Raw genomic sequence first — 55,416 nt, 5'->3', positions numbered from 1 at the left:
GGCAGGAGGCCCACGCCACCTGGCAGGCCGAGATCGAGACGGCCCGGCGCAACGCGGCCCGCTTCGCCCTGGACGACATCACCGAGGGCAAGCACCGGCGCACCGGCGAGCGGTTCAACCTGCGGTGGCTCTACACCCACATGATCGAGGAGTACGCGCGGCACAACGGCCACGCCGACCTGATCCGCGAGCGCATCGACGGCACGACCGGCGATTGACGCACCGCCGTCACACACTGCCCGGGACGACAGCTGATCCACCATCGTGTTCAGGGTCCACCGTCACACACTTCACCGGCGTCACGGCATCACTGCACGTCACCCCCGTCACACGAGACCCCTCCGAACGGGGCGCGAGATCACCCGTGCGGGGCAACCTCCGCCTGTCCGTCGCCCCAACGTGGGCCGGACGCACCAGAGTTGCGCGGGTGCATCGAACGACGACCACAGCGACGCTCCTGGTGACCGTGGCGGTCTCGGCCCTCTCCGGCTGTACGACGGTTCCGCATCCCGCCACGCCGGGGCCCACGGTGGCACCGTCCCGGCCGTCGGCGCCGGAGCCGGAGGGGGCGGCCGAGACCCCGATCGTGCAGGCACCGGCCCGCGAGGCCCTGCTGCTCATCGACGAGGCGTCCCGCCGCCCCGAGCCGGCCGTGCCGGCGACCCGCCCGCCCGCTGACCAGGCTTCGTCGCGGCAACCCGGGGCGCCGCAGCCCGGGCACCGCGACGTCCGTCCGCGCCCCGCCCGTCCGGAACGCCCCGAGCCCGCACCCCGGCGCCCCCAGCGGTCGCACACCGACCTCCGCGACGTGCCGGAGTCGGTGCGCCGGGACGTCGAGAAGAGCGTCCCGAGCAACAACGCGGACGTGTGCGCGCTGGGCAGACGCTACGGCGGATGGCGGGCGGACAGCCCGGAGGCGACGATCTGCCGCGACACCTACGGGCGTTGACTGCCGCGTCAGGGCCGCTGACGAGGCGGCGTCCACGTCCCCGGGCCGCCGCCCTCTCCCAACCGGGACTCCAGCCGTCCGATGGCCGCCCACACGCCCTCGGCGTAGCCGTCGTCGGTGAGGGCGGTGGCGGCTTCCCGGGCCCACCGCAGATGTGTGCGGGCGGCGTCGCCGCGCCCCAGTCTGACGTAGTCGTCGGCCAGGTTCAGGTGCAGGGAGGGGGAGAGCGCGGCTACCGCCGTCGCCGCGAGGGCCTCGCCCCTGGCCTCCTCGGCGGCCGTCAACGCCCGTAGGTCCCAGGCCAGTTCGTCCGCCGGGTCGTCCTGGGTGTCGGCCAGGTAGTGGGCGAGAGTGCAGCGGTGCAGTGGGTCGCCGTGCTCACCGATCTCCGCCCACAGGCCGAGGAACCGGTGCCGCGCCTCCTCCCGGTCCCCCGCGTGGTGCAGCATGACCACCTGCCCGATCCGCGTCAGCACGGCATCCGGCACCGTCTGTTCTTGTCGCTCCGCCACGACGCCCTCCGCGCACTCGCCGGCTGTTCCCGCCGACGCTAACCGCAGGCGGGGGCGATCCGGCTCAGGCGGCTCCGGACACCCCCGGGCCCGTCACGGCACGGCCCCTGACTCCGGACACCCCCGGGCCCGTCACGGCACGGCCCCTGACTCCGGACACCCCCGGGCCCGTCACGGCACGGTCCGCGACCGGTGGGACTCAGCCCAGGTTCGGGATCGTCCAGTCGATCGGCGTGTGTCCCTGCGCCGCCACCGCCTCGTTGATCTGCGTGAAGGGTCGCGAGCCGAAGAACTTCTTCGCCGACAGGGGCGAGGGATGCGCGCCCTTGACCACGATGTGCCGGGACTCGTCGATCAGCGGGAGCTTCTTCTGCGCGTAGTTACCCCACAGCACGAAGACCGCCGGGTCGGGGCGCTCGGCCACGGCCCGGATCACGGCGTCGGTGAACTTCTCCCAGCCCCTGCCCTTGTGCGAGTTGGCCTCGCCGCCGCGGACCGTGAGGACCGCGTTGAGCAGCAGCACGCCCTGCTCGGCCCACGGCATCAGATAGCCGTTGTCCGGGATCGGCGTGCCCAGCTCCTGGTGCATCTCCTTGTAGATGTTGCGCAGGGACGGCGGGATCCGCACGCCCGGCCGGACCGAGAAGCACAGCCCGTGCCCCTGTCCCTCGCCGTGGTAGGGGTCCTGACCGAGGATCAGGACCTTGACCCGCTCGTACGGCGTGGCGTCCAGCGCCGCGAAGACCTCCTCGCGCGGCGGGTAGACGGGACCCTTCGCCCGCTCCTCCTCGACGAACTCCGTCAGCTCCTTGAACCAGGGCTGCTGCAGCTCGTCGCCCAGAACCCCGCGCCAGGACTCGGGCAGCATGGCGGTGTCGGTCACGTCAACGTCCTCACGATGTGCGGTCACTTCCAGGCCTCAGAACCTACCGGCGACCACTGACAACGCGCCCGGGAAGCCGGGTGCCGGACCGCTTACCAGGCGGTCTTGCGGTGCAGCTCCCACATCATCATGATCGTCGACGGGTCGAGGGCCCGCTCCGCGCCCGAGACGTCCCGGCTGGCGGCCACGTACTGCCGGCCCTGCCACAGCGGCAGCAGCCGCGCGTCGTCCACGAGGATCCGCTGGGCCTCCTCGAACTCCTTCTCCACGTTCGCGCGGTCGCTCTCGCGGCGCGAGCGGGGCAGCAGGTCGCCGGTGATCTCGGGCGCCGGGTACGGCGTGCCGAGGGCGTTCTGGTCGCCGACGAACGGCGCGATGAAGTTCTCGGCGTCCGGGAAGTCGGGGAACCAGCCGCGCCCGAACACCGGGTACTCACCCTTCTGGTAGCCCTCGACGTAGGTTTTCCAGGGGCGGCTCTTCAGGCTGATCGTGAACAGGCCCGAGGCCTCGAGCTGGCGCTCCAGCTCCTTGAACTCCCCGGCGGTCTCGGAGCCGTAGCGGTCGCTGGTGTACCAGAAGGTGAGCGGGACGCGCTGGTTGATGCCCGCCTTGGTGAGGATCTTGCGGGCCTTGGCGACGTCGGGGTCGCCGTAGTCGTCGAAGAAGCCCGTGGTGTGGCCCGTGAGGCCCTTGGGGACCATGGAGTACAGCGGGTCGACGGTGTCCTTGTAGACCTTGTGGGCGATCGCCGCCCGGTCGACGACCTGCGCGACCGCCTGGCGCACGGCCTTCTTGTCCGCCCAGGCGTCCTTCGGGTTGAACACCAGGTAGTTGATGTCGGTGCCGGTGCCCTCGACGAGCTGGATCTCCTCGTCCTTGGAGGACTTGCTCTGGAGCTCGACCACGTCACCGGCCGCAAGGCCGCGGTAGGTCACGTCGATCTTCTTGTCCCGCAGCGCCGTCACCATGGCGTCGGAGTCCTGGAAGTAGCGGACGGTCACCGCGTCGTTCCGGCGCTCCGCGTAGCCCTTGTAGGAGTCGTTGCGGACGAGGACGGCCTCTTTGCCGTCGGAGTACGAGTCGAGGGTGTACGGCCCCGACCCGACCACGTCGTCGCCCTTGCGCAGGCTGTCGTCCGGGTAGGCGTCCGGGGACACGATCGACATGGCGGGGGTGGCGAGCACGAACGGGAAGGTCGCGTCGGGCTTGTTGAGGTGGAAGATCACCTCACGCTCGTTCGGCGCCTGGACCCGCTCGAGACTGCCCAGGAGACCGGCGGGGCCGCCGTTGACGTTGATCTTGCGGATCCGGTCGAACGAGTACTTCACCGCCTGGGCGTCGAGCGCGTCGCCGTTGGAGAAATTCAGGCCCTCACGCAGCTCACAGCGGTAGACCTGGTTCGAGGAGTCGCTGAAGCCGCAGCTCTCGGCGGCGTCCGGCTGTGGCGTGCTCGCGCCCGTCGGATAGCTCAGGAGCGTCTGGTAGATGTTGCGGAACAGCTCCCAGGAGCTGTCCCACGACGCGGCAGGGTCGAGCGTGCTGGGCGCACTGGTGGTGCCCACGACGATCGGTCCTTCGTCCTCCGGGGTGTCGGACGACAGCACGCCACACCCGGCGAGCAGGGCCGATATGGACGCGATGGCCGCCACCCGCCGCAGGCATCGGTTCCGCTTGAACACGCGCACGCTCCTCGATCTGCCATACCAAGGGTCGGCAGACCATACCGCAGTGCCGCGCCCCCTGACCCTCCCCGTCCATGACCTCTTGATCGATAAACCTTTGACGACGTTGTCATCGCACTTTGCGGTTTCTTTACGCCGGCACGGGCGCCGTCCGAGTGGACGGGCGCCCGTGCCGAGCCGCGTGCGCGGTCCCCGTCAGCCGGTCCCGGCGTTGAGGAAGATGCCGCCGTCGACGACGAGCGTCTGGCCGGTGACCCAGTCGGACTGCCCGGAGGTGAGGAACGCGGCCGCGCCCCCGATGTCGGAGGGCACTCCGAGCCGGCCGAGCGGGTAGGCCGCCGCGGCCTCCTCCTCCCGGCCCTCGTACAGGGCCTGGGCGAACTTGGTCTTCACGACGGCCGGGGCGATCGCGTTGACCCGCACCTTGGGCGCGAACTCGTGCGCGAGCTGCACGGTCAGGTTGATCATGGCGGCCTTGCTGACCCCGTAGGCGCCGATGAACGGCGAGGGCGAGAGGCCCGCGACGGAGGCGATGTTGACGATCGCGCCGCCGTTGTCCTTCTGCCAGGCGTGCCAGGTCCGCTGGGCGAAGCCGAGCGCCGAGACGACGTTGGTCTCGAACACCTTGCGGGCGACGTTCAGGTCCAGGTCGGCGATCGGCCCGAACACCGGGTTGGTGCCGGCGTTGTTGACCAGGTAGTCGACGCGGCCGAAGGCCTCCATCGTGCGCTCGACGGCGACGGCCTGGTGGGCCTCGTCGTGCGCCTTGCCCGCCACGTAGACGGCGCGGTCGGCGCCGAGCTGCTCGACGGCCTCCTTGAGGGCGTCCTCGTTGCGGCCGGTGATGCACACGCGGTCGCCGCGCGCGACGAGGGCCTCGGCCACGCCGTAGCCGATGCCGCGGCTGGCGCCCGTGACGAGGGCGACCTTGCCGGAGAGTTCCACGGAAGTCATGTTCTTCGTCCTCTAGTCGAGCGGTCCGCCGGCCACGTACAGCACCTGGCCGGACACGAATCCGGCCGCCTCGCCGGTGAAGAAGGCGATGGCGTTGGCGATGTCCTCCGGCTCACCGACCCGGGCCACCGGGATCTGGGTGGCGGCGGCGGCCTTGAAGTCCTCGAAGCCCATGCCGACGCGGTCGGCGGTGGCCTTGGTCATCTCGGTGGCGATGAAGCCGGGGGCGACGGAGTTGGCGGTGACGCCGAACTTGCCGAGCTCCTTGGCGAGGGTCTTGGTGAAGCCCTGCAAACCCGCCTTCGCGGCCGAGTAGTTCACCTGGCCGCGGTTGCCGAGCGCGGACGACGACGACAGGTTGACGATCCGGCCGAAGCCCGCGTCCACCATGTGCTTCTGACAGGCCTTGGACATCAGGAAGGCGCCGCGCAGGTGCACGTTCATGACGGTGTCCCAGTCGGAGACGCTCATCTTGAACAGCAGGTTGTCGCGCAGCACGCCCGCGTTGTTGACCAGGATCGTCGGGGCGCCGAGCTCCTCGGCGATCCGGGCGACGGCGGCCTCGACCTGCGCCTCGTCGGAGACGTCGCAGCCGACGGCGATGGCCTTGCCACCGGCGGCGGTGATCTTCTCGACGGTGTCCTTGCAGGCCGCCTCGTCGAGGTCGAGCACGGCGACCGCGCGGCCCTCGGCGGCCAGTCGTACGGCGGTGGCGGCACCGATGCCGCGCGCGGCACCGGTGACGACGGCAACCCGCTGCTCAGTGGTGGACATGACTGCTACTCCTCAGGTGAGCGACCGCTTAGTACCTTCAGTGGGTGTGACGCTAGAAGCCCTGGCACGCGGTGTCAACGGCCGGGGTCGGCATGTGATCCATCACCCGGCGTCCGCCCGGCCCGGAGACGTCCCCGAGGACACCCGATCGGCCCATGGCGGCGCGCCGCCGCACCCCTCGGCGCCTAGCGTCGGAGCGCGAGCCACCCATGACCGGAAGGGAGGCGCTCCATGCGCCGTCGCACCGGTGTCATGGGCGCGCTGTTCGCGATCGTCGCGATCGTGCCCATGGCCGACCCCGCTCACGCCCGGCAGGACCTGGACTGCCGCGACTTCGCCTTCCAGGAGGACGCGCAGGCCGTCTTCGACGCGGACCCGAGCGATCCCAACAGGCTGGACGAGGACCAGGGCCCCGACGACGGCGTCGCGTGCGAGGCGCTGGCCCGCCGAGGGATCATCGACCCCACGACGTCGCCCACTTCGCCCAGCCCCTCCGCCAGTCCGTCCATGAGTCCCTCGATCAGACCCTCCGCTCCCGTCACCACCACTCCCACCAGCGCTCCGAGCCAGGGGGTGCGAGGCGGGCTCGGGGGTGCGGCGGCCTCGGGGCCGAGCGACTGGGACATCGCGATCGGACTGACCTTCGCTGTGGGTGCCGCTCTCGCCGCCGGTTACGTGGTGAGGCGCCGCCGGCGCTGACGGAGGGGTCTCCATCACCTCACCAGCAGGTCCAGCAACCGCTCGGTCTCCGCCGCCGGGTCGGTGGTCAGGCCGGTGTGCACCGGGCCGGGCTGGACGATCGTGGAGCGGGGCGCGACCAGCCAGCGGAAGCGGCGGCCCGGATCGTCGGAGGCCGCCTGCCCGGCCGCGCTCCCACCCGCGCACAGGTCCTCCACGGCCCCCAGGGCGGCTCGGACCCCCTCCACGTCGGCCAGGGGGTCGAGCGCCAGCAGGCGGTTCTCGTCGAGGTGGGTGCGGACACCGACGTAGGACTCGGCGCGGCAGTAGACCAGGACCCCGGCGTTGACGCATTCGCCGCGTTCCACGCGCGGGACGACGCGCAGGACGGCGTACTCGTAGACGTGGCGGTCCCGTGGCCCGCCCTTGATGATGTGCCGGTCGTTCACTTCAGCCCCTGGATGCGGTCGTGGATGACGGCGGCCCGTGCCAGCAGCGGGCGCGCGTAGGCATGCCTCAGATCGTCCGGCGCGGCGAAGCCCGGTTCGTCCGTGAGCCAGGTGTCCGGGATCTGAGCGGTGACGTCGGCGAGCAGTTCCTCGGTGACCAGGGGCGCCAACTCGGCGGCGGCGGAGGCGACATCGGGCGCGAAGGACGCCAGCGCGTGGTCGGAGGCGTCGTACGGGCGGGCGGCGGAGGCCTCCACGCCGGGCCAGTTGTGGTGCCAGATCATCGTCGCGCCGTGGTCGACGAGCCACAGCTCGCCGCGCCACCTCAGCAGGTTGGGGTTGCGCCAGGACCGGTCGACGTTGTTGATCAGCGCGTCGAACCAGACCACGCGGCCGGCCTCCTCGGGGCTCACCGGGAACGCGAGCGGATCGAAGCCGAGCGCGCCGGAGAGGAAGTCCATGCCGAGGTTGGTGCCGCCGCTGGACCGGAGCAGGCTCTGCACCTGCTCCTCCGGTTCGCCCAGCCCCAGCTCGGGGTCGAGCTCGACGGTGACGAGGCGCGGCATCCGCAGCCCCAGCCGCCGGGCGAGTTCCCCGCAGACCACTTCGGCGACGAGTGTCTTGCGGCCCTGCCCCGCGCCGGTGAACTTCAGGACGTAGGTGCCGAAGTCGTCCGCCTCGACCAGACCCGGCAGCGAACCGCCCTCACGCAGGGGCGCGATGAAACGGGTCGCGATCACTTCCTTGAGCATCGCCCCAGGTTACTGACGTACCCGGCGACCGTGGTGACGGCCTCGCGGGGGCGGCCCGGAACCCGACAGCAAGCCGACAGCTCCGCTTTACCCGTGTCCTTCCCCGAACGGGTCAGGATTTCGGCAGGGTCTGAACAGCCGGTCCCCAGGGGCCGTACCTCTCGGCAGATCACGAATTCCCCCGGAAGGAACGTCAGCATGACCAGCGAATCAGTTCAGCCGATGTCAGGACCGAGCCGCCGCACCGTCGTGGCGGCGGTCGGCGCGGCGGGGCTCACCGTGGCGCTGACGGCGTGCGGTTCGGAGGACAAGGCGTCCGACCCCTCCACCGAACAGGGTGCCGCCGGTGGCGGCGGGACGAACGAGGGGGGCGGCTCGTCCGCCGGAGCGGGAGCCGGTGGTGCGGCGCTCGCGAAGACCGCCGACATCCCCGAGGGCAGCGGCAAGATCTTCAAGGACGAAAAGGTCGTGGTCTCGCAACCGGCCGCGGGCGACTACAAGGCCTTCTCGACGCTCTGCACCCACCGGGACTGCCCGATGGTGGACCTCAAGGACGACATCATCTCCTGCACCTGCCACGGCAGTCAGTTCTCCGTCCTCGACGGCAGCGTGAAGAAGGGGCCGGCGGTCGAACCGCTGGAGGCGAAGCAGATCAGCGTGAAAGGTGACTCCATCACGCTCGCCTGACGCCACGCGCACGCTCCAGGCACGCCAGCACCTCGTCCGTGGTCGTCACCGTGGCGACCAACGCGAGGGTGTGGCGGATCATCGCGGGAGTGTAGTCGGCGGGCACTCCCGCGATGGCGTCCGCCGGGACGACGACGGTGTAGCCGCGGTTCACGGCGTCGAACACGGCGTTGGGCACGGCTACGTTGGCCGAGACGCCGGTGACGATCAGGGTGCGGCAGCCGAGGTTGCGCAGCAGTGGATCGACGTCGGTGCCCTGCAGGGGGGGACAGCCCGTGCAGACGCCGTACGACGAGATCCTCCTCGGCGACCTCGATCGGAGCGGCCACCCGCACCGCCGGCGTGCCGGTCAGCTGCTGGACGGGCAGCCGTGCGGCGGCACGGAAGAGCCGGGCGTTGCGGCTGGCGCCGCGGCCGTCGGGGCGGCGCTCGGCGATGGCGTGGACGACCTGGACCCCTCCGTGGTGGGCGGCCGCCACCAGACGGGCGACGTTGGCGAGGGCGCCGCCGACGCGTGCCTGTTCGGCGAGTTCGGGCAGCGCGCTGTCCGCCCCGACGACGCCTTCCTGGCACTCGACGGTGAGCAGCACGGTGGTGAGCGGTTCGAGGAGTTCGCTGAGCGCTGTGCACGAGGGCACGATTTTCCCCCTGTCACCAGCGGCCGGGCGGGCGAGCGTAGCGACCATTGCGCACGGACGGAAGAGCACTCATCCTTTTCTGACGTGATGTCAGAGGATCTCCTCTGGCACGACGTGGGAGAAAGAGGGGGAGCATGACCGTCACGCAGCAGCGCAGGGGCCGGAAGATCATGATGACGCCGGGCGAGCTGGACGAGTTCCTGACCACCCAGCGCACCTGCCGGGTCGCCACGGTGTCGGCCGGCGGGGCGCCGCACGTGAGCACGCTGTGGTTCGCCTGGGACGGCACCTCGATGTGGCTGTACTCGGTCGTACGCAGCAAGCGGTGGACCGACCTGCGGCGCGATCCGCGGGTGGCGATCGTGGTCGACACCGGCGAGGAGTACGACGAGCTGCGCGGCGCCGAGCTGTCGGGCACCGTCGAGTTCGTGGGCGAGATACCTCGCACGGGCGAGCTGCGCGCCGAACTCGACGTCCCCGAGGTGCTGTTCGCGCGGAAGAACTTCGGCCTGGAGGAGATGCCGCACGACGGCCGGCACGCCTGGATCCGACTGAGGCCCGAGAAGATCGTCTCCTGGGACTTCCGCAAACTGTCCGGGCAGTAGCCTCCGCCCGGAACGTCAGCCGACCCTCTCCCCCGCCGCCCGCAGGGCCTTCACCGCCGCACGGATCGACGGACGGCGGTCCGCGTCCGCGCGCCAGACGACGTACACGTGCCGTCGGACCCGCTGACGGAGGGGGACGGTCACGACACCGGCGGGCACCGGGTGGCGGCCGAGCAGCGGGGCGATGCACACCCCGAGGCCGGCGGCGACCAGGGCGAGCTGCGTGTGTGTCTCGGCGGCGCGATGGCCGACGATCGGCTCGACGCCCTTGGAGCGGAGCGTGAACATGAGCCACTCGTGGCAGAACTCGCCGTCGCCCCAGGTGATCCACTCGTCGTCGGCGAACTCACCGAGGTCGACCTCCTCGCGCTCCGCGAGCCGGTGGTCCACCCGCAGGGCGACCTCGGCCGGGTCGTCCAGGATCGACGCCTTGACCAGGCCCTCGGGCAGCGCCATCGGCTTGTTGTACCAGTCGAGCACGACGGCGAGGTCGAGGTCGCCGCGCACGACTCCGGCGATGCCGTGCTCCGGCTCCAGCTCGCAGGAGCGCAGCCGGAGCGCGGGGTGCTGCTCGCGCAGTGCGGCCAGCGCGTGCGGGAACAGCCCCCGCGCGGCCGTCGGGAACGCCGACAGCCGGAGCTCGCCGACGACCTGCCCGCGCTGCGCCTCCAGATCGGACTGGGCGAGTTCCACCTGGGACAGGATGCGCGCGGCGTGCTCGGCGAGCAGCCGGCCCGCGTCGGTGAGCCGCACGCCTCGGCCGTTCTTGGCGAGGAGCTGCTGACCGACCTCCCGCTCCAGCTTCGACAGCTGCTGGGAGACGGCGGACGTCGTGATGTGCAGGCCCTCGGCCGCGCCGCTCACCGAGCCGTGCCGGGCGAGGGCGTCGAGGGTGCGCAGGCGCTCCAGGTTCAACATGTAAGCAATGCTACGCAATACCGGGTGCGAAATCTCGATTGTGCTACGAGGTTCCGTTGGCGCATCGTGGCTGCCATGAGCACCGTGACCACGCCGGCCGACCGGGCCGCCACCGCCCCGCCCGCCCCGCCCCGCCGTCTCCTCGACTGGCGCCTGAGGTTCGCCGCCCTCTCTCTGATCTGGGGCTTCAGCTTCCTCCTCATCAAGGTGGGCACCGAGACCTACGCGCCGTTCCAGGTGACGCTCGGCCGGCTGGCGTTCGGCACCGCGGTGCTGGCCGCCGCGATGGCGGTACGACGCGAGCGGCTGCCGCGCGGGGCGCGAGTCTGGGGGCATCTGACGGTCGCCGCGTTCCTGCTGAACGCCCTGCCGTTCTCGCTCTTCGCGTACGCCGAGCTGACCATCCCGTCCGCCCTCGCGGGCATCTGCAACGCGACCTCGCCGCTGTGGGGCATGGCGCTGTCGCTGGTCGCCCTGTCGGAGGACCGCCCGACCCGGGTGCGGGTGGCGGGGCTCGGGCTGGGGTTCCTCGGGGTGCTCACGGTGCTGGGGGTCTGGCAGGGCTTCCACGGGCTGGACGCCACCGGCACGGCACTGGCCCTGCTGGGCTCCCTCAGCTACCCGATCGGCTGGATCTACGTGCGCCGCACCCTCGCCGGCACCGGCCACTCGCACCTGTCGATGACCGGTGCGCAACTGCTGCTGGCGACGGTGCAGCTGGCCGTCGTCACCCCGCTGTTCACGACCCTGCCGACCCGCGTGTCCGTCGTGCCGCTGCTGGCGATCGCCGCCCTGGGCGCGCTGGGCACGGGCCTCGCGGTGCTCCTCCAGTACGGCTTGGTCGCCGAGGTCGGTCCGACGACCGCCCAGATGGTCACGTACTTCATCCCGGTCATCGCCACGGCCGCGGGCGTCGCCCTTCTCGGCGAGGGGCTCACCTGGTCGACGCCGGTCGGGGCGGTGATCGTGCTGACGGGAGCGGCACTCACCCAAGTCAGGCCGAAGCCCCGATTGGCGTCTCGCCTCTAGGTGATCGATCCCAAGGGGTCACCGATCGTAGGCGGCCAGTGAGCGTAGGAGGGCTGTCCGGTGTGGTCGTCGTGCCAGATGGCGGCGGTCAGGGCGAGGATCCGCTGCAGGACGTGGGCGACGACGCCGCCGGGCGTGTGCTCAGTCACCTGAAGAAGCGGCTGTGGCTGGCGATCGAGCGGACATTGGTGGAAGGGCTCACGCGGGCTTTCGCCCTTGCTGACCTCCGCCCGGATCTGATGCGTTGCGATCCGCACGCACAGGAGCCCAGTGGCATCAAGGACCCAACCGGGTCCGGCTACGTTGCTGGTCCCGCCGGTTGGCGGGCAACGCCGGCACCGCGCCGCTGCAACCGCCTCTGGAGCCGCTCAAAAGCCAGGTGTCTGCCGTCTTTCGACCCAGTTCTCCGTCGAGGGCGGTCGCGTCCGGCAGCTGCGCGATGCCGGACCGCACCTCGGGAAACAAGGGCGCCCGGGCTGTGCCCTGGCGCGCACGCAGCTCCAGGCGCCCCTCATCCAGGCAGAGCAGCGCCCTCCAGCCATCCCCATTCCCCTCGACGGCCCGCCCCGAATGAGGTCGGGATCGGCAAGGGGGGCGAGCATCGGGCTCGAGTAGCGTCCGCATGCGACATGCCCTGACTCCGGTCCGTTCTTCCCCGGACCCCATCGGCCTTCGGCGAACCGCTCCGCACTCACCGGCGAATGCCTCGCGGGGTACGGGCGGCCGCCGGTACCCCGCGGCGGTTCGTCCGAGGCCGTGTCGAGGACTCAGGGCATCATCTCGTACGCCCCCGACAGCGCCTCGACGCGCTGCCAGACGCGCTCTGAACGCGCCTCGTCCACCGCCGGGCGCCGGACGGCGCCGAGTGCCCAGAGCTGCTGCTCCTCGGTTGCGGAGTCCTTGCCGTGCAGCTCGACGGCGTGCGCGGAGAAGTCACGCACGAGGACGGCGAACAGTTCGTCGAGGACGTCCTCCTCCACGCGGGCCAGGGCCGCCTGCTCCAGGACCAGCTGCCCGTGGACGACGAGCGCGAAGAGCTGCCCGACGGCGAGGAGGAGGTCGAGGTCCCTGCTCTGCTCCTCGTCGGGAGCGGCCGTGCGTACGAACTCGCACAGCGCGTCGGCCTGTTCACGGAACCGGACGACGTTGGGCAGGTGGGCGTAGGTGTCGAAGGCCGGCCGCCAGTCGTGGAATCGCACCGAGCCGAGGCCGCGGGCCGGGCCCTGGCGGAAGAGGAAGTCGTCGTCGGCCGCGTCGAGGCGGGTCGGGACGGGCTCGTAGGCGACCGGGTCGAGGAGGTGGTTCCGCATGAACTTGAGGATCAGCGCCAGGTTGACGTGGACGGTGCCCTCGAGCTTCGGCAGGCCGCGGATCTCGACGGCGGCCTGGGCGAAGTAGTTGTCCTTCTCGAAGCCCTTGGCGGCGATGACGTCCCACATCAGGTCGATGACCTTCTCGCCCTCGGTGGTCACCTTCATCTTCGTCATCGGGTTGAAGAGGAGGTAGCGGCGGTCGTCGGGGCCCGCGGTGCGGAAGTAGTCGACGGCGCGGTCGCTGAACAGCTTCATGCCGACGAGCCGGACGTACGCGTCGGCCAGCTCGCGCCGCACGTGCGGGAAGGCGGTGACGGGGCGGCCGTAGAGGATGCGGTTCTGCGCGTGGGTGACGGCCTCGTACATCGCGTGCTCGCAGATGCCGATCGAGGCGGTGCACAGGTTGAACTTGCCCACATTGACGGTGTTCAGGGCGGCGTCGAAGGCTGCTCGGCCGGTGTGCAGGATGTCTTCCGGAGCTACGGGGTAGTCCTCAAGGTGGAACTCGCTGACGTACTTCGAGGAATCGACGACGTTCTTGACCAGGTGGTATGCCGGGTGGCGGCTGTCGGCGGCGAAGAAGACGTAGCCGTTGGGGCCCTCGACGTCGGTGCGGCGGCCGAAGACGGACACGAGCCCGGCGGCGTTGCCGTTGCCGATGTAGTACTTGGAGCCGGTCGCCCGGAAGCCGCCCGTTCCGTCGGGCTCCAGGAGCATGTCGGTGGAGTAGATGTCGGCGCCGTGGGCCTTCTCGGACAGGCCGAAGGCGAACACCTCGCCCTGGGAGAGCAGTTCGGCGGCGCGGGCACGGGCGGCGGGGTTGTCGCTCTGCCAGACCGGGCCGAGTCCGAGGATGGTGACCTGCCAGGCGTACCAGTAGTCGAGGCCGTAGAAGCCGAGTATCTCGTTGAGGGCGGCAATGCGGGCGGTGTCCCAGCGCTTGTCGCCCTCGCCCTCTGCGGAGGCGGAGGCGGGGGTGAGGAAGGTCGCGAAGAGCCCTTCCTTGGCGGCGAAGGCGAGGAAGTCGCCGAGCCAGGCGCGGGTCCGGTAGTCCTCGATCAGCCGGCGCTTGCCGCGCTCTTCGAACCAGTCGACGGTGGCGCGCAGCAGCCTGCGGGTCTCCGGGTCGAAGTGCGCGGGGTCGTATGTGCGCGGGTTGAAGAGCAGCGCGTCGGTCACGGGTGCCGCCTTTCGGCTGGGATGGATGAGGGTGGGTCCGGGCACGGTCCCGGTGAGGGCCCGCTCGGCAGGTCAGTGTTCGGCGTCGAAGCGGGCGAGTGTGGCGAGGACGTCGTCGAGCCAGGCGATCATCATGCGTTCGTACGCGATGCCGCCGCGCAGCACGACGTGCTGGAGTTCCTGTTCGGCGTCGAGCGGACCGTCCGCCGGTGGCTCCCCGAAGTCACGGGCCTCGCCCGCGAGGTAGTGAGCGAGACGGCTGGTGTGGGCCTGCCGGTGCCGCTCGACCTCACTGATCAGAGCTGCCGGATCGTCGAAGGCGGCACCCCGGATCTTGACTGCCAGGTCGTGCCGTACGCTCTCCGGCTCGGTCGGTTCGCTCAACCATGCGGAAAGCGCTTCCCGTCCAGGCTGGGCGACGGAGTACTCCTTCTTGTCCGGACGCCCGTACTGCGGGACGTCCCGGGCGTCGACCCAGCCGTCGCTCTCCATCCGCTTGAGCACGCGGTAGATCTGCTGGTGGGTGGCGGTCCAGAAGTATCCGATGGATCGCTCGAACCGCCGGGCCAGCTCGTAGCCGGAGCCCGGCTTTTCGAGCAGGGAAACGAGGATCGCGTGCTCGAGCGCCATGGAGCGATCCTCCTATGCACCTCGTTGCATAGCAAGCTTCCGTCGTGAGACACGGCTCACCCGGGGCAGGTCGCGCAGATCATTGCCGACGGCAGCGTGCCCGGGGCGGGGAAGCCGGGCGGGGCGTGCTGGGCGGCACTCAAGCCGGCCGAACTCGCCGCACAGCGGCTGACCTTCGACCAGGCCGTGGACGAGGCCGCGCTGATCGAAGCCGTCGCCGATCGCGCGCCACGGCCGCCCCGTGGCCCGGGACACGGCCACCTCGCAAGCGACCGAGGTGCCCGTTCCCGCAGGGAGTTGCGGCCTCGCTCTCAGCGGCGACGGCCGGACCGCCGCCGTGAGCACGAAGGACGGCGGCGTGCAGGTGTGGCGCGGCACGGCCCACTGCACACGTTTCCGCCCGGGCGTGTACGGCTCCGGGTCTGCGCCCTCAACCTCGGCGCGGCCGGGACATCGCTCGCCCCGACGCTGACGACGGCCGGCTCCGCGTCGCGCGGATCTCGCAGCACCCGACGGGCCGTTCCCCGATCCGGCCGTGCTGGGGACCCGCACCCACGAGGGTCGCGCCATCACCCTGTCGCCCGAGGCGCGACTCTCGCGAGCGGGGCAACAACCAACGGGGGCGGTTGTGGGACCTGCGGCCCGACCGGACACCGCACCGCGCGTGCCGCGCGGTCACCAGGCGGCCGTCGGCACGGTCGCCTTCTCCCCTCGGGCCCGGGGCTCCTCCACCACGTCAACCCGCGGATCGAAAGAACGCGTCAGCTGACCCGAAGGCCGACCGCCAGCGTCAGTTCGAGGACTCGGTGCGGCGATGCGAGATCCGGAAAAAGCTCCCGCAGTTGGGACATCCGGTACCGGACGGTCTGGGGGTGGATGAACAACGCCGCCGCCACCTCTTCCCGCCTGCCCTGGTGCAGCAGCCAGGCCCGCAACGTCTCCTCCAGCCGCCGGGCCGTTGCGACAGGCAAGGTCCGCAACGGTGTGAGGGCTCGGGCACGCAGGTCTGCGAACGCGTCCGCGTCGGCGCTCAGCACCAGCTCGGGCAGGTGGTCCTCGGTGTCGCGAATATCAGAGGAGAGGGAGCGCGCGCGTACGGCTCGGGCGTATGACGTGGACGCACGAGTCCATGGCCGGGCCGGGCCGACCACGGCGGTGCGGTCGGTCAGCTGCCGCAAGAGATGTGATCGGTCCGCATCGGGAACGAGCAGCACACCGGTGGCGTCCGGCAGATCGTCGAGGACGAGGGTGCTCGGGTCGAGCGCGCGGTAGACAGGTCGGGCCTGGGCGGCGGGCAGCAGGACCACGGTCAACGAAACCGGAGGCTGCCATCCGGCCCGTTGAGCAGAGGCCAGCAGCACGTCCGGGCTCGCGCCGGCGAGGAGGTCGCGGGCCAGGTGTTCCAGGTGGCGCTCCTGGGCCCGGCCCTGGGCGGCCAGTTCGTCGGCGTGACCCGCGGCGCTCGCGGCGGAGAGCTCGTCGATGTAGGCGAAGGTAAGTTCGGCGAACTTGGCGACCTCTGCGGCGGGCAGACCTGCGGGCACGGCACCCGCTGCCAGGCATCGCCAGGCCACGCGGGCGCCGACGCGGTAGGCGCTGAGGAGGGCATCCATCGAACGGCCGTCCCGGACCTCGCCGCGGCCCAGCTCGTAGGCGGCGTCACCGGCGTCACCGCCTGTGGCGTTCCCGCTCGCGAGGTCCAGGTAGTGCCCCAGGGCGGTGCGGACGGCTCGGCGGATGGTGGCGCCCATGTGGCCCGACAGGGCGTTGGCGTAGGGAGGGACCTCGTCGATGATCGCCTGGACGACCTCGTCGGCGGTGGTCTTCAGCGTGGCCCGAAGTGCGGTGACCGTCGTCTCATCCAGGGTCAGTTCGCTGGCCCTCCGGATTGCATGGTTCACGTTTCTATTCCCTGCGAACAAGTCAGTCGACCAGATTCACGTCCTGCGGTCAGGACTTTACGCCCTGAGGCGCAGCAAGCTGGAGTCATGATGAGTACAGCCCTCCGCAGCAGGGCGTGGAAACTGCTGGAGATGGTCACGACGCCGCTGCTGCCGTCGGACTACCTCGACCTGGTCAGCCCGCTGCGCGCGGGCGCTGACCTGCGTGGGCGCATCGAGGCGGTGCACCCCGAGACGGGTGACGCCGCGACCCTTGTGATCAGGCCGGGACGGGGCTGGCGGGGCCACACGGCCGGTCAGTACGTGCGGATCGGTGTCGACGTCGACGGGGTGCGCCTGTGGCGCGCTTACTCGGTCACCTCACCGGCAAACCGCCGGGACGGCCGCGTCACGATCACCGTGAAGGCGATCCCGGACGGCAAGGTCAGCAACCACCTGGTCCGCCGGGCGAAACCGGGCACGCTGATCCAGCTCGATCAGGCGACCGGTGACTTCGTGCTGCCGCAGGCCGAGCCCGCCAAGGTGCTCTACCTGACGGCCGGCAGCGGCATCACGCCGGTGATGGGCATGCTGCGCGACACCGAGCTCAACGACGTCGTCATGGTCCACTGCGCGCCACAGCCGCAAGACGTGATCTTCCGCAGCGAACTGCACGACTTGGTTGCGGACAAGAAGCTGCAGCTCACCGAGGTGCACACCGACATAGACGGCATGCTCGACATCGCCCGTCTCGACGAACTCGTGCCCGACTGGGCCGAGCGCGAGACCTGGGCTTGCGGGCCCGCGGGCCTGCTCGACGCCGCCGAAGAGCACTGGAGCGAGCACGGCGTCCCGGAGCGCCTGCACACCGAACGCTTCCGCCCCAGCGTCGTCGTCGCCGGTGACGGCGGCGAGGTCACTTTCAGCGCTGCCGGCAAGACCGTCAACGCGGACGGCGCCACGCCGTTGCTGGACGTCGGCGAGGAGGCCGGCGTGCTCATGCCCTCCGGGTGCCGCATGGGCATCTGCTTCGGCTGCGTCACGCCGCTCAAGGCGGGCGCCGTCCGCGACCTGCGTTCCGGCGAGATCACCGAGGCCGAGCCGGGCGTCCTCATCCAGACCTGTGTGTCCGCCGCGGCGGGCCCTTGCAGCATCGAACGGTAGGAGCACCTTGACCGCCATCGACCCCACCGCACACCTGACCGCGGAGCAGATCGAGGAGCTCGGCCGCGAGCTGGACGCGATCCGCGACGAGGTGATCGCCGGCCGCGGCGAGAAGGACGCCGCCTACATCCGCAAGGTCATCTCGGCGCAGCGCACGCTCGAGCTGGTCAGCAGGGGCGTGCTGCTGTTCTCGATCTTCCCGCCCGCGTGGCTGATCGGCACCGCCGGTCTGTCCGTGGCGAAGATCATGGACAACATGGAGATCGGCCACAACATCCTGCACGGCCAGTGGGACTGGATGCGGGACCCGAAGATCCACTCCACCACCTGGGAGTGGGATCACGTCTCGCCGGCCGATCAGTGGAAGCACTCGCACAACGAGCTGCACCACACGTACACCAACGTGATCGGCAAGGACAACGACCTCGGCTACGGCATCATGCGCGTCGACGAGGACCAGAAGTGGCACCCGTTCCACCTCGGCCAGCCGCTGTGGAACTTCATCAACGCCTGCTTCTTCGAGTACGGCATCGCAGCGTACGACCTGGAGCTCGGCAAGAACCTGCACAAGCGCCGCCGCAAGAACCCGGAGTTCCGCGCGCGGGCCAAGGCCGTGGGGCGCAAGATCCGCAAGCAGGTGCTCAAGGACTACGTGATCCACCCGCTGCTGTCGGGCCCGTCGTTCCTCCCGACGCTCGCCGCCACGTTCACCGCGAACCTGGTCCGCAACATCTGGTCCCACTCGGTGATCATGTGCGGGCACTTCCCCGAGGGCGTGCAGGTTTTTGAGCGCCGGTCGATCAAGGGGGAGACGCGCGGCCAGTGGTACCTGCGTCAGATGATGGGCTCGGCGAACATCAGCGGCAGCAAGGCCATGCACTTCATGACCGGCAACCTGTCGCATCAGATCGAGCATCACCTGTTCCCTGACCTGCCGAGCAACCGGTACGCCGAGGTCGCGGTGAAGGTGCGCGCCTTGTTCGAAAAGTACGAGCTGGAGTACGTCACCGGGCCGCTGCCCAAGCAGGTGTTCTCCGCATGGCGCAAGGTCTTCCGGCTCTCGCTGCCGAACAAGAAGCCCAAGATCAAAACGCCGGCCCGCGAGCAGGAGCTCGTCTCGGCCTGATTCCCGGTATCGGTTCAGATCCTTCGGCCGCACCAGCCCTAGGGCGGTATCCGAACGGGAATCAGCGGGGTAGACGCTGGCCACCGAGGGGTCCTGCCCCTTGCGCTTGCCCGGTGTCCAGCGTCTCCTCGGTGATGACCGGCGGGCGGCCGCCGTGCTTGCCCTTGCGGGATGCCATGTCGAGCCAGTGCTGCGGCGCCGTGCGAACGGCGAGCCAGCCGGAGTGGGCACGTGCTCTCCCCACCATCGAGCGAGCAGGACCCGTCAGGCTGGCCCCGGCTAGAACTCAAAAGCCCCGTGCCTTCATTCATGCGCGTAGCGCTGGAAGGTGCCCGCCCAACCGATACCGGACCTGCGCAGGATTTCGGAGACGCCTAATCACTGCCGCGGTCGTGAGGCTCAGGCACAGCAAGGTGAGGGCCGCTGTTCCGTACGCCGGCAGATTCGCCGGCGGGTCCTCCACCCAACCGCGGGAGAGGACCCGCGAAGGCTGTTGAGGGTCGTACGTGACGAGCATGGCCTCATCACGGTGGACGTCGGGATACATCCCGGCGTAGTCCGAGATCTTGACCTCGTCTCCAGCCAGAGGACCGCTTGCGAGGCGCACCTTGACGTACTGGGGCTTGGAGTCGACACCGACGACGGTGGCAGCGGAAGTGACACCCCTGGAGCGCAGGTCCTCTGCCAAGGAGTGTGACGGGAACCAGAAGAGGGCGGTCATCCCGAGGCACAGGAGAGACATGCCGAACATAGTCAGGATCACGCGGCGTTGTGGGGGCTTCGGATCTGGCTTCCACCCCGCTGCCCTGCCGGCCGCCTGGCGTGCCGTTTTCACGTGCGGTGGAAGCTGATGCTCATTGGCCGGACGCCTGTTCTTCTTCTCAGCCACAGCTGGATACCTCGTCTAGTCGCGCGGGGCCCGCGGCCCGGTCGTTGTCACGCGCGGGTTCGGTCGCACAGGCCCCGCGGCTCAGTCGTAGCTGCGCGCCGGGGCCGGGCCGAGGGCCGAGGCGATCGCGTCGGCCAGCCTCTCGATCTCGCCGTCGACGAGCGTCGAGACGGTGACCCGGACTCCGGGCGGCGCGCTCAGCCGGAAGCGGGCACCGGGGGCCACGGCCCATCCGGCGTGCAGCAGCCGGGCGACGGCGCCGGTCTCGTCCGGCACCGGCACCCAGACGTTCATGCCGCTGTGCCCGCAGGCCGCGACACCGCGCCGTTCGAGTGCCTTGATCAACGCGCCCCGTCGCCGCCCGTACGACGCCGCCACTGCGGCGGTGTCCACCGCCCCGTCGGTCCACAGCCTGACCAGGGCCCGCTGCATCAGCCGGCTCACCCAGCCCGGACCGAGACGGTGCCGCCCGCGGACCCGGTCGACGGTGACGGTGTCCCCGGTGAGCAGGGCGAGACGCAGGTCCGGGCCGTACGCCTTGGCGGCCGAGCGCACGAACGCCCAGTGCCGGGTGACTCCGGCCAGGGGATGGAGGGGCACGTCGACGATGCCGTGGCCGTGGTCGTCCTCGATCAGCAGGGTCTCCGGATACTCCCGGAGCACGCCCCGCAGCGCACGCGCGCGTGCGCTGCTCACCGCCGCGCCGGTCGGGTTCTGCGCCCGGTCCGTGACGATCAGGGCCCGCGCCCCGGCCTCCAGCGCCCGGCGCACGTCCTGGGTGCACGGCCCCTCGTCGTCGACGCCGACGGGGACGGTCCGCAGCCCGAGCGCGGGCACCAGGTCGAGGGTGCGACCCCAGCCCGGGTCCTCGACGGCGACGGTGTCACCGGGCTTGAGGTGGGCCGCCAGCACCCGTTCGACGCCGTCCAGGGCCCCTGAGACCACGGCGAGCGGCCCGTCCGGCACCCCGTCGGCGTCGAGTCCGGCACGTGCGATCCGGGCCAGCTCCGGTTCGACGGGGGTGTCGCCGTAGAGGACGGGCGCCCGGTCGCCCTCGGCGGCGGCCGCCGCGAACGCGCCCGCGAGCGTCGGCAGCAGCGCGGGGTCGGGATTGCCCTGCGCGAGGTCCCGCACCCCCTCGGGGACGTCCACCCGGAAGTGCTCCCGCCCGGTCGTCGCCGGTGCGGGCCGCACCCGGCTGCCGCGCCGCCCCGCCGTCTCGATGACCCCACGCTCACGCAGGGTCCGGTACGCGGCCGCGACCGTGTTGGGATTCACCCCCAACCGCTCCGCCAACTCCCGCATGGGAGGGAGCATTTGGCCCGGCTGCAGCTCACCGGCTCCCACCGCGCGCTCGATGCTCGCGGAAATGTCCGCTGCGCGACGCCCACTGATCCGATACTCTCCTAGCACAAAGCCAATTATGCACTAGTGCAATGGAGAGCGCCATGCAGGGGACCGCGCAGACGCCGTCGCAGCCCGACACCGCCTACACGCCGACCGACCGCACCGTCCCCACCCGCTCCCCGGACCGGGCCGCGTACGACAAGGACCTGGTGCACTCGATACTCGACGAGGCCTACGTCTGCCACCTCGGGTTCGTCCGCGACGGGGCGCCCGTCGTGCTGCCCACGCTCTACGCCCGGGTCGGAGAGCGGCTGTACGTGCACGGCTCGACGGGCTCGCGTCCGCTGCGGGCGGCCGGTCAGGCCGATCCCGGCCTGCCGGTCTGCCTGACGGTCACCCACGTCGACGGTCTGGTCCTGGCCCGCTCGGCTTTCCACCACTCGATCAACTACCGCTCCGTGGTGGTGCACGGCGTCGCCCACGACGTGACGGACCCCGAGGAGAAGCGGCAGGCCCTGGACGCGCTGGTCGACCACGTCGTGCCCGGCCGCTCCGCGGACTCGCGCCCCGCCAACAAGAAGGAGCTGGCCGCCACGGCCGTCATCCGCCTGGATCTGGACGAGGTCTCCGCGAAGCTGCGCACCGGCGGCGTGAACGACGAACCGGAGGACCTCGCCCTCCCCCACTGGGCCGGCGTCGTCCCGGTGCGGCGCACCTACGGCACCCCGCTCTCCGACTCCGCCCTGGCCCCCGGCACCGAGCTGCCCGACTACCTCCTGCGCAGACAGGAGGCGTAGGCCGCGGTTCCCCGCCTCACATGGCCATCACCGGCTCCTCCCTCTTCCGCGCGCCCCAGGCCTCCCCCACCGCCAGGCCCGCCACCGAGCCCAGCATCAGCAGGGTCCCGGCCAGCGTCGCCGCCGTGAGGTGCTCGCCGAGCAGGACGACGGCGAGCCCCGCCGCGCTCACCGGTTCGAGCAGCATGATCACGGAGACGGTGGCGGACCGGACGACGGCCGCGCCCGCGAAGTAGAGGCCGTAGGCGAGCGCCGTGGGGACGGCGGCGACGTAGAGCAGCAGGAGCACGAGCCGGCCGGGCTCCTCGGTGTGCGGCAGCAGTCCCTCCGCCAGGGCGAACGGCAGCAGGCACAGGCTCGTGACGGCGAAGGCCCCGGTTGTCGTCCGGGTGGCGTCACCTTCGCCGTCGCGCCCCCATCGGCGGGTGAGCAGCGTCATCGCGCAGTATCCGGCGGCGGACAGCAACGCGAGCAGCACACCCACCGGGCGAACGGTCGTGCCGCCGCCTCCGAGGACGAGGACCGTGAGCCCGGTGAGGGCGCCCAGGACGGCTACGGCGCCGCCCCGGCCCAGTCGCTCGGCCAGGGTCAGCCGGGCGCCGAGCGCGATGAGGACGGGCCCCGCGCCCAGCGTGACGACGGTGGCCACGGCCAGGCCGGTGGCGGAGACGGCCGCGAAGTACGCCGTCTGGAAGACGGCCAGCCCGAGCCCGGTGACCCCGGCCCGCAACGCCCGGACGCCGAGCGGCTGTTGGACGGGGCCCTGGGCGCTCGGGCGCAGCAGCCGCACGGCGAGCAGCAGCACGAGGCCGGCGGCGCAGCGCCAGAAGGAGAGGGTGACGGGCCCCATGTCGCTGGCCCGGTAGACCAGGGAGGCGGCGGCGCCCGCGGTGCCCCAGGCGACACCGGCGACGATCAGATAGAGGAGGCCTCGCCCGATGGGCAGGCCGGAGACAGTGTTCGACACGTGTTCTCTCCGCAGACGCGCACGGCATACCGCGCCCGCGTCGGGCGGCGGCAGGGTGCGCGGAAGTTCGGGAAGGGCCCCGGATCAGCCGGGATCAGGGGTCCACGGACTTCGTCTGCGGGCAGCACCGTTCCGCGCGTCGGCGCATCGCCGGGCGCGGTTTCCGGAGGGCCCGCCTCAGGCGGCCGGAGGCGGAAGAACGCGTGCGGAAGGCATGATCGGCACCTTAGGCGCTGGTCCCGCGCCGGGACAATTCCCTTTCCGGGCCGCCGCTCGCCACCGGCTGCCCGGACCCCTTCGAGGGCGTCGAGGACTGCGCGATGAACGCGCCCACCAGCACGATCGCGCCGCCGGCGATCTGTGGCGCCGAGAGGTGCTCGCCGAGCAGGACCCAGGCCAGGACGGTGGCGATGACCGCTTCGAGACAGGCCACGACCCCGGCGACCTGCGGAGAGAGCCGGCGCACGGAGACCACACCGGTGACGTAGGCGACCACCGTGGCGACCAGGACGATCCACGCCAGCAGCACGACGGCGGCGACAGGCCTGCCGTCCATGCTGGCGGTGCCCCCGAGCACCGACCAGTTCATGGTCCAGGGCCGGGCGACGACGGTCAGCACGGCCGCGCCGACCAGCAGCCCGTAGGCGATGACGCCGAGCGGGTCGGGTGCCTCGTCCCCGGCGTCGCTGCCCTGGTCGGACAGGACGAAGTAGCCGACCTGGCAGCAGGCCGCGCCGAGCGCGAGCAGCAGCCCCAGGGCGTCGAACCCGAGGCCGGACCACACCTCCACGACACAGGCGAGTCCGCCGACGGCGAGCACGACCCCGACGGCCGCGGCGCGCGTGACGGGCCGCTTCTGCACGAACCGCACCCACCCCAGCACCAGCGCGGGCGCCAGGTACTCGATGAGCAGCGCCACCCCGACGGGGATCCGGGAGAGCGCCGCGAAGTAGCAGGCCTGGACACCGGCGACGGCCAGCAGCCCGAACCCGGCGAGCAGTCCGGGGCGCCTGCGCACCAGCGCGCGGTGACGCACGGCCAGCGGCAGCATGACCAGGGCCGCCCCGGCCACCCGCAGCCACACCACGTGCAACGGGTCCAGACCCGCCTCGATCAGCGGCTTCGCCGCGACACCGGATCCGCCGAAGGCCACAGCGGACAGGAGGGCGAGTCCGAGCCCCACGCCCCTGCCGCGCCCGCTCACGCTGCTGTCAGTGGTACGCACCGCCACATGATGACAGGCCATGACAGGAGCGTCATCCCCTATGACACCTGTCTCACGGCCTGGACGGACGACCGGCCCGACGCCGTACCGCTCAGTGGGCGGCGGCTTCGCCGCATTCCCGGGCGCTGCCGGACCGGCCGTCGAGCCGCGTGAGCACCTCGCGCGGATCGATGCCGGCCCGTCCGAGCACCTCGACGGCGCGCGCCTGCGGGTCGACGACGATCGCCGCGAGCAGATCGGTGCCACGAGCCGGTCCGCCACGCTCGGCGGCACGCTCGCGGGCGTACTCCATGCACGCGGCGGCGAGCGGAGAGAAACCCGCCGTCTCCGTCACCACGGGGACCGCGCCGGAGTCCTCGACTCCGCTCTGCCAGCGCAAGCCGTATCCGATGCTGCGCTGGACGAGATAGCCGAGCAGGCGCGCGATCTGCGGCCCTTCGACGAAGGCGGCACGCGCCTCGGGATCGGACTCCAGCAGCGAGTGGAGCAGATGGGCGGTGTCGATCTGCCGGTCGCCGTCCCGGACGGCCCGGCGTCGGGCACCACCGACCACCGACGCCAGCTCGTCACTGAGCCTGGCATCGTTGTCCACGCGCTGGATGCCGTGTTCATGGGCCGACTGCCGGGGGGTACGGGGTTGCACCTTGCCCACCCCATCAGTCACGCAGGGCCGCGTCATCCACGGTACGAAGCATTTCCACGTCCCACGAGAAGTGGACTCCGCCGGCCGGAATCTCCTCCTTGCGGAGGAGATCAGGCAGATTCGGGTGGAGACAGCGGTCGGTCTGACAGTCCGTCAGTATTGAACATTGCGGCCGCCGCGGCTACGTTCCGCGGCACCCGGCCCGACACGGAGAGGTGGTCGCATGGCCGAAGTCAGCGCGGAAGCCCGCATCGGGGCGCCGGCCGGCACGGTGTGGGCGAAGCTCACCGACTGGTCCGCGTACGGCGAATGGAACGCGACCCACACGAGCTTCCCGGCGGGCGGCCCGGAACCCCTGCACGTGGGCGCGACGTTCCAGGAGAACATGCGGCTGATGAACTTCCCGGCCGAGGTGGCGTGGACCGTTGAGGAACTGGAACCGGCGCGGGTGCTCGCCATCCGCGGCAAGGGCCCGATGGCGGTGACCGTCGCGACGCGCTACACCCTGACGCCCGACGGCGATGCGACGACGGTCCGCATCGACGGCGAGTTCACGGGTGCGACGGTGTCCCTGATGGCGGGCAAGCTCAAGGACTCGGCGACGGCCGCCCTGCACGAGTCGCTGCGCAGGCTGGACCGGCTGGTGACCTGAGACCCCGGCACGCCGAGGCACCCCCGGACCACTCCGGGGGCGCCTCTTGTCCTACGCGGTTCAGTCCCCGTCTGTCCTACCCGGTTCAGCCGACGTCTGTCCTACGCGGTTCAGTCCTCGTCTGTCCTACCCGGTTCAGCCGACGTCTGCCCTGCGCAGTTCAGCCGACGTCTGTCCTACGCGGTTCAGTCCCCGTCTGTCCTACCCGGTTCAGCCGACGTCTGCCCTGCGCAGTTCAGCCGACGTCTGCCCTGCGCAGTTCAGCCGACGTCTGCCCTGCGCAGTTCAGCCGACGTCTGTCCTACGCGGTTCAGTCCCCGTCTGCCCTACCCGGTTCAGCCGACGTCTGCCCTGCGCAGTTCAGCCGACGTCTGCCCTACGCGGTTCAGCCGACGTCTGTCCTACGCGGTTCAGTCCTCGTCGGCGAGGATGAGATACAGCTTCTTACGGGCCTCGTTGATGACACCGAGGGCCTTCTCCCGCTGTTCCTTGCTGCCGGTCTTCCAGACCTGACCGAAGGCCTCCATCAGACCGAAGCCGGCCTGGCGGATCTCGCCGAGAGCCTCCCAGTCGACCCCGCGGGAGGCTTCCTCCCAGGGAGCCTCGGGCCCCTCCCCGGCGGCCTCGCGGCCCGCCTCGGTGAGTGAGAACAGCTTCTTGCCGCCCTCGGACGCACTGACGATCAGCCCCTCGTCCTCCAGCAACTGGAGGGTGGGGTACACCGAGCCGGGGCTGGGCTTCCACGCCCCGCCACTGCGCTCGGCGATCTCCTGGATCATCTCGTAACCGTGCATCGGCCGGTCCTTCAGCAGGGCCAGGATGGAAGCACGTACGTCACCGCGCCGCGCCCTTCCCCGGGGCCCCCCGCGCCCTCGGCCGCCCCATGGGCCCGGACCGAAGCCCGGCCCACCGGGCCCACCCCAGCCGGGACCGCCAGGGCCACCCGGCCCGCCCGGCCCGAAGGGACCGAAGGCCGCACGCAGCCCTTCGAAACCGCCCCGACCGCGGTGCGGGCCGCCGTGTCCATGTCCACGCTCGAATCCGTGGGTACGCATCGCAACCACTCTCCATTCCATCGTTGATCTGTCGCGATGCTTCAACGATATATCGGAAACGGTCGACCGACAAGGCCTCTTCGGAGTTTCCCGCCGGTGGAACCGGGCCAGTGGGTGCGAATTGGCCTTGGCCTGCTGCTTGGTGGGCGTCCTAGCGTCGGGGCATGCGGATCCGAATCGTCGACGCCTTCACCGATCGCCCCTTCTCCGGCAACCCGGCCGGGGTCCTGCTCCTGTCCGGCGCGGACGCCTTCCCGGACGACACCTGGCTGCAGAACGTGGCCCTGGAGGTCAACCACGCCGAGACGGCCTTCGCCCACCCGCTTCCCGAGGGCTCCGAGGCGGACTGGGCGCTGCGCTGGTTCACTCCGGCCACCGAGGTCGCGATGTGCGGCCACGCCACCCTCGCCACCGCCCACGTCCTGCACACGACCGGCGCCCACACCGGGCCGGTGCGGTTCGCCACCCGCAGCGGCGTCCTCGCCGCCACGCCCGCGGCGGACGGCTCCGTCACCCTGGACTTCCCGACGGCCCCGCTCACCCGGATCGACCCGCCCGGAGGTCTCGCCGAGGCGCTGGGCACGGAGGTGCTCACGGTCCTCGACACCGGCCCGAACGTCGGCGATCTGCTCGTCGAGGTCGCCGACGAGAAGACGGTGCACGCCCTCACCCCGGACCTGACGGCCCTCGCCGCCCACTCCGAGCGCGGTGTGATCGCCACGGCCCGCGCCGAGGACCCCGCGGGAGGCTACGACTTCGTCTCGCGCTGCTTCTTCCCGAACGTGGGCATCGACGAGGACCCGGTGACCGGCAGCGCCCACACGGCACTCGCCCCGTTCTGGTCCGAGCGCCTGGGCCGCCCCCGCCTCACCGGTCTCCAGGCCTCACCCCGCTCCGGCCGCATCCTCACCGAGCTGCGCGGCGACCGCACTCTGCTGACGGGCACGGCGGTCACCGTCATCGAGGGCGACCTGCTGGCCTGAGACGAGCGAAGGGGCGTACGACGGTGTCGTACGCCCCTTCGCTCACCGCTTCACGCCGTCGGCAGCCAGCCCACCTTGCCCGCCAGCAGCGCGTACCCGACGAACGCCCCGATGTCGAGCAGCGAGTGGGCCACGACGAGCGGGCCGACGCGTCCCCAGCGGCGGTAGAGATACACGAAGACGACGCCCATCACCATGTTCCCGATGAAGCCGCCGATGCCTTGGTAGAGGTGGTACGACCCGCGCAGAACGGCGCTGCCGGCCAGCGCGGCGGTCGGCGTCCAGCCCAGCCGGCTCATGCGGCGCAGCAGGTAGCCGACGACGATCACTTCCTCCAGCACGGCGTTCTGGATCGCCGAGAGGATCAGCACCGGGTACTTCCACCACACCGCCGGCAGTGCCTCGGGCACCACGGTGAGGTTGAAGCCGAGGCCGCGGGCCGCCAGGTAGAAGGCGATGCCGGTGCTGCCGATGACCGCGGCGATCGCCGCTCCGCGGCCGAGGTCGGGCCAGGGGCGGGTGCGGTCGAAGCCGATCGTGCGCAGGCTCGCGCCCTCGCGGAGCAGGAAGTGCGCGACGAGTGCGACGGGGACGAGCGCCGTGGTGATCCCGAAGAGCTGCCAGGCGAGGTCGAGCCAGGGCCGGCCCGGCGCGGCCGAGGCGTTCATGGTGGCCGCCTGGTCCTTGAGGCCGCCCGGCTTGGTGACCGACCCGATGAAGCTGATCAGCGCCGACAGTGCGCTCGCGCCGAGCGACAGTGCGAGGACCAGCAGCGTCTCGTTGCGGAGCATCCGCCGTGAGAGCCCCTGCTGGGGAATGGAATCGCCCACCGGGCTCGCCTCCGCCTGCACACCCGCCTCCACTTCACCGACCTGTCGGATCAGTATGGCGGCAGCGGGATGTCACCCCTGCGGCGGCGTCGGCCCGGCGCCACGGGCTCGCGGCGTCAGGCCAGTGAGACGGGCTCCCGCGGCGTCAGGCCAGTGAGACCGGCTCCGGCAGTCCCACCGGCCAGCTGTGCACCGGCTCGCCCTTGTGCATCAGCTCGCGGTAACGCCGGGTCGTGGCGGCCAGCGCGTCCTCCCGGGTCAGGCCCGCGTCCAGTGCCTTGTGGAAGGTGGCGGCCTGCCAGCTCGCCCCGTTCACACGACGCCGGCAACGCTCCTCGATCACGCCCAGGTACAGATCGCGGTCGGCCGGCTCGACACCCCAGGCGTCCAGCCCGGCCTTGGCGAGCGGCAGCAGCTCGTCGCGGATCAGGCTCACCGCGTCGACCTGGGTGGTGCCGCTGTACCGGCCGCGCCGGGGCCAGGTGAAGCGGGCGTCGATGCCGTCCTTGCACGCGGCGTCGAAGTTGGCGGCGGCCGCCTCGAAGGACAGCCGGGACCACACCGGCCGGGACTCCTCCGCGAGCGCCCGGACGACGCCGTAGAAGAAGGCCGCGTTGGCGACGACGTCGATGACGGTGGGCCCGGCCGGCAGCACGCGGTTCTCGACGCGCAGATGCGGGACGCCGTCGGCGATGCCGTACACCGGGCGGTTCCAGCGGTAGATCGTGCCGTTGTGCAGGACGAGTTCGGCGAGCGAGGGCGTACCGCCCTGGTCGAGGACCTTCAGCGGGTCCTCGTCGTCGCAGATCGGCAGCAGGGCCGGGTAGTAGCGCAGGTTCTCCTCGAAGAGGTCGTACGCCGAGGTGACCCAGCGCTCCCCGAACCAGGTGCGCGGCCGGACGCCCTGGGCCTGGAGCTCGGGCGGGCGGGTGTCGGTGGACTGCTGGAACAGCGGGGGCCGCGACTCGCGCCACAGTTCGCGCCCGAAGAGGAAGGGCGAATTGGCGCCGACGGCGATCTGCGCGGCGGCGACCGCCTGGGCCGCGTTCCACACGTCGGCGAAGCGCGCCGGGGTGACCTGGAGATGCAGCTGCACGGAGGTGCAGGCGGCCTCCGGCGCGATGGACTTCGAGGTGCAGCTCAGGTGCTCCACGCCCTCGATGTCGAGCGTGAACTCCTCACCGCGGGCGGCCACGATCTGGTCGTTGAGGAGGGTGTACCGGTCGACGTCGGAGAGGTTCGAGGACACCAGGTCGTCACGGTCGAGAGTCGGCAGAATACCGATCATCACGATACCCGCGTCGACCTCGCCGGCTTTCCGGTCGGCATATGCCAGCGACGTACGGAGTTCCTCCGCGAGGCGGTCGAATACCCTGCCTCCGAGGCGGTGTGGAGGAATGTTCACTTCCAGATTGAACATGGCGAGTTCTGTTTGGAAATCGCGACTGGCGATGCGTTCCAAGACTTGCCCGTTCAACATTTTCGGCATGCCGTCGGCGCCCGCGAGATTCAATTCGATCTCCAGCCCCATGAGGTTCCTGGGGCGATCGAACCGCTTCTCCGCCAGGAGTCGCTCCAAGCCCGTCAGGCACTGGCGCAGCTTGTCGCGGTAGCGCTGGCGATCGGACAGGTCGAACCGCCCTGCCACCACCTTCTCCCCCATCGAAGCGTCCCTCCTTGGATGATGCGGGCCGGGATCCGGCCGACGGGGCCCCGGTCAGGTGGAGGATGCCCAGCGAAAGCGATCGATAACGTCCCGGGCGGACCCGGCGACCGCTACTCTGGTCGGGTGTGACCGGTGGCACATTCACTCGGCATGACGCACAGGACAGGTTTCGGGCCCCCGGGCACTCGTGAAAAACGCCGACGAGAATGGGCCGACCGGTTCGCGGACATTCACCGAGGTCACGGTTGTGCACCCCCGCATGGAATCGGGATAATTCTCGCGTATCGCCGACCGAATGTACCCTTGTTCTACTCACCGGAAACGGCTAGACGAAACACAGTCTGAACCCGTGTCGTATAAACTCCGCGAACAAGGCAGAAGGTTGGCGCCCACGGTCGATGGGTCCTGCCGTCGAGGCGACGCGGACCCCACCCCCCTCTCGTTCACGACCCCGGCCCCTGCCGCTCTGACCCCCGTGAGCAGACAGCGCCGTCCGCCCCCGCCCTCGTGCCACCGTGCCTTTGAATGAGAGGCGACCCACCATGCCGCTGCATGTCCCTCCGGCTCCCGCGCCCGCACTCCGCTCCGTCCTCACCGCCCTCTCCTCTCCCACCGCGGTCCGCGAGGCCCGAACCCCCTCCCTGCTCGGCACTCAGGGACCCGCCACACCCGAGCTGCCCCTGCCCGTGCACGTCCTCGACCACGTCACGGCCGAGGGCGTCTCCGCGACCCGGCTGGCCGGGTGGCGCTTCCTGATCCGCTGCGGCGACCACGCCGTGGCAGCGGCGGAGACCATGCTGACCGCCGACGGCTGGACCTTCTCCCACTTCTTCGAGGGCCCGTACATCACCTCCACCGAGCGCGCCCTGCGTCAGGCCGAGACGATGCCTCAGCCGTACCAGCCCCGTCTGCTGTCGGTGCCCGGCCTGTACATGCTGACGCTCTGGCTGCATCAGGACTGCTCCGCGGACGGTGCCGCCGGCCACCCCGCCGCCACCGACCTGCTCGTCCCGCTCGCGCCGGCGCCGCCCGGCATCGCGGCCCACCGCCCGCACCGCGTCTCCGAACTCCTCCCGGTGCTGACCCATCGAGTGACTCCCACCAGACTTCTCGGATCACCCGCCTGAAGCACCGCACGACTCCCGCACCCCGTCGCCGAATTCCGGCGGCGGGGTCGTTTCTTTACCGCCGGTCGACCACCGACCGCTCGCACGATCGCTTTATCGCTCACGCGGTCGCTCGTACGAGCGATGAATAGCTCGTACGAGCCGGAATGGGTGTCGACCCGAGCGGACTAGCCCTATCCGGCCACTGCGAACCACCCGAAAGGACAGCCCAGTTGGGATGAACCGTCCGCGCGGGTGACGCGTCCTGAACCTGTGAGAAGCGGTGCCGCGAAATCCCTGCGGATCGACGCCCGTGGGGCAACACTGGGTTCCGACGACTTATCACAACGGGGGGCGGCCATGAACGACACTTCTAGCCGCGGAACAGACACGACAGCCCACTCGGACACGTCAATACCACCGTCCGTCTCGACACAGCGAAAGATCCCACCCATGTGCCAGCACCAGACCCAGTGCCCCTCAGCAGAATCCGCCGACCGGGAATCCGCCCGTCTCGTGGCGCACCACCCGGAGCAGGGATGGAGCCTGCTGTGCAACGGCGTGGTGCTCTTCGAGGACACCGGCGAACTCCTGCCGGACGGCCGGGCCATCGCCCCGCACCGTCCGCTGGCCGGCCAGGTGATGACGGCCGCCTGAGGCCGTCGGCGGGGTGATGCCCCGCCGCACGACACGAGGGGCCGGCCGCAGGACGCCCTGCGCACCGGCCCCGACGCATGTCCGACGGTCGTCACTGACCGTCACTTCTCGCGACGTGGCGTTCCCGGCCCGTACGCCTTCCCACGGATGCGTCCTTTCCGGAAGACTCCTGGAAGTTTCGCGGTCACCGTCGACGGAGGTGGAGCCAGTGGCATCAGGTGGGGACGACACCGGGGGCAGGGTCACGATCACGGAGATCGCCCGGCAGGCCGGCGTCTCCGTACCGACCGTGTCCCGGGTCGTCAACGGCCGGTCCGACGTGTCGCCGCAGACCCGGGCCCGGGTCGAGGACCTGCTGCGCCGGCACGGTTATCGCAAGCGTCCCGCGGCCCCCGGTACTCGCGCCGCCCTGCTCGACCTGGTCTTCAACGACCTCGACAGCCCCTGGGCGGTGGAGATCATCCGCGGGGTCGAGGAGGTCGCGCACGCCGCCGGGGTCGGCACCGTGGTGTCGGCCATCCACGGGCGGTCCGGCGACGCCCGCGAGTGGATGCGCAACCTGAGGGCCCGCGCCTCCGACGGGGTCGTCCTCGTGACGTCCGCCCTGGATCCGACACTCCATGAGGAGCTGCGGATCCTCGGCGTGCCCCTGGTCGTCGTCGACCCGGCGGGCTCCCCCGCCCTCGACGCCCCGACGATCGGTGCCGCCAACTGGGCGGGCGGCCTGGCGGCCACCGAGCACCTGCTGTCCCTCGGCCACCGCCGGATCGGCCTGATCGCCGGCCCGCCCCGCCTGCTGTGCTCCCGGGCCCGCCTGGACGGCTACCGCGCGGCCCTGGAAGGCGCCGGCATCCCGCTGGACCCCTCTCTCGTCGTCCCCGGCGACTTCCGCCCCGAGTCCGGTTTCACCGCCTGCGACACCCTGCTCGACCTGCCCGAGCCGCCGACCGCGCTGTTCGCGGCCAGCGACCAGATGGCACTCGGCGCGATCGAGGCGCTGCGCCGGCGCGGTCTCCGGGTGCCGCAGGACATGAGCGTGGTCGGCTTCGACGACCTTCCGGAAGTCCGCTGGTCGGCCCCGCCGCTGACGACGGTCCGCCAGCCCCTGGCCGACATGGGAAAGCTGGCCGTGCGCACGGTGCTCCGGCTGACCCGCGACGAACAGCCGGACTCACCTCGGGTGGAGCTGGGCACAGAACTGGTGGTTCGGGCGAGCACGGCGCGTTTGGCCTGACCCCCGGGTACGAGGAACGGCGCCCCACCACCCCCTGTCCGGTGGGGCGCCGCCCGCCCCCGCTACCTCCCCCCGAGCGCCTCACGCAGTGCGAAGTACGCGGGCTTGCGCCGCAGTTCCTCGTCCCACGGCAGGGCGGCGCCCTCGCCCGGGAAGAAAGCGGGGATCCACGAGTACTTGTCGGTGTAGTCCCACAGGGTGATGCCCACGCAGCGACGGACCGCCAGGCACGCCTCGGTCAAGTCGGCGTACCACTCGGCCTGCTGGGCCAGCTTCTCCTCGGTCGCGGGCAGCTGCATCCGTATGTCGACCTCGGTGAGCGCGGTGTCGAGGCCGAGCCGGGAGAAGCGGCGGAGGTTGTCCTCCAGGGTGCTGGGATAGCCGTACTGCAGGGCCAGATGGGCCTGCAGGCCGATGCCGTGCAGGGGGACCCCCGCCGCCTTGAGCTCCTTGGCCAGCCGGTAGTAGGCGTCGCTCTTCGGGCCGATACCCTCGATGTTGTAGTCGTTGAGGTACAGCCTGACGCGCGGATCGGCCTGGTGCGCCCAGCGCAGCGCGTCGGCGATGTAGCCGGGTCCGAGCGTCTTGTAGAAGACCGACTCCCGGTACGTGCCGTCCTCGTTGAACGCCTCGTTGACGACGTCCCAGGCGAACACCTTGCCCCGGTAGTGCCGTACCTCCGTCTGGATGTGCTTCTTCAGTACGGCCCGCAGCTCGGGGGCCGTCCACTCCCTGCCCGTGAGCCATCCGGGCAGCTGGCTGTGCCAGACCAGGGTGTGGCCGCGCACCTTCTGCCGGTTGGCCCGGGCGAGGTTCACGATCTCGTCGCCCGCGGAGAAGTCGAACACCCCTTGCTGTGGCTCGGTCGCGTACCACTTCATGCCGTTGCCGGGCGTGATCTGGTCGAACTCGCTGCCGAGCAGGGCCGTGTACGGCCCGTCCACGAGCTCGGGGTTGTCGGTGGCGCTGCCGAAGTAGCGGCCGTGCCGCTGCGCGAGGTCGGCGAGGGTGGGCTGCTGGTGACCGGCCTGGGCGGGCGTGCCGGCCCCGATGCCGGCGGCGACCAGGAGCGCGGCGACGGCGCCGACGAGTCTGAGACGGGTGGTGCGCATGGTGCGACTCCTCACGACGGGTGGGTGGGTAGAGCCGTACGTTTCGCGGCGCGTGTCAGCCCTTGGTGGCGCCGGCGGTGAGGCCGCCGACGAGCTGACGCTCGGCGACGGAGTAGAAGGCGAGGGCGGGCACCATGGCCAGCACCAGATAGGCGAAGACCTTGGCGTACTCCGCGGAGTACTGCCCCTGGAACTGCTGGACGCCGATCGGCAGCGTCCACCACTGCGCGTCGGTGAACACCAGCAGCGGGAGGAAGAAGTTGTTCCAGCTGGTGACGACGGCCAGCACGGAGACCGTGCCGAGCGCGGGCCGGGCCATGGGCAGCAGCACCCGCCAGAAGAAGCCGAACGGGCTGCACCCGTCGAGCGTGGCCGCCTCCTCCAGCTCGCCGGGGATCTGCCGGAAGAAGCCCCGCAGGATGATGATCGTCATCGGCAGTCCGAAGGCGGCCTGCGGGAGGATGACGCCGAGCGGGTTGTCCAGCAGGTCCAGGGAGCGCAGCAGCAGGAACAGCGGCAGGGCCGCCACGGCGAACGGGAACATCAGCCCCATCGTGAACAGCGTGAACAGCGCCTCCCGGCCGCGGAAGGCGAACCGCGCGAAGGAGAAGGCCGACAGGGCGGAGACCGCGACGACCAGGACGGTCGTGCCGATCGCGATCAGCGTGCTGTTGCCGATCAGCCGCCAGAAGTCCCCCGAGCCGAGGATCTGGGTGTAGTTGGAGGTGACCCACGACTCGGGCAGGCCGACGGGGTTGCGGGAGAGCTCGTCGGTGGACTTGAAGCCGGAGAGCGCGGCGTAGAGCAGGGGGACGGCCATGACGGCCCCGACGACGACCAGGACGAGGTGCAGGCTCCAGGTCTTCCCGCGCGCACGGGTCTTCTGACTGGCTGTCACTTTCCGTCACCCCGCATGGTCGTGGTGGCCCCTTCCAGGTCGCGCCGGAGGACGAACCGCTGGTAGGCGAGGGCGAAGACGAGACTGATGCCGAACATGACCACGCTGATCGCGCTGGCGTAGCCGACCTGGTAGCGCTTGAAGCCGTACTGGAACATGGTCACGGCCATGGTCTCGGAGTGGTGGTCGGGGCCGCCCGCGGTGGTCACCCACACCAGGTCGAAGAGCTGGATCGACCCGATGACCGCGAGGAACACGCTGATGCGCAGGGTGGGTGCGAGCAGCGGCAGGGTGACGTTGCGGAACCGCTGCCAGGCACTCGCCCCGTCGATGAGCGCCGCCTCGGTCAGTTCCCTCGGGACGGCCTGGAGCCCGGCCAGGTACAGCATCATGTGGAAGCCGAAGTACTTCCAGGTCATGACCAGGAAGACGGTCGCCATGACGGTGGACGGATCCGCGAACCACTCGCCGCCCAGCCCGTCGAGACCGATCTTGCCGAGGACCTGGTCGGCGAAGCCGTCGTCCGGGGCGAAGATCATGCCGAAGAGGATGCCGGTGATGGCCTCGGACAGGACGTAGGGGGCGAAGAACAGCATCCGGTAGACCGCCCTGCCGCGCATCCGCTGGTTGAGCAGGACGGCCATGGCGAGGGCGAACGGCAGCTGGATCGCGAGCGACAGCACCACCAGGACCAGGCAGCGCCACAGGTCGCCGAGGAAGACGTCGTCCTGGAAGAGCCGGGTGAAGTTCTCGCCGCCGACATAGTCGGAGGGCATCCCGAAGCCGCCCCAGCGGAAGAACGCGGCGTACAGGGCGAACAGCATGGGCAGCAGCACGAGCCCCATGAACAGCACCAGGGCCGGGAGCTGGAAGCCGGCCGCGGTGAGCCAGTGCAGCGCGCGTCGCCGGGCCCGCCCCGGGGGCCGCCGGTCAGCGGCCGGGGGCGGGGGACCGGCGCCGCGGCCGGTCCGTTTGTCCGGCAGGAACGTGGAAGTCATCGCCGGCTACTGCTCTTCCTTCGCGGTCTTCGTGATCGACTGGGCGACCTGTCCGGGCGACTTGGAACCGGCGATGAGCGCGGCCACACTGTCGTTGACCTCCTGGCCGACGGCGGGCGCGTACGCCTGGTCGAGGTAGAGCTGGAAGCCGGTGGCGGCCTTCAACTGGGCCTGTACGGCCTTGATGTTGGGGTCGGCGATGGCGCTCTCGGCCGCCGGGACCACGGGCAGCACACCGGTCTTCTTGACCAGTTCCAGGTCGGTGGCCTCGGACGCGAAGAACTTGAGGAAGTCGACGGCCTCCTGCGGGGCTCCCCGGCGCAGCGCGTGCCCGCCGCCTCCGCCGAACACCTCGGTGATGGCGCCCTTGCCGCCCTCGACCGCGGGGAACGGGAAGAAGCCGAGGTCCTTGCCGAGGCCCTTGCCCGCGTCGGCCTGGACCGTGGGCGCCCACTGCCCCATGAGCTCCATGGCCGCCTTGCCGTTGCCGACGGCGGCGGCCTGGCCGGTGGGCGACGAATAGGCGGCGCCGAGGAAGCCCTTCTGGAACGGCTGCAGGGCGACGAGTTCCTTCAGGTGCTCACCGGCCTCGACGAAGGGGGTGCCGGTGAAGTCCTTGTCGTCGTAGGCCTTCTGCAGCGCCTCGGCCCCGGCGGTGCGCATGGCGAGGTAGGCCCAGTAGTACATGCCGGGCCACTTCTCCTTGCCGGCCAGGGCCAGGGGCGTGACCTTGGCGGCCTTCAGCTTGCGTACGGCGTCGAGGAAGCCGTCCCAGGTGGTCGGCGGCTCGGCGATGCTTGCCTTCTCGAAGAGGGCCTTGTTGTACCAGAAGCCGATCATGCCGATGTCGAACGGGATGCCGTAGGCCTGGTCGTCGAACAGGTACGGCTCCCGGGCGACCGGCAGCAGGGCGTCGCCCCACGGCTTGGTCCGGTCCGTGAGGTTCTCGACGAGCCCCGCGTCGACCTGTTGCTTCAGCACGCCGCCGCCCCAGGTGTGGAAGATGTCGGGCAGCTTCCCGGAGGCGGTCAGAGCCGTCATCTTCGACTTGTAGGCGTCGTTCTCCAGCTGGACGATCTTTATCTTGACCTTGGGGTTCTGTGCCTCGAACTTCCGCGCGAGAGCGGCCCAGACGGTCTTGGCCGGCTCGGTGGTGGAGATGTTCCACCATTCGATCGTGGTCGTCCCGGACGACCCCCCGTCCGAGTCCCCGCCGCATGCGGTCAGTGTCGTCATTCCCACACCGGCCGCGGCGGAGGCCGCCAGGAAGCCGCGGCGGGACAGTGCCGGGTCGCCCATCATGCGCTCCTCTGATGTTCTCGAAAGTTTCGGATCAGGATCAGAAAGCTTCGCCGTTGCCGCACCCTAGAGACAGCGGGTAAACGGTGGCAACCCCTTGTACAAGGTGAATCTCCCGGCAACTCTCGAACCTGATGCGGATGCGAAACATTCGAGTTCTCTGACGAACGTTACGAAGTCGACTCCGCTCTGATGACGCAGGGTGTCCGTCCGCGAGTCGGCGAGGGAGCAGCGCCCCCTTTCGCCGGCAACGCCGTCGGACGCGCGCTCAGCTCGTGTTTTCGCAGCCGCGGGCACCCCGGCCGTCAGTCTTAACGGAAGTTTGACGCGCTCGGCCCCCTCCTTCATGGGCCATGGCGTCACGCTCCGCTTACGCTGATCGAGCCGTCCAGTGATGGCCGGAACCACGCTGAGCCGCACGATCGGGAGCACGTCGATGGCCACCACCGAGCACCCGGCACCGAGCCGTCCGGAGCCTTCTCCACCCAGCCGTCTGCGCGCCTGGATGCTGGAGGGCCACATGGGCAAGGGCGGCGGCCACACCGGGCCACATGCCGAACCCGAGCCTCCGCACCGGGGTCAGCGCTGGTGGCGGGTGATGTGCCTGACCGGCGTCGACTACTTCTCGACCCTCGGATACCAGCCGGGCATCGCGGCCCTCGCCGCCGGACTGCTGTCGCCGATCGCGACCATCGTCCTGGTCGTCGTCACGCTGGCAGGCGCCCTGCCCGTCTACCGCCGCGTGGCCGAGGAGAGCCCCCACGGCGAAGGCTCGATCGCGATGCTGGAGCGGCTGCTCTCCTTCTGGCAGGGCAAGCTGTTCGTCCTGACCCTGCTCGGCTTCGCCGCCACCGACTTCCTGATCACCATCACCCTGTCGGCCGCCGACGCCTCCACCCACCTCGTGGAGAACCCGCATCTGACCGGCGTCCTGCACGACAAGCAGCTGCTGATCACCCTGATCCTCGTGGCCCTGCTGGGCGCGGTGTTCCTCAAGGGCTTCCTGGAGGCGATCGGCGTCGCGGTCGCCCTCGTCGGTGCCTACCTCGCGCTGAACGCGGTCGTGGTGGCCGTCGGGCTCTACCACGTCATCACGGCCGGTCATGTGATCACCGACTGGTCGAGCGCCCTCACCGCCCAGCACAGCAACGTCTTCGCCATGATCGGCGTCGCCCTGCTCGTCTTCCCGAAACTGGCCCTCGGCCTCTCCGGGTTCGAGACGGGCGTCGCCGTGATGCCGCACGTCAAGGGCGACCCGGACGACACCGAGGCCCGGCCGGCCGGGCGCATCCGCGACACGAAGAAGCTGCTCACCACGGCCGCCCTGATCATGAGCGTCTTCCTGATCACCACCAGCTTCATCACCACCCTCCTCATCCCGGAGAAGGAGTTCGAGGCCGGCGGCCAGGCCAACGGCCGTGCGCTCGCCTACCTGGCGCACGACTACCTCGGCAACACCTTCGGCACCGTCTACGACGTCTCGACGATCGCCATCCTGTGGTTCGCCGGCGCGTCCGCCATGGCCGGTCTGCTCAACCTGATGCCGCGCTACCTCCCCCGCTACGGCATGGCCCCGCACTGGGCCCGCGCGGTACGGCCCATGGTCATCGTCTTCACACTGATCGCCTTCCTGGTCACCTGGATCTTCGACGCCGACGTCAACGCCCAGGGCGGCGCCTACGCCACCGGCGTGCTGGTCCTCATCAGCTCCGCCGCGATCGCGGTGACCATCGCCGCCCGCAAGGCCCGGCAGCGGAACTGGACGATCGCCTTCGCGGTGATCTCCGCGGTGTTCCTGTACACGACCGTGCTCAACGTGATCGAGCGCCCGGACGGCGTGAAGATCGGTGCCTGCTTCATCGCCGGCATCATTCTGGTCTCCCTGCTGTCACGGCTGGCCCGGGCGTTCGAGCTCCGCGTGACCAGCGTGACGCTGGACAACATGGCGGAACGTTTCGTCCGGGACATGGCCAGCCGCCGGATGCGGTTCATCGCCAACGAGCCGGACCGGCGCGACATCGCCGAGTACCGCGACAAGATCGAGCAGATCCGGCAGGACAACGACGTGCCCGGCCAGGAGGACTTCGTCTTCGTCGAGGTGACCGTCACCGACCCGTCCGAGTTCGAGGCGGGCCTGACCGTACGCGGTGAGGTGCTGCACGGCCGCTACCGCGTGCTGACCCTGGAGTCGTCCTCCATCCCGAACGCCCTGGCCGCGCTACTGCTGCACGTCCGCGACTCGACGGGGTGCACCCCGCACATCTACTTCGAGTGGACCGAGGGCGGGCCCTTCGCCAACTTCCTGCGCTTCTTCCTGTTCGGCCAGGGCGAGGTCGCCCCGGTGACCCGCGAGGTGCTGCGCGAGGCGGAGCCGGACCGCAAGCGGCGGCCGAGGGTGCACGTGGGCTGAGTCAGGCCGTGGCGCTCCTCCTGCCGAAGCCCCTGCGCGGCGAGCGCACGACGAGCTGCCCGTAGGTGACCTCGCCGGTGATCCGTACCCTCACCAGGACGGGCGCGTCGGCCGGCCGACGCGCTTTGAGCGCCGAGTAGTTCATGACCAAGCCGTCGGTGTCCACGACCACACCCGGCCTGGTCAGCAGCTTGAGGGAGCCTGCGCGCAGGTCCAGGTCGATGTCCAGGGTGTCGTGAGTGATCACCGCGTCGGTGAAGTCGAGCGTCACCTCGCCCCACGCCGAACGGATCTCCAGCCGCCGCGGCACCACCCAGCCGTCGCCCCGCCGGGTCGAGGCCCCCTCCTGCCGGATCCGGACCACGCCGTCGGCCCCGGGCGTCCCGCCGACGGGCCCGGGCAGGTCCTCCGTCAGCACGGCGAGCTCGCCCATCGTCCGCGCGGACAACGCGGCCTCCAGCCGCTCGTCGAGCTCGTCCAGGGTGAGCCGGCCGTCGCCCGCGGCGACGCGCAGCGCGTCCACCGTCCGGTCCCGGTCCGCGTGCGACGCCCTCACCTCGAGCGATCCACCGGTCCGCACGATCTCCGCCGTCATCACTCCACCCCGATCCCCCGGGCACGAAACCCGGCCAGCCAGTCGAGACTAACGCTATATCGCGTTATACCCAACGGCCAACCCCGCATCCGTCCTTCCCCTCCCCCGCGCCTATCGTGACCGGCATGCAGTCCTACACGATCGGCCAGGCAGCACGGCTGCTCGGCGTGAGCCCGGACACCGCCCGCCGCTGGGCGGACGCGGGCCGCATCACGACCCACCGCGACGAGACCGGGCGTCGGCTCATCGATGGGCGGGACCTGGCCGGGTTCTCGGTCGAACTGGCCCGGTCGGGCTCCCCCGAGGAAGACACGCCGTACACCTCGGCCCGCAACGCGTTCCCGGGCATCGTCACCGCGATCAAACTCGGCGACGTCGCCGCCCAGGTCGAGATCCAGGCCGGCCCGCACCGGCTCGTCTCCCTGCTGACCCGCGAGGCGGTGGAGGAACTGGGCCTGGAGGTCGGCATGGAGGCGACGGCCCGGGTGAAGTCGACGAACGTCCACATCGACCGCGTCTGAGCCCGGAGGGGCGGCGGAGGCGACGCACACGCCCGCCTGCCAGGGCGAACGCCGCCACCGGGCTACCGTGCACCCATGAGCCTGAGCATCCGCAACCAGCTCCCCGGGACGGTCACGGACATCGCGGCCGGCGACGCGATGGCGTCGGTCCGCGTCACGGTCGAGGCCGGCGAACTGACCGCCGCGATCACCAGGGACGCGGCGGACGACCTGGCCCTGTCACCCGGGATCCCCGTCGTCGCCCTGATCAAGGCGACCGAGGTGTCACTCGCCACCCCCTGACGCGCCCGGAGACGGCGAGAGGGGCCCCGCACCGCGGAGCCCCTCCCTGCTATGACCGGTCGGCCGGTCAGTCCTCGTACGCGTCCAGCGGCGGGCAGGAGCACACCAGGTTCCGGTCGCCGAAGGCCTGGTCGATGCGTCGCACCGGCGGCCAGTACTTGTCGGCGGTCGACACCCCGGCCGGGAAGACGGCCTCCTCACGGCTGTAGGCGTGCTCCCATTCCCCGGCGAGCGCGCCGGCGGTGTGCGGGGCGCCGCGCAGCGGGTTGTCGTCCGCGGGCCACTCGCCGGAGCCGACCTTCTCGATCTCCGCGCGGATGGCGATCATCGCCTCGCAGAACCGGTCCAGCTCGGCCAGGTCCTCCGACTCGGTCGGCTCGATCATCAGCGTCCCGGCCACCGGGAACGACATCGTCGGCGCGTGGAAGCCGTAGTCGATCAGCCGCTTGGCGACGTCGTCGACGCTCACGCCGGTCGCCTTGGTCAGCGGGCGCAGGTCGATGATGCACTCGTGGGCGACGAGCCCGCCGGGACCGGTGTAGAGCACCGGGTAGTGCGGCTCCAGCCGCTTGGCGATGTAGTTGGCGCTGAGCACGGCCACCTGCGTGGCCCGCTTGAGCCCCTCGCCGCCCATGAGCCGGACGTACGCCCACGAGATGGGCAGGATGCCGGCCGAGCCCCAGGGAGCCGCCGAGATGGGGCCGACGCCCGTCTCCGGGCCGGCCTCGGGCTGCAGCGGGTGGTTGGGCAGGTAGGGCGCGAGGTGCTCGCGCACCGCGACCGGGCCGACGCCGGGACCGCCGCCGCCGTGCGGGATGCAGAAGGTCTTGTGCAGGTTCAGGTGCGAGACGTCGCCGCCGAAGTGCCCCGGCTTGGCGAGCCCGACCAGCGCGTTGAGGTTGGCCCCGTCGACGTAGACCTGGCCGCCCGCCTCGTGCACCTGCGCGCAGATCTCGGAGACATGCTCCTCGAACACGCCGTGCGTGGACGGGTACGTGATCATCAGCACGGCCAGCTCGTCGCGGTACTGCTCGATCTTCGCCCGCAGGTCCTCGACGTCGATCTCGCCGTCCTCGGCGGTCTTCACGACGACGACCCTCATGCCCGCCATCACCGCGCTGGCGGCGTTGGTGCCGTGCGCGGACGACGGGATCAGGCAGACGGTGCGCTGCTCGTCCCCGTTGGCCCGGTGGTACCCGCGGACGGCGAGCAGACCGGCCAGCTCGCCCTGCGATCCGGCGTTCGGCTGGAGGGAGACCTTGTCGTAGCCGGTGACCTCGGCGAGCCGGTCCTCCAGCTCGTGGATGAGAGTGAGGTAGCCCCCGGCCTGCCCGGCGGGCGCGAAGGGGTGCAGCTGCCCGAACTCGGGCCAGGTGACCGGCTCCATCTCGGTGGTCGCGTTGAGCTTCATGGTGCAGGAGCCCAGCGGGATCATGCCCCGGTCGAGCGCGTAGTCGCGGTCGGCCAGCTTACGCAGGTAGCGCAGCATCGCGGTCTCGGAGCGGTGCTGGTGGAAGACGGGGTGGGTCAGGTAGTCGTCGGTGCGCAGCAGCGCGCCCGGCAGCCCGTCCTCGGTGGCCGCGTCCAGCGCCTCCACGACGCCCTCGACCCCGAAGGCCGCCCATACGGCACGCAGCTGGGCCCGCGTCGTGGTCTCGTCGCAGGCGATGGAGACGTGGTCGGCGTCGACGAGACGCAGGTTGACCCCGTTGTCACGGGCAGCGGCCACGACATCGGCGGCCCGGCCCTCGGCGCGCACGGTCAGGGTGTCGAAGTAGGAGCCGTGCACGACCTCGACCCCGCCGTTCGCGAGCCCGGCGGCGAGGACGGTGGCGTACCGGCGGGTGCGCCGCGCGATGCCCTTCAGGCCCTCGGGGCCGTGGTAGACGGCGTACATGCCGGCCATGACGGCGAGCAGCACCTGCGCGGTGCAGATGTTGCTGGTGGCCTTCTCGCGGCGGATGTGCTGCTCACGCGTCTGCAGCGCCAGCCGGTAGGCCTTGTTGCCGTCGGCGTCCACGGACACGCCGACGAGCCGCCCGGGCAGGCTGCGGGCCATCTTGTCCTGGACCGCCATGTAGCCGGCGTGCGGTCCGCCGAAGCCCATGGGGACGCCGAAGCGCTGCGTCGTGCCGACGGCGATGTCCGCGCCGAGCTCGCCGGGCGACTTCAGCAGCGTCAGCGCGAGCAGGTCGGCGGCGACCGTGACGAGCGCCCCGAGCTCGTGCGCCCGGTCGATGACCGGCTTGATGTCCCGCACGGCACCGGAGGCGCCCGGGTACTGGAGCAGTACGCCGTTGATCTCGCGCTCGGCGATCTCGGCGGGGACGCCCCCGCTCAGGTCTGCGACGACGACCTCGACGCCGGTCGGTTCGGCGCGGGTCCGGATCACGGCGATGGTCTGCGGCAGCGTGTCCGCGTCGACCAGGAACAGGCCCTTCTTGTTCTTGCCCAGCCGCCGCGACAGCGCCATGGCCTCGGCGGCCGCGGTGCCCTCGTCGAGCAGGGAGGCGCCCGACGTCGGCAGTCCGGTCAGCTCGGCGACCATCGTCTGGAAGTTGAGCAGCGCCTCCAGCCGGCCCTGCGAGATCTCCGGCTGGTACGGCGTGTAGGCCGTGTACCAGGACGGGTTCTCCATGACGTTGCGCATGATGACGGGCGGGGTGAACGTGCCGTAGTAGCCGAGGCCGATCATGGAGCCGAGGACCTCGTTGCGGTCGGCGAGGGAGCGCAGCTCGGCGATCACCTCGGCCTCGCTGCGGGCGCCCGGCAGGTCCAGCGCCTCGGCGCTCTTGATCACGGCCGGGACCGCGGCGGCGGTCAGCTCGTCCAGCGAGCCGTAGCCGACGTGCGCGAGCATCTTGGCGCAGGCCTCGTGGTCGGGGCCGATGTGGCGCTGCTCGAAGGGGACTGCCTCTTCGAGCTCGGAGAGCGGAATGCGGTGGGCGGTCATTACGGAGGCCTCCTGGTCGACACGACCTGCGAGGGGCACCACGGCACGGGTACCCGGACGGCCTCCCCCTCTGTCATCTCAACCTGAGAGCTTCACCGGATCGCCCGAAGGCCTCCGGCTTTCACCGTCGGTGAGAGCGGAAGCCGTCGACACCCGCCCTGCTTTCCAGAGTGACCTCGTCCGTGCGGTACGTGTGCCTGAGAGATTCCGGGGAGGATTTGCTCCTTCGGCGCCTCCGATGGTGTCTGGAGGACTCTCCCGCACGGGGTCAACAGCCGCTGCCAGCGTACCAGCGAGGTCAACGCACGAACCTTCGAGTGGCCACATCCTCGCTTGTACCGTTTTGTAGTGTTTACGGATGAGGTGCGACCAGCTGGAGGGCCCGTGCGAACCGATATCGATCCGCGCAACCTGATCGGCCGCAAGGCGTTCGACCGCAACGGGACCAGGATCGGGACCATCGACGAGGTCTACCTCGACGACGCCACCGGCGAGCCGGAGTGGGCGGCCATACGGACCGGCCTGTTCAGCAGGGACGCCTTCGTCCCCCTGGAGCCCAGCGAACTGATCGAGGGAGCCCTCCACGTCCCCTTCGAACGCGCCCTGATTAAGGACGCCCCAGACTTCGGCGTCGGCCGCCATCTCTCCCCCGAGCAGGAATTGCAGCTCTACCACCACTACGGCCTCGACGTCGCCGCCCCGCCCCCGCTCCCGGACCACGAATTCGGCAAGCTGGCGGGCACCGACGAGACGGCCTGAGGCCCCGCCCCGGGCACGCGGTCTCCCTGCTGGGGTCCCCGTAAGACCAAGGGCAACGGATCCGCCGCCTCCAGATCCGGGTCGTCGACCCGGAAGGTCCGCACCCGCCCGGGCCCCGAGTCGGGCGTCTCGAACCGTACGGTGACCCGCCCCAGGCCGCTGCCCTGCACCCAGCCGTGCCCGAACTCGGCGTGCCGCACATCGTGCCCGGCGGGCCAGCGCCGCTCGGCGAGCGGCGGCCGCTCCTCGGCCGGCGCCACGGGATGCTCCTCGACCGGGCCTTCCCCGACCGCCCGCTCTCCCGCCGCCTGGGCGAACAGGTCCTCCTGCGTGTAGTCGGCGAGTCCGCTGACCCCCACCCCGAGCAACCGCACCCCGCCGGTCGTGTCGACCGAGTCCAGCAGTCTGGCCGCCGCCTCGCGGACCACCGCGGGGTCGTCCGTGGGCCCGCGCAGCGTCTCGGAGCGGGTGAGCGTCGAGAAGTCGTACCGCCGCACCTTCAGCACGATCGTCCGCCCGGACAGCCCTGCCCCGCGCAGCCGCCGCACGCACCGCTCGGCGAGCCGCTGCACCTCCAGCCCGACCCGCGTCCGGTCGTGGATGTCGACGTCATAGGTGTCCTCGACCGACACCGACTTCGCCTCGCGCTCCGCCACCACGGGCCGGTCGTCCCGCGCCAGCGCCATGGCGTAGAGACCATGCCCGTGCGCCTTTCCCAGCAGCCGGACCAGTTCGTCCTCGCCCGCCTCGACGATCTCCTCGACCGTGGTGATCCCGGCCCGCCTCAGATGGTCACCCGTGGCCGGCCCCACCCCCGGCAGTGTCCGCACCGACATCGGCCCGAGCATGGCCCGCTCCGTCCCCGGCTCGATCACCACCAGCCCGTCGGGTTTGGCCTCCTCCGAGGCGATCTTCGCGAGCATCTTGGAGGCGGCGAGCCCCACCGACCCCGTGAGCCCCGTGGCGGCACGGATGTCCGCGCGCAGCTTCACCCCGGCCAGCCGCGCCGACCGCTCGTCCCAGGCCACGCCCCCGGCCTCCAGGTCCACGAAGGCCTCGTCCAGGCTCAGCGGCTCCACCAGCGGCGACAGCGCGCGCAGCAGCTCCATCACCCGCTCGCTGATCGACTTGTAGAGCGTGAAGCGCGGCACGAGATACGCGGCGTTCGGCGCGAGCCGCCGGGCCTGTCCCATGGGCATCGCCGAATGCACCCCGAAGACCCGGGCTTCGTACGACGCGGTCGCCACCACGCCCCGCGGCCCGAGTCCGCCCACGACCACGGCCTTCCCGCGCAGACTCGGCTTGGACGCCTGCTCCACGGAGGCGTAGAAGGCATCCATGTCGAGATGCAGGATCGTGGGCGAGGTTCTCACACCTCCGATGCTGCACCACGCCACTGACAATGCCCCGCCCGGCCGCTACGAACGCTCACGGCGAACCGCGCACGACCCCGGCAACACCCCCCGGCAGAGACCGCTCACGCCCCCGGCAACACCCCCTGACGGAGACCGCTCACGCCCCCGGGAACGCCGCTGACGGAGACCGCTCACGCCCCCGGGAACGCCGCTGACGGAGACCGCTCACGAGCCCGGCGACGCCCCCTCCAGAAAGCGCTTACGGCCCGGCGCGAAAGCGTCCCGCCTCCTTCGACCGCGCACCCCCCTGCCGCAGGGCGGCTCAGACGGCCCGGTTCCGCCGACGGGCCAGCTCGTCCGCCGGGTTGGGTCCGACCAGGGTCTCACCGGTGTCGATCCGCTCGCCGTGCAGCTGGGACAGCGCATTCTCGACGTCCCGCCACACCACCCCGACGGCGATCCCGAAGACCCCCTGGCCGCCCTGGAGCAGGGCATGGACCTCGTCGGGCGAGGTGCACTCGTAGACCGTCGCGCCGTCACTCATCAGCGTCATGCGCTCGAGGTCGCTGAAACCGCGTTCCCTGAGGTGCTGGACGGCGGTGCGGATGTTCTGCAGCGACACCCCGGTGTCGAGGAACCGCTTGACGATCTTCAGGACGACCACGTCCCGGAAGCTGTACAGCCGCTGCGTCCCCGACCCGTAGGCGGGGCGCACACTGGGCTCGACGAGCCCGGTGCGGGCCCAGTAGTCCAATTGCCGGTAGGTGATACCGGCGGCCGCACAGGCCGTGGGGCCGCGATAGCCGATCTGCTCGGACGCCATGGACGTCGCCCCTCCGCTGCTCGGCACCGCTGTCGGACGCTGCGGAGCGTGATCGGTCGCACCACCGGGCTGGGGGCATCCCCCTCCCGGGAGAGGCCGTGAGCCGGGGGGAGGGTACGGACCGCTCGCCCTGAGACTGCGCTCGGGGCCGCCCCCAGCCGTACCGTCGCCGCTGCTTCTCACGCCGACCTCCGTCCTTGACCTGCCTTCTCGACGGTAGGCAGTCACCAGGGGTGCGTCAACGATCGCCACACTCGCCACGCCGAGTGATAATCACCCTGAGAGTGGTTTCCCGTGCCCCGTCGCGGGGAAAGGCTAGCCGAATGTGCCCGGAACGGGCCGCGTGACGCTCTCACACGCCCCGGCACATGCGGGCATTTCACCCGTGACACAGAGCGGGCGGCCCTGCCACGGACCACATCGTCCGCCGGGCCGCCCACACGCTTCTCAGGCCGCTGCCGCTCCCGCAGAACTCACTGGCTGCTGCTGCCGAAGTCCTCCGGGGAAATCTGGTCGAGGAACTCGCGGAACTTCTCCACCTCGTCCTCCTGCTCGTCCGGGATCGCGATACCCGCGTCGTCGAGCACCGTGTCACTGCCGTAGATCGGCGTCCCGGTGCGCAGCGCGAGCGCTATGGCGTCGGACGGGCGGGCGCTCACCTCGACGCCGCTGGCGAAGACCAGCTCCGCGTAGAAGACGCCCTCACGCAGGTCTGTGATGCGCACTTCCGTGAGCTCCTGGCCGACGGCTTCCAGCACGTCCTTGAACAGGTCGTGTGTCAGCGGCCGCGCGGGAGCCATGCCCTGCTGGGCGAAGGCGATCGCCGTCGCCTCCCCCGGTCCGATCCAGATGGGGAGGTAACGGTCGCCTCCCACTTCACGCAGCAGCACGATCGGTTGGTTGGAGGGCATTTCGACCCGGACACCTACGACATCGAGCTCGTTCACACAGCAACCCTAGGCCGTGCCCGGGATGTTTGGGTAGTCGGGCCGGGATCGGGCGCCTGATCCAGCCCCCGAGCGCCCGCCCGTCTCAAGGCAGGCGCACCCCGAGCGCCGTCTGCACCAGCGCGGCGTGCAGCTTCACCGTGAGCCCCGCCAGCTCCTTGGCGCGGGCCTCGGCATGAGCCCTGGTCTGCGGGTTCCGGTGCCGCTTCAGCGGCGCCACCACCTGGTCCACGAGCCCGGCCTCCCGGTCGGCGGCGGCCTTCATCGACCGCAGGTGCCGCGGCTCGATCCCGAACCGCCCGAGCTCCACGACGAGCAGACCCACGGTGACGGCCTCGGCGTCGTAGGCCCCGTCCTCCAGCGGAGTGAGGAGCCCGTAGGACTCCCACTCCTTGAGCTCCTGCTCGTCCACGCCGACGGCCGAGAGCAGCTCATCCCGCCCGATCCTGGCCGCTGTGGGAGACTCGGGCGGCTCGGACGCGGATTCGCCGTCCCGCTGACGGCCCACGACCGGCAGCTGCACGGCCTCACCGCGCTCCATGGCCTCCAGATGCTCCCGGATCACCTTCAGGGGCAGATAGTGGTCCCGCTGCATCCGCAGGACACGTGCGAGGCGCTCGACGTCATGGGCGCTGAACTTGCGGTACCCCGAAGGGGTCCGTTGCGGCTCGATGAGCCCTTCCGACTCCAGGAAGCGGATCTTGGAGATGGTCACTTCGGGAAACTCACCGCGCAGCGCGTTCAGCACCGCGCCGATGCTCATCAGCCCACTGTCCGTGGCGGCGGTGCCGTGCCCGGCACCGCCGCTCGGTGTATGAAGCATGGACCTTCCCTGACGGATGGACCTTCGCTGGGTCTGCCCGGACGCAGCCCGGTCAGTAGCCCCGCTGGCTGGCGTAGAAGACCAGCCGGTACTTGCCGATCTGCACCTCGTCGCCGTTGTTCAGGGCGACCTGGTCGATCCGCTCCCGGTTCACGTACGTGCCGTTCAGGCTTCCCACGTCGGCCACCGTGAACGAGCCGTCCTGGGCTCGGCGGAACTCCACGTGCCGCCGGGAGACCGTCACGTCGTCCAGGAAGATGTCGCTCTGCGGGTGCCGGCCGGCCGTGGTCAGGTCCCCGTCCAGCAGGAAGCGGCTGCCCGAGTTCGGCCCCCGGCGCACGACCAGGAGCGCGGAACCCAGCGGCAGCGCGTCGACGGCGGCCTGCGCCTCGGGGGACAGGGTCGGCATCGGCGTCTGACCGGTGGTCTCGCTGTCGTAGGCCTCGAGACCGGAGATGGAGATCGTGGAAGTCGTCTCGGACGGACGCTCCGGTGCCGCCCCCGCCCGCAGCGGCGCGCCGCAGTTGGAGCAGAAACGGCTGTTCTCCGCGTTGCGGTTACCGCACCTCGTACACACCAGGGCCGACATCGGATCCTCCTGCCGCGGCTGCCCACCGGGGGCGTTGGACGCGTACGGGTCGGAAAACCCTCCACCCGCACTTGAGGCTGACGGTTGCCCGAAACCTATTCCGCCGGACTGTGCAGGGTCAACCGACGGCGCGCCCTGACCACCGGAAACATCGCCGCCGGGGCCACCGACCTGGTCCCGGAACAGCGGCCGCTGGCCCTCCGCGTCAGGCTGTGCGCGATGACGAGCGGTCGCATTGTCGCTGCCCTCTCGCGCGCTCTTGCCGAACAACTTCGCAAACAACTTCACGGGCGATTCCCCTTGACCGAAACAGACCCGCCCGTGGGGCAGGACGAACCCTGACTGAACACTCTGGCCGACCCGGACATCCTGACAACGTCCGTCTGCACCAGACAGTTTCCACCACGCACCGCCCATTCGGTGCGCCGACCCCCCGCAACCTCATGCCCTCGCCGAATGCCGCCCATGCACCCCCGGTTCACTGCGAGGACGACCGAGCGTAGTCAGGCCGCTTCGCTGCTCGCAAGGCGTCCACGACGATGTCGGTCGACCGCTCGATCGTGGCGGTGGCCTGTTCCTTCTCGAGAGTCTGCACCACGCCTCCGGGAATGTTGAGCGCCGGCTCGAGGTCCTGCGGCTTGCCGATGACCTTGAAACGATAGGGCGCGTTGATCTTGTTCCCGTCGACGCCCACACCCTTGCCCGAGTCCGTGAGATACGTACCCGCGACCACCCGGACACCGTTGACCTGGATCGCCTCGGCACCCGCCGCGCGCAGCTCCTGGATCGCGTCGAGCAGCATGTCCGCCTCGACCGTCCCCTTCGTGTCCTGGATCGTCATGGTGATCCCGGGCCCCTGCGCGGCCACCGTGCCCGCCAGGATGCCGAGTTGCCTCTCCTTCTCGACCGTCTGCTTGCGGGCCTCCTCTGCCTGGTCGGAGCTGTTCTCCAGCTCGTCGCGCTGCTTCTCGAGACCCTGCTTCTCGTCTTCAAGACGTTGAGTACGGTCATCCAGTTCATCGAGGATGCGGACAAGATCTTCCTGTCGCGCACCACGCAGCGCATTGTCGCTGTCGCTGTTCGACGCCACCTGCACCGCCAGCCCGAACCCGAGACCGAACAGCAGCACGGCGACGATGAGTTGGGCCCTGGTGACGCGCGGCGGCCACACCCCCTGCGCCAGCCGCTGCCGCCCGGTCAGCCGCGGCTCGGGGGCCGGCTCGGGTTCCGGTGCCTGCTCGGGCTCCGGCGCCGCCGGGGCCTGTCCCGCCGCGGGCTCCGCCGCGGGCCCGGTCCCGGGGACCTCCTGGGGCAGCTCCTTGCGCAGCCTGTTCCCGGACTCGCCGCCGCCGTCGCGCGTGTCGCCCTGACCGTCGGCGGGATCGGCGGGCTTGATCGACTTGGCGGGCTTCTCGTCGTGCTCGCTCATCGGCCTCACGCCCGGAACACGTGGCGGCGGATCGCCGCGGCGTTGGAGAAGATCCGGATGCCGAGGACGACCACCACACCGGTGGACAGCTGCGCACCCACGCCCAGCTTGTCGCCCAGGAACACGATCAAAGCGGCCACGACCACGTTCGACAGGAACGACACCACGAAGACCTTGTCGTCGAAGATCCCGTCGAGCATGGCCCGCAGCCCCCCGAAGACAGCGTCCAGAGCCGCCACGACGGCGATCGGCAGGTAAGGCTCGACCACCGCCGGAACCTCAGGCCGGACCAACAGGCCGGCCACGACTCCCACGACGAGGCCCAGTACGGCGATCACGATGTGCCCTTCTCGCTCTTCTCAATGCTCGGCTGTGCTGTACGTACGATCACACTCGGCGCGGCAGGCAGCCGGAGGTCGTCCTCCACGGAGATGCCTGTCCTGATGCCGTAGCTCTCCTGCAGCGCGTTGAGATACAAGCCGTCCGCACTGTCCTGGAACCGTGTGCTCAGCCGCTGCCCGTCCCCCACCGCGAGCACCGTGTACGGCGGCACCAGCGGCTTGTTGTCGACCAGTATGGCGTCTCCGGCGGCCCTGATCGCGGACAGCGCCGTCAGCCGCTGCCCGTTGATGGAGACGGCCTCGGCACCCGACTCCCACAGCCCGTTGACCACGCGCTGCATGTCCCGGTCTCGCACCCGGCCGGTGTCGGAGAAGCCGGAGGTCTCCCGGGGGTTGCCGTCGCCACCGGAGGCGGCTTCCTTGGCGTCGTTCACCACGAGCTTCACACCGGGGCCGTGCACCGCGACCGCACCCGACAGGATGCCCGCCAGGTCGGAGTCCCCGCTGCCACCGCTGTGCTTCAGCGCCTCGCGCTGGCGTGCGCCCACGTCCTCGCGCAGCTCGTCGACGGTGTCCTCCAGCTTGTCCGCCGCCTCGGTCTCCCGGTCGATGCGGTCGACCAGCTCTTCCCGTTCCTTGGCGACGACCGGGGCGGCGACCCGCGCCTGCGCCGCCCCGAGGGTCACGACGAGGGCAGCGAGCACCAGTCCGGCGGCGAGCCCCAGTTTCGCTCTGAGCGTCTTCGGCATGCCACTGTCACCCGCGGCCTTCTTCCGCGCGGCGGCCTCGGCGTATCCGTCGTCGAGGCTGTGATCCATGACGTTGGTGAGCAACGACATGGACGCATCCGGGCGCCGGGGCCGCGCGGGTGTGCTCCGAATGGGGGGTTGCTGCGGCATGCCGCACATCGTCGCACGTCGCGAGCACTACCTCCGAACGGGCCCACCGGCGTGCCGGACAGGCCCCGTTGAGGACACTTGTCCGGCACGCACGCGTGCAGCCCGTTCTACCGGCCGGCGCTGTCCACGACCGCCGACCACTCGTCCAGCAGGGCCTGCGCGGAGGCGTCGTCCGGCCCCTCGGCCCACAGGTGGGTGACGGCCTCGGCCGGGTCGGGCAGCACCATCACCCAGCGCCCGTCTGTCTCCACCACACGCACACCGTCCGTGGTGTCCACGAAGCGATCTCCGGCCGCTTCGACGACCCGGCGCATCACCAGCCCCTTGACGGCCCACGGGGTCGCCAGATCCCGCTTCAGGACGTGTGCCCGCGGGATCCTCGCGTCGATCTGGCTGAGCGTGAGCTGCGTCCGCGCCACGAGCCCGATGAGCCGTACGAACGCCGCGGTGGCGTCGTACACACTGCTGAACTCGGGGACGATGAACCCGCCCTTGCCGTCACCGCCGAAGATCGTCCCTTCCTCACCGCCCACGCGTGTGAGGTCGTCGGGAGATGTGGTGGTCCACTCGACCTGCGTCCCGTGGTACGCCGCCACCTGCTCGGCGATCCGGGTCGTGGTCACCGGCAGCGCGACCCGGCCGCTGCGCCGCTCCGCGGCGACGAGGTCCAGCATCACGAGCAGGGCCCGGTCGTCCTCGATGATCCGGCCCTTCTCGTCGACGAGCGACAGCCGCTCACCGACGGGGTCGAACCGCACACCGAACGCGGCTCCCGAGGACGCCACGATCTCCCCGAGGCGCACCATCCCCGACCGCCGCATGTCGGCCGTCTCCGTCGGCCTGGACTCGTCGAGGCCGGGGTTGATCGTCAGCGAATCGACCCCGAGCTTGCCGAGCAGGCTGGGCAGGACGAGTCCCGCACTGCCGTTGGAGGCGTCCACGACGACCTTCAGTCCCGACTCGGAGATGCCCGTCGTGTCGACGTTCCGCAGCAGCGACCCGGTGTACGAGTCGAAGACACTGGCCGGGAAGTGCAGATCCCCGATCTCACCGGGGAACGCCCGACGGTACTCCTGCCTCGCGAACACCCGGTCCAGCTTCCGCTGGCTGCCCTGCGACAGGTCCGCTCCGTTCCCGTCGAAGAACATGATGTCGACGGAGTCCGGCACCCCGGGGGTGGTGCGGATCATGATGCCGCCGGCACTGCCGCGCGCGGTCTGCTGCCGGGCCACGGGCAGCGGCACGTTCTCCAGGTCCCGCACGTCGATCGCGCTGGCCTGCAGCGCTGAGATCACCGCACGCTTCAGCGCACGGGCACCACGCGAGTGGTCCCGGGCCGTGGTGACGGTCGAACCCTTCTTCAGGGTCGTCGCATACGCGCCGGCGAGCCGTACCGCGAGTTCCGGCGTGATCTCGACGTTCAGGATGCCGGAGACCCCGCGGGCACCGAAGAGATGCGCCTGGCCCCTGGACTCCCAGATCACCGAGGTGTTGACGAAGGCGCCGGCCTCGATGGTCTTGAACGGATAGACCCGCACATTGCCCTGGACGATCGATTCCTCACCGATCAGGCACTCATCACCGATGACCGCCCCGTCCTCGATCCGCGCCGCACGCATGATGTCGGTGTTCTTACCGACCACGCAGCCACGCAGATTGCTGTGCGGCCCCACGTAGACGTTGTCGTGCACGACGGCCTTGTGCAGGAACGCGCCGCTCTTGACGACCACGTTGGAGCCCACGACGGTGTGCTCACGGATTTCGGAGCCGGCCTCGACCTTGGCGTAGTCACCGATGTAGACAGGCCCACGGAGTACGGCATCGGAATGGACTTCCGCCCCCTCGGCGACCCATACGCCCGGGGAGATCTCGAACCCGTCGATGTCGACGTCGACCTTGCCCTCGAGGACATCGGCCTGCGCCTTCACATAGCTCTCGTGCGTGCCGACGTCCTCCCAGTAGCCCTCGGCGATGTAGCCGTAGACGGGCTTGCCTTCCTTCATCAGCTGCGGGAAGACATCACCGGACCAGTCGACGGGCACATCGGGCTCGACGTAGTCGAAGACCTCGGGCTCCATCACGTAGATGCCGGTGTTCACCGTGTCGGAGAAGACCTGGCCCCAGGTGGGCTTCTCGAGGAAGCGCTCCACCTTGCCTTCCTCGTCGACGATGGTGATACCGAATTCCAGCGGATTGGGCACACGCGTCAGACAGACGGTGACCAGCGCGCCCTTCTCCTTGTGGAAATTGATGAGCTCGGTGAGGTCGAAATCCGTCAGAGCGTCACCGGAGATGACGAGGAAGGCGTCGTCCTTCAGCGCTTCCTCGGCGTTCTTGACGCTCCCGGCGGTACCGAGTGGCTTCTCCTCATTGGCATAGGTGAGCTCCATACCCAGCTCTTCGCCGTCACCGAAGTAGTTCTTGACCAGCGAGGCCAGGAACTGGACGGTCACGACTGTTTCATTGAGCCCATGCCTTTTGAGCAGCCGAAGAACATGCTCCATGATCGGCCGGTTGGCCACTGGCAGGAGCGGCTTGGGCATGCTTGAGGTCATAGGGCGAAGGCGCGTGCCTTCGCCTCCGGCCATCACGACGGCCTTCATGTCGGAAGCGTCCTCCTCGAAGAGACGGTCTAGCCGACCTCCCCCGCCAGGATTGTCCCGCACTTATCCGGCACGGGCCATCGCTCCGCTACGGCAGCAGGACCATCCGAGAGTTCAATCGGCTATGGCGTCCGCACGGACCAGGCGGCGGACTTGTACCACGTAGAGGACTCCTGCCCACCAGTACAGGGTTGTACCCCATCCGGCGAACGCCCATCCGAAAATAGCAGCCAGTGACGAGATCCAGCTGCTTCCGTCACTCAGGAGAAGCAGGGGGAAGGCGTACATCAGGTTGAAGGTGGCGGCCTTGCCCAGGAAGTTCACCTGGGGCGGCGGATAGCCGTGCCGGCGGAGGATGCCCACCATCACCAGCAGAACCAGCTCACGCGCAAGAAGTGCGGCGGTCAACCAGAGGGGCAGAATCTCACGCCAGGTGAGGCCGACCAGGGTCGAGAGAATGTAGAGCCGATCGGCCGCAGGATCGAGGAGCCGGCCGAGGCTGCTGATCTGGTTCCAGCGCCGCGCGAGCTTGCCGTCCAGATAGTCGCTGATACCGCTCAGAGCGAGTACCAGAAGGGCCCAGCCGTCACTCTGGGGTCCACCGAACTCAGGGAGCAGGATCAGCCACAGGAAGACGGGTACGCCGACGAGGCGGGCCATGCTGAGGATGTTCGGGATGGTGAGCACACGGTCCGTCTGGACGCGAGTCTCCTGAACCTCCACCCGGGGGCCTCCTGTGGGAAACGTGCCAACGATGCCCCCTGACCCTACCTCAACGCAAAAAAGCTCTGGCTCTTGGGCTGTTTGCCCAAGAGCCAGAGCTCTAAAAGGAGTTCGGCGGCGTCCTACTCTCCCACAGGGTCCCCCCTGCAGTACCATCGGCGCTGTAAGGCTTAGCTTCCGGGTTCGGAATGTAACCGGGCGTTT

Annotated in this window: 53 protein-coding genes, 1 rRNA gene, 2 pseudogenes and 1 riboswitch (1 of these 57 only partly in view); of the genes and pseudogenes, 18 read left to right on the top strand and 38 right to left on the bottom strand. The window is 70.4% G+C overall.

Annotation, left to right across the window (positions count from 1 at the left end; translation table 11 throughout):
* Together ACFY5B_RS25490 and ACFY5B_RS25485 are read left to right on the top strand one after the other, a co-directional pair.
* Positions 1-218, top strand: partial view of a DinB family protein gene (locus tag ACFY5B_RS25490; protein ID WP_389972897.1) — the final stretch only. It extends 295 nt beyond the left edge of the window; the window shows 218 of its 513 coding nt (coding positions 296-513); its start codon lies off the left edge, out of view; the stop codon is at positions 216-218.
* A gap of 209 nt (positions 219-427) precedes the next feature.
* Entirely contained in the window at positions 428-949 is a 522-nt protein-coding gene (locus ACFY5B_RS25485; RefSeq protein ID WP_389972894.1) for a hypothetical protein, read from the top strand.
* Between the two features lie 8 nt (positions 950-957).
* Here the strand turns inward: ACFY5B_RS25485 and ACFY5B_RS25480 are convergent, their stop codons facing one another.
* The 5 genes from ACFY5B_RS25480 to fabG all read right to left on the bottom strand — a co-directional run bounded on the left by ACFY5B_RS25480 (position 958) and on the right by fabG (position 5,754).
* Positions 958-1,461, bottom strand: a complete 504-nt coding sequence (locus tag ACFY5B_RS25480; RefSeq protein WP_389972892.1) for a hypothetical protein — start codon at positions 1,459-1,461, stop codon at positions 958-960.
* Positions 1,462-1,660: 199 nt separating this feature from the next.
* Positions 1,661-2,344, bottom strand: coding sequence for a uracil-DNA glycosylase (locus ACFY5B_RS25475; protein ID WP_389972889.1), 684 nt, complete (start codon positions 2,342-2,344; stop codon positions 1,661-1,663).
* 92 nt (positions 2,345-2,436) lie between these two features.
* On the bottom strand, positions 2,437-4,023 hold the full coding sequence (locus tag ACFY5B_RS25470) for an ABC transporter substrate-binding protein (protein WP_389972886.1): 1,587 nt from the start codon (positions 4,021-4,023) through the stop codon (positions 2,437-2,439).
* Positions 4,024-4,221: 198 nt separating this feature from the next.
* Positions 4,222-4,980 (bottom strand): SDR family oxidoreductase, encoded by a 759-nt coding sequence (locus tag ACFY5B_RS25465; RefSeq protein WP_053674161.1) that lies wholly within the window; start codon positions 4,978-4,980, stop codon positions 4,222-4,224.
* A 12-nt stretch (positions 4,981-4,992) separates the two neighbouring features.
* The gene (gene fabG / locus ACFY5B_RS25460) at positions 4,993-5,754 is read right to left on the bottom strand and encodes a 3-oxoacyl-ACP reductase FabG (protein ID WP_020270157.1); all 762 of its coding nucleotides are present in this window, start codon (positions 5,752-5,754) and stop codon (positions 4,993-4,995) included.
* A gap of 231 nt (positions 5,755-5,985) precedes the next feature.
* Between fabG and ACFY5B_RS25455 the strand changes: the two genes are divergently transcribed.
* Complete coding sequence (locus ACFY5B_RS25455; RefSeq protein ID WP_389972883.1) at positions 5,986-6,453, top strand: excalibur calcium-binding protein; 468 nt, start codon at positions 5,986-5,988, stop codon at positions 6,451-6,453.
* Between the two features lie 14 nt (positions 6,454-6,467).
* On the opposite strand, the gene ACFY5B_RS25450 is transcribed toward ACFY5B_RS25455, so the two are convergent.
* Together ACFY5B_RS25450 and ACFY5B_RS25445 are read right to left on the bottom strand one after the other, a co-directional pair.
* Complete coding sequence (locus tag ACFY5B_RS25450; protein ID WP_389972880.1) at positions 6,468-6,881, bottom strand: DUF3037 domain-containing protein; 414 nt, start codon at positions 6,879-6,881, stop codon at positions 6,468-6,470.
* Positions 6,878-7,633 (bottom strand): HipA family kinase, encoded by a 756-nt coding sequence (locus ACFY5B_RS25445; protein WP_389972877.1) that lies wholly within the window; start codon positions 7,631-7,633, stop codon positions 6,878-6,880. The genes ACFY5B_RS25450 and ACFY5B_RS25445 overlap by 4 nt, the downstream gene beginning before the upstream one ends.
* Before the next feature lie 198 nt (positions 7,634-7,831).
* Between ACFY5B_RS25445 and ACFY5B_RS25440 the strand changes: the two genes are divergently transcribed.
* The gene (locus tag ACFY5B_RS25440) at positions 7,832-8,320 is read left to right on the top strand and encodes a Rieske (2Fe-2S) protein (RefSeq protein ID WP_389972874.1); all 489 of its coding nucleotides are present in this window, start codon (positions 7,832-7,834) and stop codon (positions 8,318-8,320) included.
* Here the strand turns inward: ACFY5B_RS25440 and ACFY5B_RS25435 are convergent.
* Positions 8,307-8,958, bottom strand: a pseudogene (locus tag ACFY5B_RS25435) (cysteine hydrolase). The gene ACFY5B_RS25440 and the pseudogene ACFY5B_RS25435 sit on opposite strands and share 14 nt — an antisense overlap.
* Before the next feature lie 134 nt (positions 8,959-9,092).
* On the opposite strand from ACFY5B_RS25435, the gene ACFY5B_RS25430 reads away from it, so the two are divergent.
* Positions 9,093-9,563 carry a pyridoxamine 5'-phosphate oxidase family protein gene (locus ACFY5B_RS25430; protein WP_389972871.1) on the top strand — a complete coding sequence of 157 codons (471 nt, stop codon included), beginning with the start codon at positions 9,093-9,095 and terminating at the stop codon, positions 9,561-9,563.
* Positions 9,564-9,578: 15 nt separating this feature from the next.
* Here ACFY5B_RS25430 and ACFY5B_RS25425 read toward each other — a convergent pair whose 3' ends face one another.
* A complete protein-coding gene (locus ACFY5B_RS25425) occupies positions 9,579-10,481 on the bottom strand; it encodes a LysR family transcriptional regulator (RefSeq protein ID WP_389972868.1) in 903 nt (300 codons plus the stop codon).
* Between the two features lie 75 nt (positions 10,482-10,556).
* On the opposite strand from ACFY5B_RS25425, the gene ACFY5B_RS25420 reads away from it, so the two are divergent.
* Positions 10,557-11,510 carry a DMT family transporter gene (locus ACFY5B_RS25420; protein ID WP_389972865.1) on the top strand — a complete coding sequence of 318 codons (954 nt, stop codon included), beginning with the start codon at positions 10,557-10,559 and terminating at the stop codon, positions 11,508-11,510.
* A gap of 18 nt (positions 11,511-11,528) precedes the next feature.
* Here the strand turns inward: ACFY5B_RS25420 and ACFY5B_RS25415 are convergent.
* The 4 genes and pseudogenes from ACFY5B_RS25415 to ACFY5B_RS25400 form a co-directional block, all read right to left on the bottom strand.
* A pseudogene (locus tag ACFY5B_RS25415) lies at positions 11,529-11,647 on the bottom strand (IS982 family transposase); the annotation flags it as partial.
* A 630-nt stretch (positions 11,648-12,277) separates the two neighbouring features.
* Complete coding sequence (locus ACFY5B_RS25410; protein ID WP_389972862.1) at positions 12,278-14,002, bottom strand: acyl-CoA dehydrogenase family protein; 1,725 nt, start codon at positions 14,000-14,002, stop codon at positions 12,278-12,280.
* A gap of 72 nt (positions 14,003-14,074) precedes the next feature.
* The gene (locus tag ACFY5B_RS25405) at positions 14,075-14,632 is read right to left on the bottom strand and encodes a PadR family transcriptional regulator (protein WP_389972859.1); all 558 of its coding nucleotides are present in this window, start codon (positions 14,630-14,632) and stop codon (positions 14,075-14,077) included.
* A gap of 761 nt (positions 14,633-15,393) precedes the next feature.
* Positions 15,394-16,533 (bottom strand): PucR family transcriptional regulator, encoded by a 1,140-nt coding sequence (locus tag ACFY5B_RS25400; protein WP_389972856.1) that lies wholly within the window; start codon positions 16,531-16,533, stop codon positions 15,394-15,396.
* 87 nt (positions 16,534-16,620) lie between these two features.
* On the opposite strand from ACFY5B_RS25400, the gene ACFY5B_RS25395 reads away from it, so the two are divergent.
* Both ACFY5B_RS25395 and ACFY5B_RS25390 read left to right on the top strand, forming a co-directional pair.
* Positions 16,621-17,676: a ferredoxin reductase gene (locus ACFY5B_RS25395; protein WP_389972853.1), complete on the top strand. Its 1,056-nt coding sequence runs from the start codon at positions 16,621-16,623 to the stop codon at positions 17,674-17,676.
* A 7-nt stretch (positions 17,677-17,683) separates the two neighbouring features.
* A complete protein-coding gene (locus ACFY5B_RS25390) occupies positions 17,684-18,802 on the top strand; it encodes a fatty acid desaturase family protein (protein ID WP_389972850.1) in 1,119 nt (372 codons plus the stop codon).
* A 307-nt stretch (positions 18,803-19,109) separates the two neighbouring features.
* Here ACFY5B_RS25390 and ACFY5B_RS25385 read toward each other — a convergent pair whose 3' ends face one another.
* Entirely contained in the window at positions 19,110-19,691 is a 582-nt protein-coding gene (locus ACFY5B_RS25385) for a hypothetical protein (RefSeq protein ID WP_389972847.1), read from the bottom strand.
* 81 nt (positions 19,692-19,772) lie between these two features.
* Complete coding sequence (locus tag ACFY5B_RS25380; RefSeq protein WP_389972844.1) at positions 19,773-21,104, bottom strand: aminotransferase class I/II-fold pyridoxal phosphate-dependent enzyme; 1,332 nt, start codon at positions 21,102-21,104, stop codon at positions 19,773-19,775.
* Between the two features lie 35 nt (positions 21,105-21,139).
* On the opposite strand from ACFY5B_RS25380, the gene ACFY5B_RS25375 reads away from it, so the two are divergent.
* Complete coding sequence (locus ACFY5B_RS25375; RefSeq protein ID WP_389972841.1) at positions 21,140-21,835, top strand: pyridoxamine 5'-phosphate oxidase family protein; 696 nt, start codon at positions 21,140-21,142, stop codon at positions 21,833-21,835.
* A gap of 16 nt (positions 21,836-21,851) precedes the next feature.
* Here the strand turns inward: ACFY5B_RS25375 and ACFY5B_RS25370 are convergent, their stop codons facing one another.
* The 3 genes from ACFY5B_RS25370 to ACFY5B_RS25360 all read right to left on the bottom strand — a co-directional run bounded on the left by ACFY5B_RS25370 (position 21,852) and on the right by ACFY5B_RS25360 (position 24,670).
* Positions 21,852-22,802: a DMT family transporter gene (locus ACFY5B_RS25370; protein ID WP_389972838.1), complete on the bottom strand. Its 951-nt coding sequence runs from the start codon at positions 22,800-22,802 to the stop codon at positions 21,852-21,854.
* A 226-nt stretch (positions 22,803-23,028) separates the two neighbouring features.
* Entirely contained in the window at positions 23,029-24,033 is a 1,005-nt protein-coding gene (locus ACFY5B_RS25365; protein WP_389973438.1) for a DMT family transporter, read from the bottom strand.
* A gap of 85 nt (positions 24,034-24,118) precedes the next feature.
* The gene (locus ACFY5B_RS25360; protein WP_389972835.1) at positions 24,119-24,670 is read right to left on the bottom strand and encodes a Clp protease N-terminal domain-containing protein; all 552 of its coding nucleotides are present in this window, start codon (positions 24,668-24,670) and stop codon (positions 24,119-24,121) included.
* Between the two features lie 223 nt (positions 24,671-24,893).
* On the opposite strand from ACFY5B_RS25360, the gene ACFY5B_RS25355 reads away from it, so the two are divergent.
* Positions 24,894-25,322, top strand: coding sequence for an SRPBCC family protein (locus tag ACFY5B_RS25355; protein WP_389972832.1), 429 nt, complete (start codon positions 24,894-24,896; stop codon positions 25,320-25,322).
* Between the two features lie 410 nt (positions 25,323-25,732).
* Here ACFY5B_RS25355 and ACFY5B_RS25350 read toward each other — a convergent pair whose 3' ends face one another.
* Positions 25,733-26,377 carry a PadR family transcriptional regulator gene (locus ACFY5B_RS25350; protein WP_389972829.1) on the bottom strand — a complete coding sequence of 215 codons (645 nt, stop codon included), beginning with the start codon at positions 26,375-26,377 and terminating at the stop codon, positions 25,733-25,735.
* 164 nt (positions 26,378-26,541) lie between these two features.
* Here ACFY5B_RS25350 and ACFY5B_RS25345 point away from each other — a divergent pair, with 164 nt between their 5' ends.
* Positions 26,542-27,360, top strand: a complete 819-nt coding sequence (locus ACFY5B_RS25345; protein ID WP_389972827.1) for a PhzF family phenazine biosynthesis protein — start codon at positions 26,542-26,544, stop codon at positions 27,358-27,360.
* Between the two features lie 50 nt (positions 27,361-27,410).
* Here the strand turns inward: ACFY5B_RS25345 and ACFY5B_RS25340 are convergent, their stop codons facing one another.
* Together ACFY5B_RS25340 and ACFY5B_RS25335 are read right to left on the bottom strand one after the other, a co-directional pair.
* Positions 27,411-28,211 carry a CPBP family intramembrane glutamic endopeptidase gene (locus ACFY5B_RS25340; protein ID WP_389972825.1) on the bottom strand — a complete coding sequence of 267 codons (801 nt, stop codon included), beginning with the start codon at positions 28,209-28,211 and terminating at the stop codon, positions 27,411-27,413.
* Positions 28,212-28,335: 124 nt separating this feature from the next.
* A complete protein-coding gene (locus ACFY5B_RS25335) occupies positions 28,336-29,853 on the bottom strand; it encodes a glutamate-cysteine ligase family protein (protein WP_389972823.1) in 1,518 nt (505 codons plus the stop codon).
* Between the two features lie 545 nt (positions 29,854-30,398).
* On the opposite strand from ACFY5B_RS25335, the gene ACFY5B_RS25330 reads away from it, so the two are divergent.
* The 3 genes from ACFY5B_RS25330 to ACFY5B_RS25320 all read left to right on the top strand — a co-directional run bounded on the left by ACFY5B_RS25330 (position 30,399) and on the right by ACFY5B_RS25320 (position 32,853).
* A complete protein-coding gene (locus tag ACFY5B_RS25330) occupies positions 30,399-30,983 on the top strand; it encodes a hypothetical protein (protein WP_389972821.1) in 585 nt (194 codons plus the stop codon).
* A 432-nt stretch (positions 30,984-31,415) separates the two neighbouring features.
* Entirely contained in the window at positions 31,416-31,619 is a 204-nt protein-coding gene (locus ACFY5B_RS25325; RefSeq protein WP_033307435.1) for a DUF5999 family protein, read from the top strand.
* A 208-nt stretch (positions 31,620-31,827) separates the two neighbouring features.
* Positions 31,828-32,853 (top strand): LacI family DNA-binding transcriptional regulator, encoded by a 1,026-nt coding sequence (locus ACFY5B_RS25320; RefSeq protein WP_389972819.1) that lies wholly within the window; start codon positions 31,828-31,830, stop codon positions 32,851-32,853.
* A gap of 62 nt (positions 32,854-32,915) precedes the next feature.
* Here ACFY5B_RS25320 and ACFY5B_RS25315 read toward each other — a convergent pair whose 3' ends face one another.
* The 4 genes from ACFY5B_RS25315 to ACFY5B_RS25300 form a co-directional block, all read right to left on the bottom strand.
* Positions 32,916-33,965 carry an endo-1,4-beta-xylanase gene (locus tag ACFY5B_RS25315; RefSeq protein WP_389972817.1) on the bottom strand — a complete coding sequence of 350 codons (1,050 nt, stop codon included), beginning with the start codon at positions 33,963-33,965 and terminating at the stop codon, positions 32,916-32,918.
* Positions 33,966-34,020: 55 nt separating this feature from the next.
* Positions 34,021-34,785 carry a carbohydrate ABC transporter permease gene (locus ACFY5B_RS25310; RefSeq protein ID WP_344458027.1) on the bottom strand — a complete coding sequence of 255 codons (765 nt, stop codon included), beginning with the start codon at positions 34,783-34,785 and terminating at the stop codon, positions 34,021-34,023.
* 74 nt (positions 34,786-34,859) lie between these two features.
* Positions 34,860-35,861 carry a carbohydrate ABC transporter permease gene (locus ACFY5B_RS25305; RefSeq protein WP_389972815.1) on the bottom strand — a complete coding sequence of 334 codons (1,002 nt, stop codon included), beginning with the start codon at positions 35,859-35,861 and terminating at the stop codon, positions 34,860-34,862.
* A 6-nt stretch (positions 35,862-35,867) separates the two neighbouring features.
* The gene (locus ACFY5B_RS25300) at positions 35,868-37,160 is read right to left on the bottom strand and encodes an extracellular solute-binding protein (protein ID WP_389973434.1); all 1,293 of its coding nucleotides are present in this window, start codon (positions 37,158-37,160) and stop codon (positions 35,868-35,870) included.
* 436 nt (positions 37,161-37,596) lie between these two features.
* Between ACFY5B_RS25300 and ACFY5B_RS25295 the strand changes: the two genes are divergently transcribed.
* Entirely contained in the window at positions 37,597-39,570 is a 1,974-nt protein-coding gene (locus tag ACFY5B_RS25295) for an amino acid transporter (RefSeq protein WP_389972813.1), read from the top strand.
* 1 nt (position 39,571) lies between these two features.
* On the opposite strand, the gene ACFY5B_RS25290 is transcribed toward ACFY5B_RS25295, so the two are convergent.
* Entirely contained in the window at positions 39,572-40,165 is a 594-nt protein-coding gene (locus ACFY5B_RS25290; protein WP_389972811.1) for a DUF1707 domain-containing protein, read from the bottom strand.
* Between the two features lie 125 nt (positions 40,166-40,290).
* Between ACFY5B_RS25290 and ACFY5B_RS25285 the strand changes: the two genes are divergently transcribed.
* A complete protein-coding gene (locus ACFY5B_RS25285; RefSeq protein ID WP_389972809.1) occupies positions 40,291-40,686 on the top strand; it encodes a molybdopterin-binding protein in 396 nt (131 codons plus the stop codon).
* A 75-nt stretch (positions 40,687-40,761) separates the two neighbouring features.
* Positions 40,762-40,968 carry a molybdopterin-binding protein gene (locus ACFY5B_RS25280; RefSeq protein WP_389972807.1) on the top strand — a complete coding sequence of 69 codons (207 nt, stop codon included), beginning with the start codon at positions 40,762-40,764 and terminating at the stop codon, positions 40,966-40,968.
* A 67-nt stretch (positions 40,969-41,035) separates the two neighbouring features.
* Here the strand turns inward: ACFY5B_RS25280 and gcvP are convergent, their stop codons facing one another.
* The gene (gene gcvP / locus ACFY5B_RS25275; protein WP_389972805.1) at positions 41,036-43,921 is read right to left on the bottom strand and encodes an aminomethyl-transferring glycine dehydrogenase; all 2,886 of its coding nucleotides are present in this window, start codon (positions 43,919-43,921) and stop codon (positions 41,036-41,038) included.
* 175 nt (positions 43,922-44,096) lie between these two features.
* Positions 44,097-44,192, bottom strand: a riboswitch (glycine riboswitch).
* Positions 44,193-44,305: 113 nt separating this feature from the next.
* Between gcvP and ACFY5B_RS25270 the strand changes: the two genes are divergently transcribed.
* Positions 44,306-44,680, top strand: coding sequence for a PRC-barrel domain-containing protein (locus ACFY5B_RS25270; RefSeq protein WP_389972803.1), 375 nt, complete (start codon positions 44,306-44,308; stop codon positions 44,678-44,680).
* On the opposite strand, the gene ACFY5B_RS25265 is transcribed toward ACFY5B_RS25270, so the two are convergent.
* The 11 genes from ACFY5B_RS25265 to rrf form a co-directional block, all read right to left on the bottom strand.
* Positions 44,599-46,053 carry a DNA polymerase IV gene (locus ACFY5B_RS25265; protein ID WP_389972801.1) on the bottom strand — a complete coding sequence of 485 codons (1,455 nt, stop codon included), beginning with the start codon at positions 46,051-46,053 and terminating at the stop codon, positions 44,599-44,601. The genes ACFY5B_RS25270 and ACFY5B_RS25265 overlap by 82 nt on opposite strands.
* Positions 46,054-46,357: 304 nt before the next feature.
* Positions 46,358-47,041, bottom strand: coding sequence for a MerR family transcriptional regulator (locus ACFY5B_RS25260; protein WP_389972799.1), 684 nt, complete (start codon positions 47,039-47,041; stop codon positions 46,358-46,360).
* A gap of 290 nt (positions 47,042-47,331) precedes the next feature.
* The gene (locus ACFY5B_RS25255) at positions 47,332-47,805 is read right to left on the bottom strand and encodes a bifunctional nuclease family protein (protein ID WP_003988851.1); all 474 of its coding nucleotides are present in this window, start codon (positions 47,803-47,805) and stop codon (positions 47,332-47,334) included.
* An 85-nt stretch (positions 47,806-47,890) separates the two neighbouring features.
* Entirely contained in the window at positions 47,891-48,628 is a 738-nt protein-coding gene (locus tag ACFY5B_RS25250) for a MerR family transcriptional regulator (RefSeq protein WP_389972797.1), read from the bottom strand.
* A 52-nt stretch (positions 48,629-48,680) separates the two neighbouring features.
* Positions 48,681-49,634: an FHA domain-containing protein gene (locus ACFY5B_RS25245; protein ID WP_104781859.1), complete on the bottom strand. Its 954-nt coding sequence runs from the start codon at positions 49,632-49,634 to the stop codon at positions 48,681-48,683.
* 61 nt (positions 49,635-49,695) lie between these two features.
* Positions 49,696-50,646, bottom strand: coding sequence for a DUF881 domain-containing protein (locus tag ACFY5B_RS25240; protein ID WP_389972794.1), 951 nt, complete (start codon positions 50,644-50,646; stop codon positions 49,696-49,698).
* A gap of 5 nt (positions 50,647-50,651) precedes the next feature.
* Positions 50,652-50,984, bottom strand: coding sequence for a small basic family protein (locus ACFY5B_RS25235; protein WP_003988855.1), 333 nt, complete (start codon positions 50,982-50,984; stop codon positions 50,652-50,654).
* Positions 50,981-51,895, bottom strand: coding sequence for a DUF881 domain-containing protein (locus ACFY5B_RS25230; protein WP_389972792.1), 915 nt, complete (start codon positions 51,893-51,895; stop codon positions 50,981-50,983). The genes ACFY5B_RS25235 and ACFY5B_RS25230 overlap by 4 nt, the downstream gene beginning before the upstream one ends.
* A gap of 98 nt (positions 51,896-51,993) precedes the next feature.
* The gene (locus ACFY5B_RS25225) at positions 51,994-54,489 is read right to left on the bottom strand and encodes a sugar phosphate nucleotidyltransferase (RefSeq protein WP_389972790.1); all 2,496 of its coding nucleotides are present in this window, start codon (positions 54,487-54,489) and stop codon (positions 51,994-51,996) included.
* A gap of 114 nt (positions 54,490-54,603) precedes the next feature.
* Entirely contained in the window at positions 54,604-55,212 is a 609-nt protein-coding gene (locus ACFY5B_RS25220; protein ID WP_389972788.1) for a CDP-alcohol phosphatidyltransferase family protein, read from the bottom strand.
* Between the two features lie 109 nt (positions 55,213-55,321).
* A 5S ribosomal RNA gene (gene rrf, locus ACFY5B_RS25215) occupies positions 55,322-55,416 on the bottom strand; the annotation flags it as partial.

The sequence above is a fragment of the Streptomyces sp. NPDC013187 genome (genome assembly GCF_042899705.1).
Classification (GTDB): domain Bacteria; phylum Actinomycetota; class Actinomycetes; order Streptomycetales; family Streptomycetaceae; genus Streptomyces; species Streptomyces hawaiiensis_A.
This window is presented reverse-complemented; position numbering and strand designations above follow the sequence as displayed.

Excerpts from the sequence above, each read along its gene's own strand:
- ACFY5B_RS25350 (WP_389972829.1), bottom strand. The coding sequence starts at position 26,377 with ATGCGTACCCACGGATTCGAGCGTGGACATGGACACGGCGGCCCGCAC.
- gcvP (WP_389972805.1), bottom strand. The coding sequence starts at position 43,921 with ATGACCGCCCACCGCATTCCGCTCTCCGAGCTCGAAGAGGCAGTCCCC.
- ACFY5B_RS25225 (WP_389972790.1), bottom strand. The coding sequence starts at position 54,489 with ATGAAGGCCGTCGTGATGGCCGGAGGCGAAGGCACGCGCCTTCGCCCT.
- ACFY5B_RS25445 (WP_389972877.1), bottom strand. The coding sequence starts at position 7,633 with ATGCTCAAGGAAGTGATCGCGACCCGTTTCATCGCGCCCCTGCGTGAG.
- ACFY5B_RS25285 (WP_389972809.1), top strand. The coding sequence starts at position 40,291 with ATGCAGTCCTACACGATCGGCCAGGCAGCACGGCTGCTCGGCGTGAGC.
- ACFY5B_RS25395 (WP_389972853.1), top strand. The coding sequence starts at position 16,621 with ATGATGAGTACAGCCCTCCGCAGCAGGGCGTGGAAACTGCTGGAGATG.
- ACFY5B_RS25300 (WP_389973434.1), bottom strand. The coding sequence starts at position 37,160 with ATGGGCGACCCGGCACTGTCCCGCCGCGGCTTCCTGGCGGCCTCCGCC.
- ACFY5B_RS25375 (WP_389972841.1), top strand. The coding sequence starts at position 21,140 with ATGCAGGGGACCGCGCAGACGCCGTCGCAGCCCGACACCGCCTACACG.
- ACFY5B_RS25310 (WP_344458027.1), bottom strand. The coding sequence starts at position 34,785 with ATGGCCGTCCCCCTGCTCTACGCCGCGCTCTCCGGCTTCAAGTCCACC.
- ACFY5B_RS25355 (WP_389972832.1), top strand. The coding sequence starts at position 24,894 with ATGGCCGAAGTCAGCGCGGAAGCCCGCATCGGGGCGCCGGCCGGCACG.
- ACFY5B_RS25420 (WP_389972865.1), top strand. The coding sequence starts at position 10,557 with ATGAGCACCGTGACCACGCCGGCCGACCGGGCCGCCACCGCCCCGCCC.
- ACFY5B_RS25465 (WP_053674161.1), bottom strand. The coding sequence starts at position 4,980 with ATGACTTCCGTGGAACTCTCCGGCAAGGTCGCCCTCGTCACGGGCGCC.
- ACFY5B_RS25335 (WP_389972823.1), bottom strand. The coding sequence starts at position 29,853 with ATGGGGGAGAAGGTGGTGGCAGGGCGGTTCGACCTGTCCGATCGCCAG.
- ACFY5B_RS25315 (WP_389972817.1), bottom strand. The coding sequence starts at position 33,965 with ATGCGCACCACCCGTCTCAGACTCGTCGGCGCCGTCGCCGCGCTCCTG.
- ACFY5B_RS25230 (WP_389972792.1), bottom strand. The coding sequence starts at position 51,895 with ATGTGCGGCATGCCGCAGCAACCCCCCATTCGGAGCACACCCGCGCGG.
- ACFY5B_RS25440 (WP_389972874.1), top strand. The coding sequence starts at position 7,832 with ATGACCAGCGAATCAGTTCAGCCGATGTCAGGACCGAGCCGCCGCACC.
- ACFY5B_RS25240 (WP_389972794.1), bottom strand. The coding sequence starts at position 50,646 with ATGAGCGAGCACGACGAGAAGCCCGCCAAGTCGATCAAGCCCGCCGAT.
- ACFY5B_RS25245 (WP_104781859.1), bottom strand. The coding sequence starts at position 49,634 with ATGGGCGGTGCGTGGTGGAAACTGTCTGGTGCAGACGGACGTTGTCAG.
- ACFY5B_RS25330 (WP_389972821.1), top strand. The coding sequence starts at position 30,399 with ATGCCGCTGCATGTCCCTCCGGCTCCCGCGCCCGCACTCCGCTCCGTC.
- fabG (WP_020270157.1), bottom strand. The coding sequence starts at position 5,754 with ATGTCCACCACTGAGCAGCGGGTTGCCGTCGTCACCGGTGCCGCGCGC.
- ACFY5B_RS25325 (WP_033307435.1), top strand. The coding sequence starts at position 31,416 with ATGTGCCAGCACCAGACCCAGTGCCCCTCAGCAGAATCCGCCGACCGG.
- ACFY5B_RS25290 (WP_389972811.1), bottom strand. The coding sequence starts at position 40,165 with ATGACGGCGGAGATCGTGCGGACCGGTGGATCGCTCGAGGTGAGGGCG.
- ACFY5B_RS25305 (WP_389972815.1), bottom strand. The coding sequence starts at position 35,861 with ATGACTTCCACGTTCCTGCCGGACAAACGGACCGGCCGCGGCGCCGGT.
- ACFY5B_RS25405 (WP_389972859.1), bottom strand. The coding sequence starts at position 14,632 with ATGGCGCTCGAGCACGCGATCCTCGTTTCCCTGCTCGAAAAGCCGGGC.
- ACFY5B_RS25345 (WP_389972827.1), top strand. The coding sequence starts at position 26,542 with ATGCGGATCCGAATCGTCGACGCCTTCACCGATCGCCCCTTCTCCGGC.
- ACFY5B_RS25455 (WP_389972883.1), top strand. The coding sequence starts at position 5,986 with ATGCGCCGTCGCACCGGTGTCATGGGCGCGCTGTTCGCGATCGTCGCG.
- ACFY5B_RS25295 (WP_389972813.1), top strand. The coding sequence starts at position 37,597 with ATGGCCACCACCGAGCACCCGGCACCGAGCCGTCCGGAGCCTTCTCCA.
- ACFY5B_RS25250 (WP_389972797.1), bottom strand. The coding sequence starts at position 48,628 with ATGCTTCATACACCGAGCGGCGGTGCCGGGCACGGCACCGCCGCCACG.
- ACFY5B_RS25425 (WP_389972868.1), bottom strand. The coding sequence starts at position 10,481 with ATGTTGAACCTGGAGCGCCTGCGCACCCTCGACGCCCTCGCCCGGCAC.
- ACFY5B_RS25430 (WP_389972871.1), top strand. The coding sequence starts at position 9,093 with ATGACCGTCACGCAGCAGCGCAGGGGCCGGAAGATCATGATGACGCCG.
- ACFY5B_RS25280 (WP_389972807.1), top strand. The coding sequence starts at position 40,762 with ATGAGCCTGAGCATCCGCAACCAGCTCCCCGGGACGGTCACGGACATC.